Below are 57,671 nucleotides of genomic sequence, written 5' to 3'. Positions count from 1 at the left end.
CCCGTTGCATGGGCGTCCGGGCGGCATCCGGCAGGGCATCCTGGAAAATCGGGCTGCCGCCGCCCTGGCGGCCCTGACCGCCCTCGCCGCGCTGCTGGCCGGCGCGGTGCCCGCTGTCCTGCGCTACAGCCCGCACGCCCCGAACTGGGACGAGCTGTATTTCCTGCACCGCGCCGCCTGCGTGAACCGTGCGGCCTTCGCGCTGGATCTGCCCGCCCTCGACCTGTGCCTGCAGGAAATGGTGAAGTCGCCCATCCTGGCCTTCCTCCTGCTGTTCGCCGGGGACATCCAGGGGCGCGCCGAACTGCTGATGCTGATGCCGGTCGTGCTGGCCGCGCTGTCCCTGGGGATCGCCGTGCTGATGGCCTGGATGGCCCAGGCGGCCCGGCTGCCGCTGGCGGCCATCGTCCTGGGCGGGCTGGCCTGCGCGCTCGTCCCGCACACGCTGGCGGTGGGCGGGCTGATCTTCGTGGACACCCTGTTCGCCCTCACCGTGGCGGCGACGCTGATGCTCCTGCCGCTGGAGATGGGGCAGAGCCCGGCGCCGTCGTCCTGGCGCGGCCACATCGCCCGCGGCGCCCTCTGGGGCGTCCTGGCCTCACTCGGTGTGCTGGGCAAGCTGACCTACGGCGTCTTCATCCTGGCGGTGTTCCCGGTTCTGGCCGTCCTGACCGTGCGGCGCCACGGGCCGGCGGCCCTGCTGCTGCGCGCCGCGGCGGCGGCCATGGTGTCGCTGCCCGCCGCCCTGGTGATCCTGCGCTACATGAAGAACTACGTGGCGCACGCGGCCGGCTCCTCCTTCGGCAACGTCGCGCAGTTCTACGACAGCGGGATGGCCTTCGGCGCCCTGGTCCGCGACCAGATCCTGGGCACCGGGACCGGCGCGGTGCCGCTGGCCCTGCTGGCCCTGATGGCGGTCTTCATGACGGTCCGCCGCCCGCGGGACGCCGTGGCGCCCCTGTATCTGCTGGCCGTTCTGCTGGGTTATTTCCTGCTCGTCTCGGCGAGCCCGAACCGTGACCCGCGCTTCTACCTGCCCTTCTGGTTCGCGCTGCCCTGGGTGCTGGCCTCCTTCGCCTGGGGCACCGGGTTGGGCACCGGGCGGGGCGATGCGGCGGGCTGGCGGCTGGCCGCCCCGGTCGGGGTGGCGCTCTGCGCCGTGCTGGCCCTGCCGGCCGCCGGCAGCCTCGAGCTGCGTTTCGTGATGCAGTCGCGCGATGCCCTGGCCGCGGTCGCCGCCGACCACGCCGCGCAGGACATCCCCCGGAACGCGCCGCCGCGGGTGCTGATCGGCAGCGACGCCGGCGGCCTCAACATCGAAAGCCTTCTACTGGCGCAGCAGCTCGCCGTGGACCCGGCCGTGCGGTCCCAGCGGCTGGACACGCTGGTGTACGACATCGTCCGCGGCATCACGCCGGAAGGCTCGGTGCAACGGTTGCGCGCCGCCGATTATCTGATGTCCCAATCCCCGCCCGACCCCAGCGCCCCGGAATGGAGCAACCGCTTCCACGGACTCTTCCTGGAGGAGGCGCGCCGCAACGGCGACGCCGTCGCCGCCCTTGGCGGCGGCTCTCCCCTGACGGTCTTCCGGATGCGTCATCCATGACGCTCCTCCCGCCCGGCCGCTCATTCCCTGCAACCGTTCCGGCAGGCCCCCACCATGGATGAGACGATCGCCTCCTCTTCGGCCCGTGCCGTCTCCCGCAGCGGCGGGCGCCTGCGCCTCGTCCCGCTCGCCCTGTTCGTTCTGGTGGTTCTGACCGTCCTCGCGGCGCGGCTGCCCTTCCTGGCCAATCCCCTGATCGGCGAGGAGGGCAGCCACGCCGCGCTCGTCCTGGGGGACGAGCCGGTGTCGAGCCGGACGGACAACGGGCTGCCCCGCATCCTGATCGGCCGCATTGATGGGACCGACCTCTTCGCCAGCTTCGAGCGCAACATCGTCCCTTACCTGCTGCTCGACCGCGTGGTGCGGGGGACCGGCCTGTCCGGGCTGGTGCCCCAGACCTCGCCGGAGGGCGTGAACGTGGCGGCGCGGCTGCCGTTCCTGGTGCTGTTCGCGATCGGAAGCGCGGTCCTGCTCCACGCCGCCCTGGCCGGCGCGGCGGGGCTGGGCGGGATCGCGGCGGCGGTTCCCATCCTGATCGCCGGCTATGTCCTGACCACACCGCTGGCCGTCGGCGCGTCGGTCCAGCCGCAGATCGACGGCAGCGTCGGCGTCTTCCTGATCGGGGTGGCGGCCTGGATCGCCGGCGTGCGCCCCGAAGGCCGGAGCCGGCCCTTCACCGCCGCGCTCCTGGCCGGCTTCGTCGCCGCGCTCGGCAAGCACGAATGGGCCGCCACGCTGGTGGCGGCCACCGTGACGGTCTGGATCGCCGTCGCCGTGGCGCGCGCGCTCCTGCCCGGCGCGGAGGATGCCCAGGCCGTGCGGCGGATGCACCGGACGGCCGCCGGGCTGATCGCCGGCGGCGCACTCGGCGTGCTCTTCTGCCTTGGGGTATCCGCGCAGGAATATCTTTACGGCTTCTCCCTGATGGACCGGATTTCCCGGCTGCACAACACCGCGGTCGCGCAGTTCATGCGCAACCTGCCGTTCGTCTATCCGCTCTGGGCGCTGATCGCCGTGACGGTGGGAATTCTCCTGGCCTTTGCCGCCCGGCGGGTCCTGGTGGAGCGGTTCCTGGCCTGCGTGTTCGCCGTGTGGGGAACGGGCATCGCCGTCGGCTTCCTGTGGGGAGCCTGGGTGGGCGACGGTTTCCCGCGCTACTTCATGCCGCCCCTTCTGCTGGTCGGCCTTTTCGTGATCCTGTCCTGCCCCCGCGTCCTGCCGGCTTTTCCCAAGCCCCTGACGGCGGTTCTGGCGCTGTGCATCACGGGCGGCATCGCCGCCAACCTGGCGTCCCTCCACGACAGCGCGACGCGCGGCCTGTCCGTCACCAGCCACCCGGGACGGAACCTGACGGCGTTCCCCGCTCATCTGGACCGGGTCATCCGCCGCGCGCACGAGGAGGGGATCATCATCGTGGACAGCAGTTCGGTCGGCATCTACAGCAAGACGGTGGAGTTCGTGTCGGAAGACGTGGGGTGGGACGGTGCCGTCCAACTGATCCGCCGGGTCCGGCCGGGCATGGAAGACAAACTGGTGGCCACATCCAAATGAACGACGCGATTCCCCTTCAGGACATGCCGCCCGGCGGCGACGTGTCGATCCGGGTTTCCGGTGTCGGCAAATGCTATCATATCTACGCCCGGCCGCAGGACCGCCTGCTCCAGTTCCTGATGCGCGGCCGCCGGCAGTTCTATCGCGAGTTCTGGGCGCTCAAGGACATCGACCTGACGATCCGCCGCGGGGAGTCCGTGGCGCTGATCGGGCGCAACGGGGCCGGCAAATCGACTCTGCTGCAAGTCATCAGCGGCGTCCTTCAGCCGACCGGCGGCAGCATGGACGTGCGCGGGCGCATCGCCCCGCTGCTGGAACTGGGCACCAGCTTCAACCCCGAGTTCACCGGGATGGAGAACATCGCCCTGTCGGCCTCGGTGCTCGGCCTGACGGAGGAGCAGATCGCCGAGCGGCGCGAGGCCATCGTCGCCTTCGCCGACATCGGCGATTTCATCCACCAGCCGGTGCGCACCTATTCGAGCGGCATGCAGGCGCGCCTGGCCTTCGCCGTCGCCGCCCATGTGGACGCCGAGATCCTGATCGTCGACGAGATCCTGTCGGTCGGCGACATCGCCTTCACCCAGAAATGCACCCGCTTCATCCGCGAGTTCCGCGAGCGCGGGACGCTGCTGTTCGTGTCCCACGACATCGGCGCCATCACCGCCCTGTGCGACCGCGCGGTGTGGCTGAGCGGCGGAACGGTCGTGGCGGACGGCGTGCCGCGCGAGGTGGCGCACCATTACAAGGCCTGGATGGCCGGTCCCCAGCAGCACATAACGGCCCAGGCATTCCTGGAGAGCCTGAAGGCCGCAGAGGCCGAGGTGGCCGAGACGGCGGAAGCGGAGGCGAAAGCCGCCGCCGTCGAGGCGGAGGTGGTCGTGGCCCAAGGCGGCGCGGACGGCGGGACGGCGCTGGTGCAGACGCTCGACGCCCAGGTGCAGACCGTCTTCCGCCGCGACGTGCTGTCCTCCGGCGAGGGCGGGGCCAAGATTCTCCAGGCGTGGATCGAGGACGCCCGGGGCACCCCCGTATCCATGGTCAACGGCGGCGACCTCGTGACCCTGTGCATCGAGGCCGAGGCCCAGCAGACGCTGGACAGCCTGATCGTCGGCTTCGGCGTCAAGGACCGGCTGGGCCAGACGATGTTCGCCTGGGACACGACCAAGACCGACCTCGTCATCCCGCCGGTGAATGCCGGCGACCGCTTCCGCGCCGGCTTCCGCTTCCATTTCCCTTACCTGCTGGGCGGCACCTACACCACCAATCTGGCCATCGCGAACGGGACGTCGGACCTGTACATCCAGCATCATTGGATGTACGACGCCCTGGAATTCCATGTTCAATGGTCGACCGTGGCACAGGGCCTGTTCGGCATCCCGATGGACAGCGTGTCCCTGGCGATCAACCCATGACCGCGGCGGCCGGAGCACCGCCGGGCAACCGATTCTACAGCGTGGAGCTGGAAAGCCTGCGTGGCCTGGCTGCCATCGCCGTCGTGCTCGCGCACGCCTCGGCGATCTTTTCGGTGGATGGGATTTCCGCCTATTGGGGGGTGCCGCTGAGCAGCCAGCCGCCGTCGACCCTGGTGCTGTCGCTCATCGGCGCGCTGTTCAACCCCGGCACCGCGGTGGTCTTCTTCTTCGTGCTGAGCGGCTATGTGCTGACCCGGTCGCTGGCCGACGCCCCCCTAGCGTTCGGGAAGTATCTGGTCCGGCGCGCCTTCCGGCTCTTTCCGCCAATGTGGGCGTCGATCCTGCTGATGTGGGCGCTTCTGGCGATCGGGGGTCCGCCGGCCGACAAGACCGTTTTTTCCGACTGGTTCAACGCCGTCTTCTCGGCGGGAATCGGCTTGCGGGACGTCGCGGAGAACGTCGTGCTGGCGGCATTCAAGGCAAATCCGGTGACCTGGACGATGTATGTCGAGGCCATCGGCTCCCTCTTCATCCCGTTCAGCCTGCTCGTCAGCCGATATTTCGATGGCCGGCATCTCGGAAGCGCCAGCCGGTACGCCCTGCTGCTCGTCACGCTCGCCCTGTCGATGGCGGCCTTTCCCTCGCTGAGCCTGTCCTACGTCGTGTGTTTCCAGGTCGGCGCCGTTCTGGCCCAGAACCGGTCCCTGGTCATCGTGCGCCACCAGGGGGCCGTGATCCTCGCCGCCATCGCGGCCATGGTCTGCGAGAGGCTGTTCATTCCTTCGGAGCGCTGGAGCCTGCTGGTGAACATCGCCGTATCGGCGGCCGTGATGCTGGTCGTCCTTGGCCGGGCCGAAACCGGGTTTCTCAGGCACGGGGCGATGCGCTTCGTCGGGCTGGTGTCCTACAGCCTGTACCTTTTCCACCCGCCGGTGATCTACGTCGCCGCGACGGCGGCGGCGGCCCTGGGCCTCGGGGGGCATGGGGTGTGGCCGAGCCTGGGCCTGCTGGTCGTGGTGGTGGCGCTGAGCCTGGTGCTGGCCGCGGTTGCCCATCGTCTGGTCGAAGCCCCCACCCGCCGCGCCGGACGCCATCTGACGGCTGGGGGCTGACGGCTGGGGGCTGACGGCGGGCGTCTGACGGCGGGCATCTGACGGCGGGCATCTGACGGCGGGGTCCGGCATCACACGATGTCGGCGAATCCGGTCCGCAGATGGCGGAACAGCCGGAGGCTGAGGGCCGCGAAGAGCAGCCCCGCCAGGATCTGGACGCCCAGCATGGTCCAGTCCGGCGGCGTGCCCGCGAACAGCACCGTGCGCGTGTTCTCGATGATGCCGGTCAGCGGGTTGAGGTGGAGCAGCCCGCGGAAGCTCTCCGGCAGCGCGCTCGCCGGGTAGAACAGCGGGCTGAGGAACATCAGGAGCTGGCTCGCCACCGGCGTGATCGAACGCAGGTCGCGCAGGTAGACCCCGAGCGCGCCGAACAGGAACCCGGTGCCCAGACAGAGAAGCAGAAGGGGCAGCCACACCAACGGCAGGAACAGCACCGACAGCGGCGGCAGCCCGATCACCGCCAGGTGGAAGAGCAGCAGGATGCCCAGGCTGATGGCGACCTGGAACAGGCTGGACAGAACCATCACCCACGGCAGGACCTCCAGCGGGAAGACCACCTTCTTCACATAGGAGGGGTTTTCCAGCACCAGGCTGGGTGACCGGTTCAGCGCCTCGGAGAACATGTTGAAGACGATCAGCCCGGCGAACAGGATCAGGGCGAACTCCCCCTTTCCGCCGGTCGAACCGCCCCAGCGGGCCTGGAACACCACCGAGAAGACGAAGGTGAAGACGGCCAGCATGAGGATCGGGGTCAGGAGCGCCCAGACCACCCCAAGCAGCGATCCCCGGTAGCGGGATTCGATCTCCCGACGGACGAGGCGGCGCAGCAGGGCACGGTGGTGCCAGGGGGTCGTGAACAGGCCGGCCAGACCGGTCGGAACTTGTGGAGCGCTTGCGGCCATGGTCATGCGAGACGGATTCCAGCGTGGAAAGGACCCCGGCGTTCTAGTCCCGGCGTGAAGCCCGGCGCAATCCGAAACCGTCCCCGTCCCCGGCCGTCCGAATCAGGACACGGGGGGCGACGCCGCGGCGCGCAGCAGTTCGATCAGACGCGGGGCGGTGCCTTCCAGGGAGTAATGCCGCTCCACCTTGGCGCGGCCCGCCGCGCCCAGCCGCCGGCGCAGATCGGGATCGGCGGCAAGGCGGCGCAGCGCGTTGGTCCATTCCTCCGGGGTCTCGGCCAGGAAGCCGTTGACGCCATGCTCCACGATGTCCCGGTTGACGCCGACCGGGGACGCCACCACCGGCTTGCCGCAGGCCATGTACTGGATCAGCTTGTAGCCGCACTTGCCGCGCTCCCACGGGGTGTCGGCCAGCGGCATGATGCCGATGTCGAACGCCGCGATGTGCTGCGTCTCCGTATCCTCCCGCCAGACGTGGCGGTCGGCGGAAAGATCGCCCAGAATGCCGGGGGTCGCGCCCACCAGGCAAAGCCGGATCTCGTTTCCCGTCACCATCCGCCGCAGCGGTTCCCCGACCAGATTCAGGTAGTGGTCGGTGATGGGGGAGCCGATCCAGCCCACCGCCGGCAGCGTACCGGTCCGTTCCGGCCCGATGGGATAGCGGGTGATGTCGACCACGGTCGGAAGGATCGCGATCGAGGGGGCGCCGGTCGACTCGGCCCTGTCGGCCAGATAGTCGTTCCCCACGGTCACCAGGGCCGCGTGCCGCATCACCCGGTCCAGCTTGCTTCCCAGCAGCCGGCGCACCAGGGACCAGCGGCTGCGGTCGTAGTGATGGAACCAGGCGTCGTCGAAATCGACGACATAAGGGGGGAGCGACTCCAGAATCCAGCGTTCCGCCCCGTAGGGGAACCAGGGAAGCAGCTCCTTCTCGATCCACAGCAGATCGAAGTTCCGCGCCCCGGCCATCTGGCGGACACGCGCCGCGTAGGCAGCCCCGATGCTGCGCACCGGGCGCATCCGCCCGGCGTAGAGGGCCTCCAGGTAGGAATCGGGCAGCAGGGGCGCAACGGCGACCGACATCCCCGCTTCAGCCAGTGCCGGAAGGAACTGGTAGTGCCGGAGACGGCTGCTGGGGCCCCGAGGGCCGTAGCGGGAAAGCAGCAGGATACGCATGGCCGCGGGTGGTGTTTCTTCGGACAATGGCACGGCGGCTGCGGTGCTGCAAACAGGGAACGCTGGACGGCCCCGCGGGGCGCGACACCGCTCCCGGAACGCTCGAAGCGTAGCGCGAAACCGGTCTCCCGCCATTTTCACCAAATAAGGCGAACAAATCCACCCGCCTGTGCCGGGCACGGTACGGATTTGGGAGAGGCCCCAGCTTTCCAGAAGGGCCGGCGCAACCCAAGCGTCCATTACCAAAGTGAAACATTATCGACGGAGCGCATCCACCGTTCGGATTGCTTTCTCATAGGTGGTTATTCCATCGGTCGTTTCCATTCCGCACTTGCAAAAAGGGATTACCAATGGTATCGAGCGCAAGGCATGCCATAAGGCGCAAAGTTTTAGACACTTTGGCGGGGGTTCAAAAATATGACGACGTCGAGCACGATCACCGGTGGTATCTCCAATAACGTTTCTACCGCTTCCACTCTGGCGGGCGCGGTTCTCAAGAACACCAGCCTCGTCGCGACGACCAAGGACACGAAGGCGCTTCTGATCGCCGACGACGTCCTGCCGCCGACGAAGACGCTGAGCCTGGTCGGCGACAGCAACACCGCGCTGGTCCTGAACACCAACACCGCTGCCACCCTGCTGGGCGGCACGGGCAGCAACAACGTCCTCGTCGCCAACGACGCCGCCGGCACCGTGCTGCAGGCCGGCACCGGCACCGGCCAGACCCTGATCGGCGGCGCCGGCGGCCAGCTCCTGGGCACCAGCACCGTGGCGGGCGGTTCGGCCACCATCCTCGGCGGCACGGGCTCCGACACCGTCGTGGCCGCGGCCGGCAACAACGTGCTGACCGCCGGTGCGGGCGACAACCAGATCCACGCGATCGGCGGCAACAACCAGATCTTCGCGGCTGGTAACGACACCGTCTTCGCGGCGGGCGGCAACGCCACCATCGGTGCCGGCACGGGCAACGCCCAGCTTCTGGTTACCGGCGGCAACAACCTGATCGCCGGCGGCCAGGGCAACACCACCATCGCTTCGGCGGCGGGCAACAACACGATCTTCGGCGGCTCGGGCAACACCACCATCGCCGGCGGTGCGGGCAACGACCTGCTGATCGGCAGCACCGCGAAGTCGGGCAAGGCCGTCATCGGCGGCTTCGCCGGCAACGACACGATCATCGGCGGCGTCGGCAACGACACGCTGTTCGGCGGCAACGGCAACGACATCTTCGTGTTCAGCACCGTCTTCGGCGGCGGCAAGCACGTCATCGGCGACTTCAAGGCCGGCACCGACCTCATCGCGGTTCAGGGCTACGGCCTCACCGCGGCCCAGGTCGCGTCGAAGGTCACGGTCACCGGCGGCAACTCCGTCCTGTCGCTGTCGGACGGCACGCAGATCACGGTCGCCGGCGTCACCAACCTGACCGCCAGCAACTTCGCCGTCTGATAAGCACCTGTGTGTTGTTTCGTGGACCTGCCGAGCGATCGGCAGGTCCATTTTTATGCGCTTCATGCCCTTTCGCTTTTTCGGCATGGAAGGCCGAGCCGCAGAGCGTGGCGCAAGCGGATGCAAAGGGCCTTCTTTCATGAGTCCGTCGGGCAGGCCGGAACCCCACATGCGACCCCGGGAACTGCGACTCCGGAACCTGCAGCGTCTGGAAGAGCTGCTGGCCGACGGAGCGATCGCCGAGGCGGAAGCGGTGGCGCGCTCCCTTCTGCGCCACAGCCGCAGCCATGCCCAGGGTGCCGCCGGGCTTGCCCGCTGCGCCCTGGCGCGTGAGGACCTTGAAGGCGCGCTGCGCTGGGCCGAGCGCAGCGCGCGCTTCGCCCCGAACGACATCGCTCTCAAAGCGTTCCTCGCCGCCCTGCTGATCGCGGCGAATCGATCGGCCGACGTCCCCCCGTTGCTGGCCGGAGTGGCCGAACGGGCCGCCGCCCCCACCGCGGCGATCGCCCTGGGGCAAGCCCTGGCCCGGCTGGGGGCGACGGACCGCCTTCTCCCCCTGATCGGGCGCCAGCTTCACCGCTTTCCGGTGAGCGTCGCTCCCCTGCTGGGCGATCTCGCCGACCACGCCGTCCTGACCGGGAACGCTCCCGGCTGGGCCGCCGCCGAGGTCGGCCTGCGGATCGCCGGAGCCCTGCCGGCGGACCCGCCGGGCGCTGCGGATGCGGGCGGCGCCGTCCGAATCGAGTCCCCCCGGCGGGGCCGGCTGCTCGCCATGGACCGAGCCTCGTTCCTGCGGCGGTACGGCCAGGGGGACGGCGGCAGCGGTCTGATCCGCTTCACCCTGCCCGCCGGTCCGGAACTGGAGGGGGAGCCGCTCTCCGTCACCCTGGACGGCGCACCCCTGCTCGGCTCGCCCCTGCACCCCCGGCGCCACGCGGCGGTGGAAGGAAGCGTCCTGCCCGACGGCAGCGGCGATGATGGCGGCGATGGCGGCGAATCGGTCCTGTCCGGCGGGCTTCTCTCCGGCTGGGCCTGGTGTCCCGGCGATCCGCCGCAGTCCGTGACGGTCCGGGTGGAGGACGAAACCGGGCATTCCGTGACCGTGGCCGCGGACCGTCCGATGGACGGCGCCCAGGCCGAAGGCGTGGAGAGCGGTCGCTACGGCTTCCTCATCGATCCGGTGGCCGCCGGTCTGTCCCCCGGCCTTCTCCATGTCACCGCCGGGCCGGGAGCCCAGCCGCTGGCCGGCAGCCCCCTGCCTTGGCCCGGCCCCGGCGGGACCGGACGGCTTCCCACGCCGGTCGCCCCGCCGCCGCCCCGTCCGGCCCGCTGGCGGCCTCCGGCGCCGGTCGTGGACGTCGTGGTTCCGGTCTACCGCGGGCGGGAGGAGACGCTGGCCTGCCTGCGCTCGGTCCTCGCGGCGGAGGACTCGACTCCGCGCGAGATCGTCGTCATCGACGACGCCAGCCCGGACGCCGAACTCGTCGGCGACCTGACGGCGCTCGCCGCCGAAGGGCGGATCACGCTGCTCCGCAACCCGCGGAATCTCGGCTTTCCGGCCACGGTCAACCGCGGGCTGGCCCTGCATCCCGACCGCGACGCCGTTCTTCTGAACGCCGACACGCTGGTCGCCGGCCCCTGGCTGGAGCGGCTGCGCGCCGCCGCCTGGTCGGCGCCGGACGTCGGCACGGTCACCCCGCTGTCCAACGACGCGACGATCCTCAGCTACCCCTCGGGCACGGAGCGTCCGCCCGCGCCGTCCCTGCCGGAAACGGCGGCGCTCGACCGGCTGGCCCGGTCGGTGAACGCCGGGCTGCGGGTCGATCTGCCGACGGCGGTCGGCTTCTGCGCCTACATCCGGCGCGATTGCCTGGAGGAGACCGGCCCCTTCGAGGAACGGCTGTTCGGGCGCGGCTACGGCGAGGAGAACGATTTCTGCCTGCGCGCGCGCCGGCTGGGCTGGCGCCATCTCGGCGCCGCCGACGTCTTCGTGGCGCATGTGGGCGGGCGCTCCTTCGGGCGGCAGAAGGCGATCCTCGCCGCGCGCAACAGCCGCCTGCTGGAGCGGCTGCACCCCGGATACGACGCGCTGGTCCAGGACTTCATCGCCGCCGATCCCCTGATGGCCGCGCGCCGTCGCCTCGACCTCGCCCGTTGGGCGGAGGAAGCGGACAGCGCGCGCAAGCCCGCCGTCCTGCTGGTGACGCTCGCCGGACGCGGCGGAGTCGCCCGCTTCATCGAGGAGCGGGCCGCGGCGCTGCACGCGGAGGGCTGGCGCGTCCTGAGGCTCGTCCCCGAAACCACCGATGACGAGGAGGAAGGCGAGGACGAGGACGAAGATAAGGGCGAAGACGAGGTCGGCGTCCCGCCTGAGCGCCGCTGCCGGGTCGAGATCATGGACCGGCCCGACCTGCGCGATCTGGTGTTCCGCACCCGCTCGGAGTTCGGCGAACTGGCCGAAGCCCTGCGGCTGGGCGGAACGGCGGCGGTGGAGATCCACCATCTGCTGGGCCACGACGCCGCGGTGCTCGATCTGGCCGGCCGGCTCGGCGTGCCGTACGACCTCACCATCCACGATTACGGCCTGATCTGCCCGCGCCTCAGCTTCGTGGACAAGGACGGGCGTTACTGCGGCGAACCAGATCTGGCCGCCTGCGAAGTCTGCACCGCCGATCCGGACGACCGCGCCGACCCGGAGCTGACGGTGGGCGCCCTGCGCCGGCGCACGCGCGCCCTGGCCGCCGGGGCGCGGCGGGTGACGGCGCCGACCCGCGACGTGGCGGCGCGCCTGCTGCGCCACATCGCCCCGCGCCCCGTCGAGATCCGGCCCTGGGAGGACGTCGCCCCGCCACCGCCGGCCGGTCCGCGCCGGCCGCGCGGTCCGGACGGGCGGTGGCGCGTCTGCACGATCGGCGCGGTCGGCATCCAGAAGGGCTACGAGGTCCTTCTGGCCTGCGCCCGCGACGCCGCGGCGCGCGGCCTGCCTCTGGAATTCGTGGTCGTCGGCTTCAGCGAGGAGGACCCGCCCCTGTTCGAAACGGGGCACGGCTTCGTCACCGGCCGCTTCACGGAGGAGGAGGCGGTCGCCCTGGTGCGGGCGCAACAGGCCGACATCGCCTTCCTGCCGTCGATCTCGCCGGAGACCTGGTGCTACGCCCTCTCCACCGCCTGGAAGGCCGGGCTGGAGGTGGCGGCCTTCGATCTGGGGGCGATGTCCGAACGCATCCGGCAGCAGGGCGGCGGCCATCTGCTGCCACCGGAACTGGAGCCTGCGACAATCAACGACACGCTCCTGGGCATTCTTGACGCTCATACGCCGCATGGCGTAGCAATCGGGCGGCCTTTCTCCTTTCGGCCAGATTACAGGCCAAGCGTTCCGGCGGCGGATTCGGATGGTCCGGGCGCCCGCCGTTCAATTTCTCAGTCTCACCGGGGGTCGTCGATGATCGGTAGCGTTGCGTCCGCAGAAGCCCAACAACCCATTCAGATCAAGGCAACGGCCCAGACCTTGGCCCTGGCGCCCGGCTTCTATTCCCTGCTCGTCACGAACGGCGGCGGCGCGACGGCGGCGGGCGAATTCCCCCTGCCCAGCGTTCAACTGGCACCGTCACCCGGCAACCCTGCCGGCAGCAGCGTCGAGATGATCGGCAGCGTGCCGGGCAACTGGCTGAGCAAGCCGGGCGACACCATCATCATCAAGGTGTCGGGCGGCCCCGCGACCGTGATCCTGTCCTCCTACAAGCACGTCGACCGCCCGAACGCTCTCCTGTCCCTCCAGTTCGCCCGCATCGACGACACGCCGGGGACCCAGCAGGCCGCCGCCCCGATGCCGGCTTCCGCACCGGTGCAGGGGGCGCCGGTGCAGGGCGCGCCCATTCAAAACGCCCCGATCCAGAGCGCTCCGGTGCAGGCCCCTCCCGCCGTCCGTCCGCGCGCCGAGATCCTGGCCCACATCCAGCGCCAGGGCGACCTCCGCTTCCCCGATTCCAACTGGGCCGGCGCCGTCGGGCAGCGGCTGTGGATCGAAGCCTTCTCGATCACCCCGGTCGAGGGCATCGCGCCGGAGGATCTGGAGTACAAGGGTCTGACCGCGAACGGCTGGGAGACCCCCTGGATCAACGGCGGCGGCATGTGCGGCAGCCGCGGCCTGGGCACGCCGCTGATCGGCTTCTCGATCCGCCTGCGCGGCGGCGCGGCCGAGCGCTTCGACTGCGTCTACGAGGGCGCCTTCGTCAGCGGCTACCGCTCGCCCGCCGGGCAGAACGGCAGCCCCTGCCGGTCCGACGCGATCGGCGACGCCCTGGAAGGCGTCCTGCTGCGCTTCGTCGAGAAGCAGCGTTCCTACTGAGTCCGGAGCGGCCCCAGCCCGATGCCCATCAAGACCGTTCTCAACGTCGGATGCGGTCAGCGCGCCATCTCGATCCTCGGCAGTTCCCTGCCGGCGGAGGGATGGCGGGAGCTGCGCCTCGACATCGATCCGAAGGTCGATCCGGACATCGTCGCCTCGATGACGGACATGGCCCCGGTGCCCGACGGGTCGGTGGACGCGGTCTGGTCGTCGCACAATCTGGAGCATCTCGACCCGCATGAGGTGCCGGTGGCCCTGCGGGAGTTCCTGCGCGTGCTGACACCGGGCGGCACGCTCCTGCTGACCGTGCCCGACCTTCAGGCGGTGGCCAGACTGGTGGCCGAGGACCGGCTGGACGAGACTCTCTATGAATCCAGGCAGGGCCCGATCCGGCCGCTGGACATCGTCTACGGCTACGGTCCGGCCCTTGCCGCGGGAAACCGCTTCATGGCCCACCGCAACGGCTTCACTCCCAACCTGCTGGGACGGCTGTTGCAGGAGGCGGGGTTCGAACCGGTGGCGATGTGGCGGCGGGCCCAGGCGTACGAACTGCAGGTCAAGGCCTTCCGACCGCCCGCACCGGCCGAGGCGCTGGAGGAGCTTGGCCTGCACTTCCCGGCAGGCTGACGCTCCCGGACAATGCTCATCCAGGCCCGCGGCGGATGGCGGGCCTTCTTTGCGGAATCGGCGGCACGCGATGAACTATCTCTTCGTCCACCAGAACTTCCCGGGCCAGTACCAGCACATCGTGCAGCATCTGGCGTCCCAGCCGGGCAACCGGGTGGTCTTCATCTCGCACGACAGCCCCGCGTCGATCCCCGGCGTGGAGCGCGTGGTCTACCAGCCCTTCCGGACGGCAAAACCGACGACCCACCACTACATCCAGGAACTGGAGTTGGCGGTCGTCTACGGGCAGAGCGTCTATGAGGTCTGCCGCCGCCTGAAGGCCGAAGGCTTCCGGCCCGACATCATGATCGGGCACAACGGCTGGGGCGAGACGCTGTACATGAAGGACGTCTGGCCCGACGTTCCGCTGCTCGCCTATTTCGAATTCTTCTATCACCTGCACGGGGCCGACATCGGCTTCGATCCCACGGTCCCGGTCACCGAGAACGACGGGCCGCGGGTGCGCACCAAGAACGTCATCAACACGCTGGGCTTCGAGGCCGCCGACTGGGGCCAGACGCCGACCGGCTGGCAGTGGTCGCTCTACCCCGACTACATGCGTCCCCGCATCAGCGTGATCCACGAGGGCGTGGACACCACCATCGTCACCCCGGCGCCCGACGCCTGGCTGCGCCTGCCGTCGGGCCTGACGCTGACCCGCAAGGACGAGGTCATCACCTACGTCGCCCGCAACCTGGAACCCTATCGCGGCTTCCACGTCTTCATGCGCGCCCTGCCGGGCATCCTGAAGCGGCGGCCCAACGCCCATGTGCTGATCGTCGGCGGCGACGAGGTCAGCTATGGGCAGGCGTCCGCCGACGGGCGGAGCTACCGCGACATCCTGCTGGTCGAGGTCGGGCAGGGCATCGACCGGGAGCGGGTGCATTTCCTGGGCAAGGTTCCCTACCCCACCTTCCTGTCGGTGCTGCGCGTCTCGTCGGCCCACATCTACCTGACCTATCCCTTCGTGCTGTCCTGGTCCTTCCTGGAGGCCATGGCGGCGGGCTGCCTGCTGATCGGCTCCTCGACCATCCCGGTGGAAGAGGTGCTGCGCGACCGGCAGAACGGGCTGCTGGTGGACTTCTTCGACGGGGCGGCCCTGACCGACCGCATCGACGAGGTGTTCGAGCACCCCGACCGCATGCAGGCCCTGCGCGACCGGGCGCGGCGGACGGTGGTCGAGAACTACGACCTCCGCACCGTCACCCTGCCCCGCCACCTCGCGCTCATCGACGACCTGATCGCCGGCCGGAACCCCACAGAGAGGACCCCGCAATGAGCGCGTGGAGCGACGGCTACAACGCCGACATCGCCTACACCCATGGTGCCTACCGCGAGCTGTCGCCGGGTTACCTGTCCTACGTCTGCCTGCTGAACGGCGTCCGTCCGCCGCGCACCGACCGGCCCTTCCGCTATTGCGAACTGGGCTGCGGCCAGGGGATGACCTTGAACATCCTGGCGGCGACCCATCCCCAGGGGCGCTTCACCGGGATCGACTTCAACCCGCTGCACGTCGCCGGGGCGCGCCGGCTGGCCGAAGAGGCGGGGCTGGCCAACGTCGCCTTCCACGAGCGGAGCTTCCAGGAGGTGGCCGCCGGGGCGCTGCCGGCGGAAGAGGCCGGGGACGGCTTCGACTTCATCGTCCTGCACGGCGTCTACAGCTGGGTCAGCCCGGAGAACCGCCGGGCGGTGGTGGACATCCTGGAGAAGACGCTGAAGCCCGGCGGGCTGGTCTTCGTCAGCTACAACGCCATGCCGGGCTGGGCGCCGCTTCTGCCCCTGCAGAAGCTGATGCTGGCCCATGCGGCGGCCAACCCGGCCCGCAGCGACCGGCAGCTCGACGCGGCGCTGGGCTTCATCAACCGGCTCAACGAGGCCGGCGCCGGCTATTTCGCCGCCAACCCCACCGTCGGCCAGCATCTCGCCACGATGGCGGGGCAGGACCGCCGCTATCTGACGCACGAGTATCTGAACACCCACTGGGAGCCGCTGGGCCATGCCCAGGTGGCGCAGGATCTGGCGCGGGCGAAGCTGGGCTATGCCTGCTCCGCCAACATCCCGCACAATTTCGACGAGCTGTCGGTGCGTCCGGAGCTGCGGGCCATCCTGGCGGAGATCGCCGACCCGACGCTGGCGGAGACGGTGCGCGACTTCGCCATGAATCAGGTGTTCCGCCGCGACATCTTCATCCGCGGTCTGGACCGGATGCCCGCCGCGGAAGCCGCCGCGGAACTCCGGCGGCTCCGCTTCACCCTGATGGTTCCGCGCGAGAAGGCCGGGCTGGCGGTTCCGGTGCCTCTGGGCGAGCTGCGCCACGACGCGGGACTCGGCCTGCCGATCCTCGACGCGCTCGCCGCGGGCACCCCGACCCTGGGCGAGATCGAGGCGATGCCGGAGATGGCCCGGCACGACTTCGGCACCATCTCCCGCTTCGTTGCGCTGCTCGCGTCGGTCAATCACGCCCATCCCCTGGCGGACCCGTCGGAGGACGCGCGCGAGGCCGCCGGACGGCTCAACCGGGCGGTCGCCCGGCGCATGCTGGTCGATGAAAGCCTGTACTTCCTGGCGTCCCCCACGGTCGGCCTGGGCATCGGGGCCGATAGCCTGGAGCGCCTCGTCCTGGCCGGCCTTCTGGCCGGGCAGCCGACGGATCTCCAGCCGCTTTCCGGCTTCGTGACCGACGCGCTGCGCGCGCTTGGGCGCGCGATCTTCGCCGAGGACGGGTCCTCCATCTCCGATCCCGAGGCCATGCGCCCGCTGGTCGCCGCGAAGCTGGCCGATTTCCTGCCGCAGAAGCTGCCCGTGTGGCAGCGGCTCGGCCTCCTGTGACGGAAGGCGGGGTACCGGAAAGGGCTGTGGCGCCCGTCGGCGCCCCGTCGTATGGTTCGCCTGTTCTCCGAACCCCAGGACTTGAAGATGAGCCACTCCGCCGCCGACCGCGTCCGCGAAGCCCTGCTTGAGACGTCCCGGAACTTTGCGGCCTTCGCCGATCAGGCCGACCGGATCGAAGCCGCCGCCGGGCTGATGATCGACGGGCTGAAGGGCGGCGGCAAGGTGCTGTTCTGCGGCAACGGCGGGTCCGCCGCCGATTCCCAGCATCTCGCGGCGGAGCTGACCGGACGCTATCTGCGGGACCGCGCGCCTTTGGCGGCGGTGGCCCTGACGGTGGACACCTCCGCCCTGACGGCCATCGCCAACGACTATTCCTATGACGAGGTGTTCGCCCGGCAGGTCCGCGGCCTGGGCCGGGCCGGCGACGTGCTGGTCGGCATCTCGACCAGCGGCAACAGCCGCAACGTGGTGGCCGCCCTGGAAGCCGCGCGCGCGCTCGGCATGCGCACCGTCGGCCTGACCGGCGCCGCCGGCGGGCGGATGAAGGAGCTGTGCGACGTCTGTCTGTGCGTGCCGTCCACCGACACCCCGCGCATCCAGGAAATGCACATCGCCGCCGGCCACATGCTGTGCGAACTGGTCGAGAACGCCTTCGTCTGACGGAAGGGCGTCTGACGGAAGGGCGTCCGACGGAAGGGCGTCCGACGGCAGGGAACCGTCAGCCGCCCAGCCGCTCCGCGACCTCGTCCGCGATGGCGAGGCAGGAGGTCAGGCCCGGGGATTCCATGCCGAACAGGTTGACCAGACCCGGCACCCCGTGCGTCTCCGGCCCCTGGATCAGGAAGTCGGCCTGCGGCTGGCCGCGGCCGCTCAGCTTCGGGCGGACGCCGGAGTAGGCCGGCACCAGGGCGCCGTCGGGCAGGTCCGGCCAATAGCGCCGCACCTCGCCGTAGAAGCTGTCGGCCCGCTTCGGATCGACCTGGTAGTCGAGCCGGTCGTAGCCCGCAGGGTCCAGCCACTCCACGTCCGGGCCGAAACGGGCCTGCCCGGCCAGATCCAGCGTCAGATGGACGCCCAGCCCGCCCTCCACCGGCACCGGATAGACCAGCCGCGCGAAGGGTGAGCGCCCCTGCCCCAGCGCGTAGTAATTGCCCTTGGCCAGCACCCGCGGCGGCACATGCTCCGCCGGGAAGCCTTCCAGACCGCGGGCCACGCCCCAGGCGCCCAGCCCGGCGGCGTTGACCAGCGTGCCGCAGGCGATGCGCATCGGCTCCGCCCCGCCGACCTCCAGCGCGAAGCCGTCCGCGTCGCGGTGGGCGCGCTCCAGCGGGCTGAGGAAGGCCAGCATGGCGCCGGCATCCTCCGCGTCGCCCTGCAGGGCCAGCATCAGGCCGTGGCTGTCGATGATCCCGGTGGACGGCGACAGCAGCGCGCCCACGCAGCGCAGGTTCGGCTCCAGCGCCATCGCCTCGGACGCCGAGAGGGCCACGAGATCGTCAACCCCATTAGCGGCGGCCTGGGCGCGGATGGCCTCCAGCCGGGGCAACTGGGCCTCCTCCGTGGCGACGATCAGCTTGCCGATGCGGGCGTGCTCCACCCCATGCGCCGCGCAGTAGGCGTAGAGCGCGTCCCGCCCGGCCACGCACAGGCGCGCCCTCAGGCTTCCCGTGGGGTAATAGATGCCCGCGTGGATGACCTCGGAGTTGCGCGAGCTGGTGCCGGTGCCGATGGCGTCCGCCGCCTCCAGAACCACCACCTCCCGCCCGGCACGGGCCAGCCGCCGGGCCACCGCCAGCCCGATCACCCCGGCCCCGACCACCACGCAGTCCACCCGCTCCATCGTTCCTCTCCGGTCCTTCCAAAGGGCTGATCCAAAGGCGTGCTCAGGGCCAACAAAGGCCGCAAAAGCGGTCGGTCACGCAAGAGGAATGGAGACGCGGCACCCCCGGACGGACCACTCCCCTTCGGCCCGCCGCCCCGTAAGAGGCGCCCAGATGGGTGGAGCTGCGTCAGGAAAGATCATCCTCTGGGTCCGCCCGCTCAACCGCGTTACGACCAAGACAAGCCAATAATATCCACATGATGAAAAGGCTTCCAAAGCCTTACTTTCTTGATTTCATGATCAAATTTGGTCGATAGCTCCTTCGACTTCATTGAAGCGGAGCCACCAATTTCTGAATTGAAGAGCTGTTTTCACGAACAGTCCTCTTTTGTTCAAAGGTGGCAGCGATGAGCACACCGAATTATGTGTTTCCCGTATCCGAAATCGCCGGAAGCGGGCGTATTGAGATCGATTCATTGCTTGCCGGGTACAAATGGGGCGCAGGGAGCCAGCCCGGGAACGGCGTTTCCCTGACCTATTCCTTCGGTGTCGCCGGTCTGTCGGCCTATCGGGACGGCTATCTGACGCCGGACCCGGGAAGCGTCTGGACCCTGTCCGGAACGGCCCAGGCGGCGATCCGCCAGGCGATCGGCACCTGGACGGCGGTCGCGAACATCACCTGCATCGAGGTCGCCGACAGCGCCCTGGCCTGCGGCGACCTCCGCTTCGGCGGGAGCAACGCGCCGGCGACCGCCTATACGGTCCTGCCGGTGGTGGAACTGCCGGAAGCCGGCGACGTCTGGTTCGGCAGTCTCTTCGCCGATCCAGGCCTGTCCTGGGCATCCGGCTCCTACGTCTACCAGACCATCGTCCATGAGATCGGACACGCCTTCGGCCTGAAGCACCTGCACGAGGAGTACGGGGCCTTCCCGATCGCCCCCACCGGCATCGACTCCCAGCTCTACAGCACGATGAGCTACCGCTCCTATCCCGGGGCGTCTCCGGAGATGGGCTACTGGCAGAACCGCTTCCCCACCACCCCCATGGTCAGCGACATCGCCGCCATCCAGTATCTGTACGGCGCCAACATGTCCACCAACGCCGGGGACACCGTCTATTCGTGGGAGCCGGGGCAGGCGATCTTCGAAACCATCTGGGACGGCGGCGGCAACGACACCATCAGTTGGGCCAACCAGACCAGCGATGCCCGGATCGACCTGCGCCCCGGCTCCTACAGCGACCTGGGTCCGGCCTGGCGGGCCGGCTTCTACATGGAATCCCAGACTCTGGGCATCGCCTACGACTGCTGGATCGAGAACGCCATCGGCGGATCGGGGAACGACCTCCTGATCGGCAACGAACTGGACAATGCCCTGTACGGCGAGGCCGGAGACGACACCCTGATCGGAGGGGCCGGAAACAACCTGCTGGACGGCGGCGACGGGTTCGACACGGCGGTGTTCGAGGGGGCGCCCTCCTCCTACACCATCCGCCACAGCGGCGCGGGCGAGGTGACGGTGGAGGGTCCGCAGGGCACCGACACCCTGCGCAGCATCGAGCATCTGTCCTTCGGTGACATGACCCTGGCGCTGAGCCGCGACGCCACCCCCGGCACGGTGGCCAGCACCTTCTTCGGCGTGGCCAACAGCGCGTCGGGAAAGCAGATCCTTCAGGAGGCCTCGACCTACTCCGGGCCGGTCCAGACCCTGCAATGGCAGTTGATCGGCAGCGATGACGGCGAGGCCATCGTCGGCGGGAACGGGAACGACTTCATCAACAGCCGGGGCGGCATGGACGCCATCGACGGCGGGGCCGGCGGCGACGTGCTGGACGGCGGCACGGGGTCGAACTTCCTCACCGGCGGCGCCGGGCAGGACACCTTCTTCCTCGACGCCCGCTCGGGCGAGCCGGTCTGGTCCACCGTGACCGACCTTGAGGCGGGGGAGATCGTCACCGTCTGGGGCTGGGAGCCGGGGCAATCGGTCCTCACCTGGGCGGAGATGGGCGGGGCCGACGGCTTCACGGGCGCCACGGCCCACATCGACCTCGACGGCGACGGCCGGACCGACGCCAGCCTGACGCTGAGCGGCAAATCCGTCGGGTCCCTGACGACGATGCCCGGCACGGTGAACGGCACCGATTATCTGGCGGTCTGGCTGAACGGCTGAACGGAGTGCAGGCGTTCGTTCGGGCGCGTTGCTCTGGCAAGGCCGGGCGGGTACTCTCCCGCCGGCATTGCCAGAGCAGCGTCCGCACAACCGCCAAGGACTCCGACCGCCCGTGTCCAACGCCGCCATCTACTTCCACCCCGACGGTTACGAGACCGCGCGGGCGGACCTGAAGGGCCGCCATGTGGCGGGCGAATCCTTCCTCGTCGGTTTCTTCCGGCACTCCGGGCTGGACGGTTTCGCCTGCCACGCCGACGGACCGGAGCAGGCGCGCCTGTTCGCCGATCTCGCCGCCCGCCATGCTCCGGGGCGGGAGGTGGCGCTCTACCCGACCGGCGAGCCGTCGCGGCTTGCCCGCCTGGGCTGCCTGTTCGTGCCGGGGCCGGGCATCGACCAGTTCGCCTGGCGCCGCCGCTCCCGCGACCAGCGGGGCTACAGCCTGTGCGGCATCACCCACACGACGTCGGAATCGCCGCATGCCCTGGGCGCCCTGGCCACCGCGCCGGTGCAGCCGTGGGACGCGGTGATCTGCACCTCCTGGGCGGCCCGCGCCTCGGTGGAGGCGGTCCTCGAGCCCTATGCGGAGTATCTGCGCGACCGGCTGGGCGCCGCCGAGGTTCCGCTGCCGCACCTGCCGGTGATTCCGCTCGGCGTGGACACCGACGCCTTCCGCTTCGACCCGGCGACCCGCATGGCGGAGCGCGCGGCGCTGGGCATCGGCGAGGAGGACGTCGCGGTGCTGTTCATGGGGCGCCTCAGCTTCCACGCCAAGGCGCACCCGATCGCCATGTATCTGGCGCTGGAAGAGGCGGCCCGGCGGACCGGCAAGCGGTTCCACCTGATCCAGGCCGGCTGGTTCGGCAACGACGCCATCGGCGCCGCCTTCATCCAGGGGGCCAAGCGCTATTGCCCCAGCGTCAACGCCATCTTCCTGGACGGCCGCAAGCCGGAGGTGCGGACCCGCATCTGGGCCGCCGCCGACCTGTTCACCTCGCTGGTCGACAACATCCAGGAAACCTTCGGAATCACGCCGGTGGAGGCCATGGCGGCGGGCCTGCCCTGCGTCATCACCGACTGGAACGGCTACCGCGAGACGGTGCGCGACGGGGTGGACGGTTTCCGGATTCCCACCGTCCTGCCGCCGCCGGGCGGCGGACCCGACTTCGCCGACCGCTACGCCGCCGGGCTGGACAGCTACGACTACTACATCGGGCGCGTCTCGCAGGTGACCGCCGTCGATGTGGCGGCGGCGGCGAACGCCTACGCGCGGCTGGCCGCGGCCCCCGCGTTGCGGCGGCAAATGGGGGAGGCCGGGCGCGCCCGCGCCGTCGCCACCTTCGACTGGAAGGCGATCATCCCGCAGTATCTCGACGTCTGGCGCCAGTTGTCCGACATCCGCCGCCACGCCGTGGAACGCGCCCCGCGCCGCTCCGACCGGGACGGCAACCCGCTGCGCCCCGACCCCCTGCGGATGTTCGAATCCTACCCGACGCGCCACCTGTCCCCGTCCACGCGGCTGGCGCGGGCCGGCGGCCTCGCCCGCGCGGGGATCGCCGACGCCCTGGCGGCGCTGCACGCCGATCCGCTGAACTCCACGGCGCGCGGCGGCACCGTGTCTCCGGCCACCGACCTCGTCCTGGCGCTGGACGCCCTCGATCCGCCGGGCCGTACGGTCGCCGACATCCTGGCCCTGGTGCCGGAGGAGCGCCGCCTGCTGCTGCTGCGCAGCCTTGTCCACCTGATGAAGTACGGCTTCGTTCACGAGACCGGATCGGCACAGGGGACAATGTCCTAAGTTATGCACGGGGTTCAGCCCGCTTTCCCTTGCGATGCAACAGGGGTTTGCGCTAAAGAACAGACTATTCCACTTGTTTTTTGACGACGGCCGGCATTCTGACGAAACAATCGATGCAACCGATGGTCCGCCGATGCCGGCACGTCGCTTCGCCAACCGCCGCAATGCGCTTGGAACCCCCTCAGCCTCGCTGCGCGGGGCTTTCTGACCGATGGAATCCTTCCCTATGCAGGTAACGCCAACCCCGCTGTCCGATGTCCGACTGGTTGTGCCGAAGCGGTTCGGCGATGCGCGGGGATATTTCGTCGAAACCTGGAACGAGCAGGCTTTCGCCCTGAACGGCCTGGAACGGCGCTGGGTCCAGGACAACCAATCCCTGTCCGCCACGCCGGGCACGGTGCGCGGCCTGCATTACCAGCTCGATCCCTGTGCGCAGACCAAGCTGATCCGGGTGTTGAACGGGCGCATCCTGGACGTGGCGGTGGACATCCGCCGCGGGTCGCCGACCTTCGGGCGGCACATCGCGGTGGAGCTGACCGCCGACGGGTTGGAGCAGCTCTTCATTCCCGCCGGCTTCGCGCACGGCTTCTGCACGCTGGAACCGGACACCGTCGTCGCCTACAAGGTCGACGCTCCCTATTCGCGGGAGTGCGAGCGGGCGATCCTCTGGAACGATCCGGCGCTCGGGATCGACTGGCCGGCCCTGGCCGGCGCGTCGGTTTCGGACAAGGACGCGGTGGCGCCGCGGCTGGCGGATGCGACGGATCTGTTCGACATGCGGCCTGCGTGACGCCGGGTTCCGCCCGGTTCCGAGGTCTTCTAAACGTTTCGTTTCTTGACGGTTCGACGGCGCCTTTGGAAAGGCGCAGCAGGGGGAATGGCATGCGCATACTGGTGACGGGCGGTGCGGGCTTCATCGGCTCGGCCTTCATCCGCTGGGTCCTGGCGAACACGACGGCCTCGATCGTCAACGTGGACAAGCTCACCTACGCCGCGGATCTGGAAAGCCTGGCTCCCTTCGCGGGGAACCCGCGCTACGCCTTCGAACAGGTGGACATCTGCGACGAGGCGGAACTGCGCCGCGTCTTCGCCGATCACCGCCCCACGGCGGTCATCCATCTGGCGGCGGAAACCCATGTGGACCGCTCCATCGACGGCCCGATGGCCTTCGTGCAGACCAACGTGGTCGGCACCGTCACCCTGCTGCGCGTCTCGCTCGATTACTGGCGCGGGCTGGAGGGCGAGGCGAAGACCGCCTTCCGCTTCCACCACGTCTCCACCGACGAGGTGTTCGGCACGCTGGGCGACGACGGGCGCTTCTCCGAGACCACGCCCTACGCGCCCAACTCCCCCTATTCGGCCAGCAAGGCGGCGTCCGACCATTTCGTGCGCGCCTGGCACGAGACCTATGGTCTGCCGACGGTGGCCAGCAACTGCTCCAACAACTACGGCTGCTGGCAGTTTCCGGAGAAGCTGATCCCGCTGATGACGCTGAAGGCGCTGCAGGGCCAGCCCCTTCCGGTCTACGGCAGCGGCCTGAACGTGCGCGACTGGCTCTATGTGGACGACCACGCCTCGGCGCTGTGGACCATCCTGACGACCGGCCGGCTGGGCGAGAGCTACAACGTCGGCGGCGACAGCGAGCGCCGGAACATCGACGTGGTGCACGCCATCTGCGATCTGGTGGATGAGCTGGCCGGCCCGCTGCCCGGCGGCCCGCGGCGGGGGCTGATCACCCACGTCACCGACCGGCCCGGCCACGACCACCGCTACGCCATCGACGCCACCAAGCTGAAGGCCGAGCTGGGCTGGACGCCCGCCGAAACCTTCGAGACCGGCATCCGCCGCACGGTCGCCTGGTATCTGGACAACCGTGCCTGGTGGGAGCGCCTGTCCGCCGGCTACGCCGGCCAGCGTCTCGGCGTGGCCCCCGCCGCCGCCCAGACCGCCCCCCAGACCGCCGATTGATGACCGGAGCCGCCGCCATGGGCACCATCCTCGTCTTCGGCGCCAACGGGCAGGTCGGCTTCGAGCTGCTGCGCGCCGCCTGGGCGCCGGGCCTGACCCCGGTCGGGCTGACCCGCGCCGCCGGCGACGTCACCGACGCGCAGGCGGTGGCCGCGGCCATCGCCGCCCACCGGCCGGCGCTGGTCGTCAACGCCTCGGCCTACACCGCGGTGGACAAGGCGGAGAGCGAGCGGGACGCGGCCTTCGCGGTCAACCGCGACGGCCCGGCCAATCTGGCGCGCGCCTGCGCCGCCGCCGGGGTGCCGCTGATCCACATCTCCACCGACTACGTCTTCGACGGGAACAGCAAGACCACCCCCTGGCGCGAGGACGACCCCGTCGCCCCGCAGGGCGTCTACGCCGCCAGCAAGCTGGCCGGCGAGGAGGCCGTGCGGGAGGCCCATCCCGACCATGTGATCCTGCGCACCGCCTGGGTGTTCGGGGCGCACGGGCACAATTTCGTCAAGACCATGCTGCGGCTGGCCCGCGAGCGGGACGAGCTGCGGGTCGTCGCCGACCAGCACGGCTGCCCCACCCCGGCGGCGGCCATCGCCGCGGCCATCGCCACCATCGCACAGGCGCGGCTGGGCGGCGGGGGCTGGACGCCCGGCACCTTCCACTATGGCGGGGCGCCGGCCACCACCTGGCACGGCTTCGCCGACCGGATCGTCGAGCGCGCCGCCGCCCGCATCGGGCGCCGTCCGACCGTGACCGCCATTGCGACCGCCGACTTCCCGACACCGGCCCGGCGGCCCGCCAATTCCGTCCTCGACACCGCGCGTCTCGGCCAGGCCTACGGCGTTCCGCCGGCGGACTGGATGGCCGGGCTCGACCTGGTTCTGGACGACATCCTCGACGAAACCCAGGGCGTGGGAACGAAGGCATGAAGGGCATCATTCTGGCCGGCGGGTCCGGCACACGGCTTTATCCGCTGACGCAGGTGACCAGCAAACAGCTCCTGCCGGTGTTCGACAAGCCGATGATCTATTATCCGCTGTCGACGCTGATGCTGGCCGGCATCCGCGACATCCTGATCATCACCACGCCGCAGGATCAGGAGCAGTTCCAGCGCCTTCTCGGCGACGGCAGCCAGTGGGGCATTTCGCTCACCTACGCCGAGCAGCCGAAGCCCGAGGGGCTGGCCCAGGCCTTCCTCATCGGACGGGAGTTCGTCGGCACGGACGGCGTCTGCCTGATCCTGGGCGACAACATCTTCTTCGGCCACGACCTGGAGCCGGCCCTGGTCCGCGCCGCCGGACGGACGGACGGGGCGACCGTCTTCGGCTACCATGTGCGCGATCCGGAACGCTATGGCGTGGTCAGCTTCGACGCCGAGGGCCGTCCCAACGCCATCGAGGAAAAGCCGGTCCAGCCGAAGTCCAACTACGCGGTCACCGGCCTCTATTTCTACGACAACAGCGTCCTGGACATCGCCGCGACGATCAAGCCCTCGCCGCGCGGCGAGCTTGAGATCACCGACGTGAACAACGTCTATCTCGAGCAGCGGCGCCTGTCGGTGGAGAAGCTGGGCCGCGGTTACGCCTGGTTCGACACCGGCACGCACCAGTCCCTGCTCCAGGCCGCGGAGTTCGTCCAGACCATCGAGGCCCGCCAGGGGCTGAAGATCGCCTCGCCGGAGGAGATCGCCTGGCGCAAGGGCTTCATCGACGGCGAACAGCTCGCCCGCATCGCCCGGCCGCTCGCCAAGAGCGGTTACGGCAGCTACCTGCTGAACCTGCTGACCGAGTAGCCGCGCCCGGAACGCCGGGCCGCCGCGCCATGACCGCGTGCGTCGAAGGCTTCCTCGAAGAGGTCGGCCCGCGGGTAACGGGATGGGCGTGGCTGCCTGCCGATCCCGCCCGGCGGCTGCGCCTGTCGCTCCTGCTGGACGCCGGCTCCGGGAGCGTCCTGCGGCTCGACACGCTGGCCGACCGACACCGCGGGGACCTGCAGTCCGCCGGCAAGGGGGACGGACGCTGCGGTTTCGCCGTGGCAGTCCCCGCCGCCTTCGCGGCGCACGAGCATGACGTGGACGTGCGGCTGCCCGATTTCCCCGGCATGCGCCTGAGCGGCGCCCCGCGCCGCGCCATCCCCGTGCTTGGCCCGGTTACGCTGCGCGCCGTGCACCCGGCACAGGACGATGCGGAGCGGCTGAGCGGTTTCCTGGCCGGCATGGTCCGGCTGCAGGGCGGTTCCGCCGCCGCCGTGCCGGACGCCGGGACCATCCGCTCCTGGCTCGCCACGCCCGGATGGGACGGGGCGGAGCGCGGCTGGCTGGTGGCGGAACGGAACGGGCGTCTCGTCGGGCATTGCCGGATCGGACCCGACTGGCCGGCGGCGCCGGGAACGGGCGGCCTTGCCCTGGGCATCGAGCTTCACCCGGATGTCCGCAGCCATGGCCTGGGCCACGCTCTGATGCGGGCGGCGGAAGGTTGGGCGGCCGGGCGCGGGACGCGGCTGGAACTGGCGGTCCTGCCGCACAACGCCCGCGCCCTGGCCCTGTACCGCAAGCTGGGTTACGCCGACCTCGGCCCCGTGGCGCACCCGGCGACGGGAGAGATTCACCGCCACATGGCGCGGCCCTTACCGCCGCGCGGCACCCTGCGGGAAAGTGTCACCCTGGTTCTGTAGGCGCAACCGTCAGCCTTCGCCGGCGGCGCGCGGCCGTTCCCCGACGTCGGGTTCGGATGCGTTGGAAGGCGGGGGGACCGGCAGCCGTTCCAGCAACGCCTTGGCACGCTCGTCGCCAAGCGCCGCCGCCCGTTCCAGCCAGGCGCGGGCCTGCGCGAAGTCCTTGCGGTCGCTCCAGTGGCCATACAGTTCGCCGAGCGCGGTCATCGCCGCCGGCTCCTTCTGCTCGGCAGCGGCGGTCAGCCAACGGATGGCCTCCGCGATGTCGCGCTCCCCGCCGAGGCCCTGCATGCGGAAACGCCCCAGATTGACCATGGCGCCGGTGTGGCCCTGCTTGGCGGCCTTCAGCGACCACTGGGCGGCGGCGGCATAATCCTGGGGCACGCCATCGCCCGACGCGAGCGCCGCTCCCAGGCGGAACTGGGCCAGCACGCTGCCCTGGCTCGCCGCGCGCTCCAGCCACTGGATCGCGCCCACCGGGTCGCGCGGAACGCCCAGGCCCAGGCTGTGCAGCATGCCGATGTTGTAGACCGCATCCGTGTTGCCCTGGTCGGCGGCCCGGCGGAACCAGTCGAGCGCCCGGTCGTAATCACGGGTCACGCCCCGCCCCTCGGCGTAGAAGGTGCCGATGCGCAACTGCGCCTGCGGGTCGCCCTGCCCGGCGGCCCGTTCCAGCCAGCGGGCCGCCTCCATCTCGTCGCGCGGCACGCCCGATCCGGTGAAGTACATCTGGGAGATGATCTTCTGCGCCTCGCGATGGCCAAGTTCGCCTGCGGCGCGGTACCAGGTCGCGGCGTCGAACAGATTGGGCTGCATCCCGCCGCCCCGGCTGTTCAGATGGCCGAGTTGCAGCATCGCTTCGGTATCGCCCTGCACGGCGGCCTTGCGCAGCCAGGTCTCCGCGTGGTGCGGGTCGGCGGGCACGCCCAGCCCGCGCGTGTAGAGCAGGCCGAGCGCTCTTTGCGCAGCGGCGGCCCCGGCCTCCGCCGCCTTGCGGAACCAGTTCGCGGCTTCGGCATGGTCCTGTTCGACGCCCAGCCCCGCAGCGTACTGCGTGCCGATGTAGTACCAGGCCATGACGTTTTTCTGCTCCGCCGCCTTGCGGAACCACTGGTGCGCCTCGACGGGATCGGGTTTTCCCTTGTAGCCGCCGCCCAACAGGGTTCCAAGCCCGAGTTGGGCCGCCGCATTGCCCTTTTCCGCAGCGACGCGGTACCAGCGCTCCGCCTCCGCATAGTCCGGCGCGATACCGAAACCGGAGGCGTACATGTAGCCGAGCATGGCCTGGGCGCCGGTGACGCCGCCTTCGGCGGCGGCCCGCGCCCAGCGCAGCGCCTCCTTGTAATCCTGATCGATCTTCAGGCCGTTGGGGAACAGAGCGGACAGCGCCTCGTCGGTCGGCACGATCCCCTTGGGCTGGCCGCATCCGTAATAATAGATCTCGGCCAGCCGGGCTTGGGCCTCGCCATGGCCCTGGTCGGCCGCCTGCCGGTACCAGCCGACCGCGTCCACCGCGTTGCGCACCACACCTTGGCCCAGGTCATACAGCCGGCCAAGACGGTACTGGGCCTCGGCATGGCCGGCGCGGGCCGCGGCCAGCCATGCCTCGAGCGCCGCCTTGTAGTCCTTGCGCTCGTGGGCCTTCAGTCCCTTGGCGAGATCGCCCTCCGGCGAGGCGGAGCCGAACAGCCGCCCCGCGGCCTTGATGAGGTTGCGCATCGGCCTCACACCCTTTCCCTGATCCTCGCGTTGGGGGACAGCGCGCCCCGCGTCCTACGGCTCGCGCAGGCCTTCCGCACCGTTCTTCAACGCCCCTTCGACGAGATAAGCCATGATGGTCCTTGCGCCGACCACGATGTCCGCCGTCAGGGGCATGCCCGGAATCAGCCGGAAATCGGAAGGCACGTCACGCAGATCCACCTCGGTCAGCTCGATCTTCGCGCGGAAGAAGGGGCGCGGGGCCTGGCTCTGGTCCTCGCGGCGGGTGAAGGAGTCCTCACTGATCGTCCGGACCACGCCCTTCGCCATGCCATGCTCGATGAACCGATAGGCGTCCAGCTTGACCTGCACCGTATCGCCCGGCTTGACGAAGCCCTGGTCGATGCCGGCGATTTCCGCCTCCACTTCCAATTTGGCGTTCAGCGGCATCAGAGTGTAGATGGGCTGGGCCGATTCCACCACGGACCCGACGGAGTACTTCCCGACCTCCAGCACCACGGCGTCCTCCACCGCCCGCAGTTCGACCAAGTCACGCCGCTTCTGGGCCTTGGCGAGTTCCTCGCGGACGCGCTCCAGATCGACCTGACGGGTCGACAGGTCGGTCAGCACGGTGCTGCGCCACTGCTGGATGTAGACCTCCCGCTCGGCGCGCAGGGCCTCCAGGTCGTGCGAGGACGTGCGAATGGTGTTCTCGCTGAGGCCAAGGTTCCGTTCCGTCTCCACGCGGGTGTCGCTGGCGATCAGAGAGTTCAGGCGGCTGCCGGTCTGGTTTTTCTCCAGCGTCCGGCGCATCTCCTCGATCTCCCCCACGATCTTCAGGCGGGAGCGGTAATGATCGGCATCGGTCTTGGCGCTCTTGATCGTAGCCTGGAGCGTCGCCATCCGCTGATCGAAGTTGGCGAGCTTGGCCGCGTATTCGGCTTGGCGGTACTGCCAGATCGACTCCTGCAGGATCATGTCTTGATCCTTGCTGGCGATCTTGAAGGGCACGCCCTCAGCCTCGGCGTTCAGCCGGGCGATTTCCGCCGTGAACTTGGACGCCTGCCGTTCGAGCTGAGCGACATCGGCGGCTGAGAAGGTCGGGTCGAGCGTAGCAAGGATGTCGCCGCGCCGCACGGTTTGGCCGGCGCGGACGTTCAGGCTGCGGATGATCGAGATCTCGAGCGGCTGCACGACGATGGTCGGCGCCTGGGACACGATGCGCCCCGTCGCGCTGACCACGCGGTCGAGCTTCATGACCGACGCCAGCACGATGAACAGGATCACCATGGCGACAAGCACCCATACGACGATCCGTGCCTTGAATGGCTCCGGAGCGCCGGTGATTTCCGCGGTTTCGCCTTGGAAATCGTTTATGGCCTGCTCGGCGGCCAGATCAGGCAGTTGCGGCCGGCGTAAGAGGAGCGCGGTCATGAGTGCTTCCCGGAGAAAGGTGGCGGTTCTGCTGGAACCAGAGGTGCCGGTAAACGTCGCAGCGCTGAAGCAGTTCGTCGTGCTTGCCCATGTCATAGAGCTTGCCGCGCTCCAGCACCATGATCTGGTCGCAATTGACCAGAGAGGCGAGGCGGTGGGAGATGACGATCATCGTCCGTCCCTGGGCGATGCGCGTCAGGTTGTTGTTGATGATCGCCTCGCTGTCGGGGTCGAGCGCGCTGGTCGCCTCGTCCATGATGAGGACGCTCGGATCGACAAGGAGCGCGCGGGCGATGGCGATGCGCTGACGCTGCCCGCCCGACAGGTTGGCCGAGCCTTCCTCGATCATCGTCTCATAGCCGCGCGGAAGCCGCTCGATGAACTCCTCCGCACCGGCAAGCCGAGCCGCCCGCATCACCTCTTCCAAGCTGGCGCTGCGGTTGGCGGCCATGATGTTCTCGCGGATCGTGCCGTTGAACAGGAAGTTGTCCTGCAGCACGACGCCCAGGTTGGAGCGCAGATGGCTGAGGTCGATCTCGCGCAGATCGACGCCGTCGATCTTGATGAGGCCCTCGTAATTCTGATGAAGGCCCTGCAGCAGCCGCGTGACGGTCGTCTTGCCGGAGCCGGACCGCCCCATGATGCCGATGACCTGGCCGGCCTTGATCGAGAAGCCGACGCTGTCGAGCGCCGGACTCTGGGCACCGGCATAGCGGAAACGCACCTCGGAGAAGGTGATTTCTCCCTTGATCTCCGGACGCACGCCCTGACGGCCCGCGGCCTGCTCAGGCTCCTGGTTGACCACCGAGGCCACCTGGCCGATGGCGCCGCGAACCTCCTGCAACTGCTGCAGCAGGCTGGCGATCTGGACGAAGGGCTGGGTAGTCCGGCTGGCGATCATGCTGAAGGCGACCAGCGAGCCGCCATAGACGATGGCCCCCTCGCCGATCGCGAGATAGGCGCCGAGCCCCAGCGATCCGGCGTAGATCGCCTTCTCCAGCGGCTGCAGAATGGTCTGCGGCTGGTTGGAGAGAAGCTGCATGTTGGTGTTGGCGCGCACCGCGTCGGCGACCCGCACGTCCCAGTCGAGCCGCTTGCGTCCTTCCAGAGCGAGCGACTTCACCGTGCGCATGCCGTGCAGCACCTCGATCATGAAGGCGCCCTTGCGCTGTTCCGCCACGACGATCTTGCCATAGGCTTTGGCCAGCGGACCGATGTAGACGACCACCACCAACGCCATGAGGAAGGCAATGCCCAGGACGTAGAAGGCCAGGGGCGGGCTCAGGATGAACAGCGCCGGGATCAGCACGACCAGCGTCATGGAGTCCAGCAGCGTCCCGAACAACTGACCGGTCAGGAAGCTGCGGACGCGCCAGATCTCGCTGATCTTGTAGCTGATGACGCCGGTCGGGGTCCGCTCGAAGAAATCGATCGGCAGACTGATCATCCGGTCAAAGATGTAAGTGCTGATGCGGGCGTCCACCCTGGCCGTTCCGATCGCCACCAGATAGCGGCGCAGGTAGCCGAAAAGGGTGTCGAACAGCAACAGGAAGCCGATGGCCGTCAGCAGAACATACAGCGTGGACAGGCGCTGGTGAACCAGCACGCGGTCCAGGATCACCATGAAGAGCAGCGGCGGCACCAGCGCGAACAGGCTAAGGACCAAGGCCGAAATGCCGACGTCGCGGAAAATCCTCTTTTCACGCAGGATCTGCCCGACCAGCCAGGTAAAGCCGAACGGCCGCTCCTCGTCGGTCACGCGGTAGCGGCGCTTGACGAAGATCGCATCGCCGTCCCAGACCGACGCGAGCCGCAGTTCGTCCACGGCGACGCAGGCTTGGTCGGGGCTGAGCGGGTCCTGAAGCATCGCGGCCGGTGCGCCGCCGTCCTCGCGGAAGGCGACCATCACCATGGTGCTGCCGTCGCGCAGCCGCAGCAGGAGCGGCAACGCCTTGCCGAGGCGCGACAGGTGTTTCCAGCGCAGCTTCGTCGAACGAACGGTCAGCCCGCTATCCTCCGCGATCTTCAGCAGCGTCGCCGTGGACGGCTCCCCCGCTTCGATGGCGTAGTCGCGCCGCATCTGCTCGACCGACAAATGCAGCCCGTGGTGCCGGGCCACGACGGCGAGCGCATGGAGGCTGGTGGTTCGCATGGCCTCCGAAGAGGCTTGTTGTGGATCGGCGGCGGTATTGCTCTGCATCTGGCCCCTGTGCCCCAGTCGCTCTTCCGGTGGCTTCACCGGCGGCCCGACTGTACTGTACCACCTTCATCCGATACAAGCTTTGCACTCGGAGCGCTCAATTTGAGCGAGCCCGACAGGAGGAGGTGGATGAAGGTCTCGGTTATTACGATTTGCCGGAATGTCCGTGACGGCATAGGCCGCACACTGGAAAGTGTCGCACAGCAGTCTTACCAGAACATTGAGCATATCATCATCGACGGAGCCTCGACCGATGGAACGCTGGAGATCCTAAAAGGTCACCGGCACCGCCCGGCGGTTCTCGTGTCCGAACCCGATGGCGGCATCTACGATGCGATGAACAAGGGACTCGCGCGGGCGACCGGCGACCTGATCCATTTCCTGAACGCCGAGGACTGGTTCCACGACGCCCGTTCGGTCGAGAGGGCGGTGCGCTTCATCGAACGGCACCCGGAGGTTGATCTCTTCTACGGGGATATCGAGGTCCGCCTGCCGGAAGGCGGGTCGGTCATCCACTCCCCGCAGGAGGCCGACAAGGCGGCGGAGACGATGGTGTGCGGCTGTTTGCCGCACCAGGGGACCTTCGCGCGGCGAGCGGTGTTCGACCGCACCGGCCCCTTCGACACGCGGTGGCGGGTCCACGCCGATTACGACTGGTTCCTGAAGGCCATCGCCGATCCGTCGGTCACGCTGATGCACATGCCGGTGACGGTGGCGTCCTTCGGGCTGGGCGGCACCTCCAGCAACCTCGCCAAGGGCCAGCCGGAGGTCTACGCCATCCAAAACACCCTGCCCTTCTACCAGTCGGAGGCGTGGCTGCGCCGGCGGATCGAGCTGTACCAGGACAGTTTCCTGGCCGTCCGGCTGGAGAACGCCGAACTGAAGCGCCGGTTAGCCGAGACCGGGGCCGGCGGCCTCCACCGCATCCCCTGGCGCCGGCTGGTCCGCGGCCTTGCACGCCGCGGGCGCGACTGGATGCGGCGGCGGCTGCGCCGCATCCGGGAGGGCTGACGCCGGCGCCCTGCCCTCAGCGGCCCGCGGGCAGGCCGCGCAGGGTGCCGGCGCCCAGATTCTCCAGATACCAGCGGTAGGTGCGCTCGAACCCCTCGCGCAGCGGGGTCGGGGCGGCCCAGCCCATGTCGGCCAGCCGGTGATTGTCCATGATCTTGCGCGGGGTGCCGTTCGGCTTGGACGGGTCGAAGCGGAAGTCGCCCTCATAGCCGATCACGCCGGCCAGCAGTTCGGCGAGGCCGCGGATGGAAATCTCGTGGCCGGAGCCGAGGTTGACGTGCGTCTCGCCCGTATAATGCTTCGCCAGGAAGACCAGCCCATCGGCCAGATCCTCGACGAACAGGAACTCGCGCAGCGGGCTGCCGTCGCCCCACAGCTCGACGCTGGCCGCGCCCTCCGCCTTGGCGCGGTGAATCTTGACCATCAGAGCGGCGGCGACATGCCCCTGCTCGATGTCGAAGTTGTCGCCGAAGCCGTAGAGGTTGGTCGGCATGGCCGAGATGAAGTCGCAGCCGTATTGCCGGCGGTAGGCCTGGCACATCTTGATGCCGGCGATCTTGGCGATCGCGTACCACTCGTTGGTCGGCTCCAGCGGGCCGGTCAGCAGCGATTCCTCCGGAATGGGCTGCGGCGCCATCCGGGGATAGATGCAGGAGGACCCCAGGAAGACCAGCTTCCGCACCCCGACCTGCTTGGCGGCGTGGATGATGTTGGTCTCGATCGCCAGATTCTCGTAGAGGAATTCAGCCGGGCGGGTGTTGTTGGCGTGGATTCCGCCGACCAGGGCGGCGGTGAGGAAGACGACGTCCGGCCGCGCCTCGGCCATCCACGCCTCGACCTCGGCCTGACGGCGCAGGTCGACCGTCTCGCGGCCCACGGTCAGGATCTCGCAAGGCTCCCGCTCCAGCCGGCGAACGACCGCCGATCCCGCCATGCCGCGATGCCCCGCGACCCACACCCGCTTGCCGTCCAGAGAAAAGGCTGCCGTACCCATCGTCATCCGATCACTCGTCTCCGTCTCGCGGCGCCGGTTCGCCGCCCGCGTTGTGTTTGTGATACGCCGCCAGAACCTCGTCAACCGGGCCGATGCGCAAGACCGTGCCGCGTTCCAGCCAGAGGGCCTTGTTGCACAACCGCTTCAGAACCTCGTCCACATGGGAGGCGACGACCATGATGCTGGAGCGGTTCACGAATCCTTCGGCCCGGCGCTGGGCTTTTTCCAGAAACTGGGTGTCGCTGACGGCGATCCATTCGTCCATCAGCAGGATTTCCGGATCGACCGCGGTCGCCGCGGCAAAGGCCAGCCGCAGCGTCATGCCCGCCGAATAGGTGCGCACCGGCAGGTCGAGATAGTCGCCGAGTTCGGTGAAGGCGGCGATGTCGTCCATCTTGGACTCGATCTCGTCCCCGTCGATGCCGAAATAGGCGGCGCGCATCCGGATGTTGTCGTAGCCCGACGCATCCATGTCCAGCCCCAGCCCCAGGTCGAACAGCGGCGTGACGCTGCCCTCGACACGGATGCGCCCGGCGGTCGGCTCGTACACGCCGGCCAGAACGCGCAGCAGCGTCGTCTTGCCGGCCCCGTTGCCGCCGACCAGCCCGACCCGGTCGCCGTGCTCCAGCGTCAGGTTCAGGTTGCTCAGCGCCTTCACGGTGATGCGGTGGTGCGCGTCGTGCTTCAGCGCGCCGCTGGTGGAGGTGCGCAGCAGCGTCTTCTTCAGGGAGCGCGCGCTTCCCTGATAAAGCACGAAATCGACCGAAACGTCGTTCAGGCGGATCGAAGCCATTCCAGATCCAGTGGGTCAGAGCCAATAGGCGATGCGTTTGCGGAAGCGGGCGAAGCAGGCGAAGGTGAAGGCCCAGCCGGCGGCGGCGAACAGCAGGCCGGCGACCCAGCTTTCCCAGCCCGGCACATGCCCCAGCAACGGCGCCCGGATGACCTCCAGCAGATGGTAGAAGGGGTTCAGCACCATCAGATAGCGGCGGTCGCCCAGCAGTTCCGGCTTCCACATGACCGGCGTCACGAAGAACAGGAGCTGGATCACGCTGCCGATGATCGGGGGCACGTCCCGGAAACGGGTGCAGATCATGCCGAGCAGCAGCATGATCCAGCCGGCGTTCACCAGAAGCAGCGCCAGCCCGGCCACCGCCAGAAGGCCCGCCGCCCCCGGCCAGATTCCGAAGACCAGCGCCACCACCGCGAAGATCACGATGTTGTGGCCGTAGATGATCAGGTTGCGCCACAGAGCCCGCAGGATGTGCACCGACATCGGGATGCGGACGTTCTTGATGAGCGGCTCAAGCTCGATGAAGCTGATGCAGCCTTCGTTGAGGAAGGAGGAGATGAGGGTCCAGGTGGCCAGCCCGACCGCCAGGAAGGGCAGATAGCCCTCCAGGTCCAGCCGGAACAGCGTGCCGTAGATCAGCCCCAGGCTGCCCACCATGACGGCCATGCTGAGCGTCAGCCAGAAGGGTCCCAGGACCGAGCGGCGGTAGCGCTTGCGGATGTCGTGCCAGCCGAGCCGGCTCCACAGCCGCCATCGCAGGGCTCCTTCCCTGAGATCGTCCCAGGCCCGCGCCGCCTCGCTGCGGTCTCCGGAGTCGTAGACGGCCCCGTTCCTCTGCCGGGCGGCGGAGCCGGGAAAGCTCTCGGTGGTCATCTCTCGCAATCCACTCAAAACCGGGCCGGCGGGGTGGGAAAGCCATGGGCGGCAGCCCTTCGACGCAAGGCAGGGATGGGCCGGTTCTATACCCCGATCCCCATCGCCTTCACAGCCCCCTCTCGGTTCCCTCTCATGACGATGGCAGGGCCAGCTCCGCCTCGATCAGCCGGCCGACGAGATCCGGCATCAGGGTTTCGGCCTTCCAGCCCAAACGGGCCGCGGCCTTGGCCGGGTTGCCGACGCTGCGATGGATGTCCATCGGGCGCAGGTTCGTCGCGCCCTGGACCACATGCTCCCGCCAGTCCAGGCCGAAATAGGCGAAGGCCGTCCGGACGAAATCCTCCAGCGCATGCATCCGGCCGGTGGCGATGACGAAATCGTCCGGCTCGTCCTGCTGGAGCATCCGCCACATGGCGTCCACATATTCCGGCGCCCAGCCCCAGTCGCGCGCCACCGCGAGGTTGCCCAGCTCCAGCGTCTTCGCCCGGCCCTGCGCCACCGCGATGGCGCCGCGGACGATCTTGCGGGTGACGAAGCGCGCCGGACGCAGCGGCGACTCGTGGTTGAACAGGATGCCGGAGCAGGCATAGAGCCCGTAAGCCTGACGGTAGTTGGCGACCATCCAATGCGCCGCCGACTTGGCGACGCCATAGGGGCTGCAGGGGCGGAAGGCGGTCGCCTCGCCGGCGGGCTCGTCCAGGGTGTTGCCGAAGCTCTCGCTGGAGGAGGCGTGATAGAAGCGCGCGTCCACCCCCAGGAAGCGGATGGCCTCCAGGATGTTCAGCGTACCGTTCAGGATGCTGTCGATCGTCTCGACCGGCTGCTCGAAGGACAGCCCCACCGCCGACTGGGCCGAGAGATTGTAGATCTCGTCGGGCCTCACCGCCCGGATCACCTGCACGATGCTGCGGAAGTCGTGCAGGGTCGCCGAATGGACGTTCACCCGGTCGCGGATGCCCAGGATCGTCAGGTTGCGGAACGACGCGATCTCGCAGTCCCGCGAGGTGCCGTGGACGGTGTAGCCGCGGTCGAGAAGGTGCCGGGCAAGATAGCTTCCATCCTGCCCGGAAACCCCGAAGATCAGTGCGGTCCGCGCCACAGCGGCTCCTCCGGCGGGATCAGGCGCGGCGTCCCGCCGCCTCGCGCTCGAAGCGCGCGAGGTCGCTCGACACCATCTCGCGCACCAGTTCCGGGAAGGTGGTGGTGTGCTTCCAGCCCAGCTTGGCGTGGGCCTTGGACGGATCGCCCAGCAGCAGGTCCACCTCGGTCGGGCGGAAATAGCGCGGATCGACCTCGATCAGCACGTCGCCGGTCGCCACGTCCACGCCCTTCTCGTCCACGCCCGTGCCGCGCCATTCGATCTTGCGGCCCACGCAGCCGAAGGCCAGCTCCACGAACTCGCGGATCGAATGGGTCTCGCCGGTGGCGAGGACGTAATCGTCGGCCTTGTCCTGCTGCAGGATGCGCCACATGCCTTCGACGTAGTCGCGGGCGTGGCCCCAGTCGCGCTTGGCGTCCAGGTTGCCGAGATAGAGCGCCTTCTGCAGGCCGAGCTGGATGGCCGCGACGGCGCGGGTGATCTTGCGGGTGACGAAGGTCTCGCCGCGGGTCGGGCCTTCATGGTTGAACAGGATGCCGTTGGAGGCGTGCATCCCATAGGCTTCGCGGTAGTTCACCGTGATCCAATAGGCGTAGAGCTTGGCCGCCGCGTAGGGACTGCGCGGGTAGAAGGGCGTCGTCTCCTTCTGCGGGGTCTCCTGCACCAGGCCGTACAGCTCGGAGGTGGACGCCTGGTAGAAGCGCGTCTTCTTCTCCAGGCCGAGGATGCGGATCGCCTCCAGCAGGCGCAGCGTGCCGAGGCCGTCGGAGTTCGCCGTGTATTCCGGCGTCTCGAAGCTCACCTGCACATGGCTCTGGGCGGCGAGGTTGTAGATTTCGTCCGGCTGGACCTCCTGGACGATGCGGATCAGGTTGGTCGCGTCGGTCAGGTCGCCGTAATGCATCCGGAAGCGGACGTCGCCCTCGTGCACGTCATGGTACAGGTGCTCGACACGCTCCGTGTTGAACGAGGACGAGCGCCGCTTGACGCCATGGACGGTGTAGCCCTTCGCGAGCAGAAGCTCCGCGAGATAGGCGCCATCCTGTCCCGTGACGCCCGTGATCAAAGCAACCTTGCTCAACGCTCGCTCCTGTTTTTTTCCAAAGCCGTGATCGCACCTGTGGTCCGGGCGGAATAGCCCGGAAGCCGTGGGGCCGTGGCGACGATCGGGCGGCTCCGCTAGAATCCAGGGGCACCGCGTCCGTCTTTCCCCGTCGCGAAGGCAACGCATGAGTGCGCGGTTCCATTCCATGCGTCAACATCTTTGCGCGCCGGACGCGGCGGATGGCGGAATGAGCGGCGGGGAGAGTGCCGTAGGCAAACGGATGCGCCCGTCCCGGGCGCGTAGATTTCTTAGCTTTTCGTTAACGCTGAATGTTTATATCGTCGCATCCTTTATTGTTCTCAGCCAAATAGGGTAAGATAATGAGCGCCGAGAACCTCTATGTTGTGCTTACCGTTTTCGGCACTTTTCTCTGCCGTGACCGCAAGTCGTGCCAATTCGTTCACCGGCGCCTGGACGACATCGGTGAAGACGCTGAACTCGCACAATTTCAGGCCGACGCAACCACCCTCCGCCCGACCACGGGTGCGCCTGAACTCTTCGCCATCGTGAATCCCGGCGGCGGGCGAACGGTGCATCTGCAATGCAATGAACTGTTCCTATGCGCCGACCTGGATGGAAACGCTCATGTGTCGCGCGTTACCGCGAACCCGTGGGAAACCTTCCTGCTGATGTCGGTGCGCGAGTTGGAGGAGATCCGCTTCATCGCGGCCAACGACTGGCTTTGCCGATCCGGCGGACAGCGGGTGGCAAAGGAGAGCATCGGATTAGCACCCGACTTCCAGCTCTCTTTCGGGGACTTTCGGATCGACCTCGGCGACAATCTGCCAATTCCCTGCCGTCCCGCCTCGACCGGCAGCGCACCTTTCAATCGCTTTTCATTGTGGGTGGACGGTTGGCGGTTGGTAGATTTCCTTCTTCATCGTCCGCTCGTCTATTACTGTGCCTTCGGCGGAAAAAGCACGTTCGAACTTCTCCGGCACAGCCTGGTGTCCCTGCACTGTCTGGCGGATTACCGCGGCGACGTGCTGGTGATTGGCGACCGGGACAAGGACTATGTGGCTGCCTATGTGCCCAAAGCGTTGCGAGATCGGCTCCATGTATGGAACGTGACTGGCGGCGATTTCCTGGACTATTGCGCAGCGCGCTACCTGCTTCCCCTATGGCCCCAGGCAGCGGGTTTCCAGCCCTTCCTTTATGTCGATACGGACATCGCCTTTGATCAGGAACTCCAGGGCTTTTTGCTGTCGCTCGCCTTGAGTCCCAGGATGGCCGCGCAGCGTGAAACCTTTTCACCCCTGGCAACGTCCGAGTCCGTGGGAGCCCCCCTTTTCCGAGAAGCCAACATTGCGACGGGCGACGAATGCGGATTCAACTCCGGGATCATCGGCATTCCGTCGCTCGACAGGCATAAGGAAACGCTGCTTCGGATCAGGGAGACGATGTACCGCTATGCCCGCGCCAAGGGCGACCGGAGGGCGCTTTCCCATTTCGATCAGGCGATCGCGAACTATGTCGCCTTCACGACAGCCGGCATCGATCTCGATCTGGTCTCCGACAGAACGCGATGGATGGACAACGATGTGATTTATGGAGGCGATATACCCATCGGTTTTGTCCATTTCTGGGGAACGATCAGAAAGCCGGAACAAATGAGCCGCTACATCAATCGCCTCATGGGTGAGCACGTTCCTGAACAGGCAGCAAAATGACACCTTCCGATTTTTTTTAGGATCGAGTACTATCTTTGACTTTTAGCAATCCTGTGAAGAACAAGGCATCTTTGGAGGGCATTATGTCAAATGAAGAAACATGCGAAATTGGCATTGCTATCACGACCTATAACAGAAAATCATTTATTTTAAAACTTGTTGAGAGAATACGCTGTCTGACAAAGAGCAAATACAAAGTTGTTATTTGTGATGACGGTTCATCAGATGGTACGGTTGAAGCACTTAAGGAGAAAGGAGAAATTGTACTAGGAGGGAAAAACAAAGGAATCGCATGGAACAAAAATAGAGGACTATTCTACTTTCAAAACATTTGTAAAGCAGAAACCATCATTCTTCTTGATGATGACGTGCTCCCAGAAGTTGCAGGCTGGGATTACGAGTGGCATTTGGCTTGTGAAAAAGTAGGCCATGTCAATTTCATCCCTCCTCATTTTCATCGTCTGACAAAAAATCGGAAGATGACAGCCACGGATTTGGGAATAGGGCCGATGGTCGGAGGCATGGCGATCGGGCAATCTGCTAAGGCGCTTGCCAACGTCGGTTATATGGACAATCGCTTTGGCCGTTATGGGCATGAACATGCCGACTTTTCATTCCGCTTCCTGCGTGCCGGATTTGGTGGCGTCATGTATAACGATGGCGGAAATGATCACAGGTATTTCTACCTTATCGATGGGGGGATTACCATAAAAGAATCTGAGAGCTTTGGGACGCAAGAGGATCTTAATAGAAACAACGAGCTTCTATGGGAGCTTGAAAAAGACTATATATACAGACTTCCATGGCGGAATGATGAAGAAATGCATGAATTTCTAGGAGAGTTTGGCGAGAGATTTACCGGTATGGCATGCCCTCCATTGCCTTATAGATTTGTTTCAAAAAATTATCTCGATTCCAATCCAGATATTGCCGCTGCAGGAGTGGATTCACTTGACCACTATGTAAATTTTGGCATCAGGGAAGGACGGAAGACTTCGCTGGAAGCGCCTGAAAAGCCGGACTGACCATGCGAAGGAGCATCCATCTCTTTCCTGTTCCCATCCGGATTGCCGAAACGGCTCCCGGAGCGAAGCGAAGCCGATCAAGGCAAACCGTCCTTGCCGGTTCCGGTTCCGGCTGGAACAAAGTGTGGCCATGACCAGCCTTGGCTTTAAACAAGCCCCGCATCTGCACGGGAACGTTACGCAATGAATAACTCCCGCCTGCCCCCGTTTCCGCCCAGCACAACCTCCAGTGACCTGGGCCATTCTTCGGAAACGGAGCCTTTCTATGGCCGGTTGGAAGCCAGGGAGGAAACGCGCCTGCACGGCTGGGTCCTATCGGTCGCGGCACCGGACACGCCCGTCCCTCTGACCGTGTCTGCCGGTCCGGCCACCGCCATCGTCGTGCCGGACCGCGAGAGCGGCGTCTTGTCGCAGTTGCTCGGCCGGCCGGTGCGCTGCGGCTTCGAGCTGGACCTCGCCGCCCTGTTTCCGGGCATCGACCCGGCCCGGACGCCCGTGTCCGTGCGGATCGCGGCGACCGGCCACCTTCTGGAGAATGGCCAGTTTCCGCAGGACGGCCATCTCCCGCGGAACGGCCCCGCGTCCGGCCCCCGCAAGGTGGAGGCCAACATCGACAGCGCCGAGGGGCCGCGGATCGTCGGCTGGGCGGTCAACACCGAGGACGAGGGGGAAGCCGTGGCGATCGACATCCTGGTCGATGGCCAGGTCGTCGCCGGGGTGGTGGCCAACCAGCAGCGCCGCGACCTTCTGGCGCGCTTCTCCACCTGCGACCACGGGTTCGAGATTCAACTGGCCGCCCGCTCGGGGCGCGAACTCCACCTGCGCGACCGGTGCAGCGGCGCCACGGTGTTCGGCCCCCTCGCCATCGATCTGGCGGCGCCGGAGGACAACCGGACCGGCGTGCTGGCCGACCGGCTGGACGAGCTTGCCGCCATCCTGAAGGACATCCGCGCCGAGATGCCGCGGCAGCGCCTGTCCGCCGCCCGCTCCATCGCCGGTTACGCCGCCTATTTCGACGAACAGTACGGCGACGGCGCCCTGCGCCGCCTCCGGCTGCCGGAGCGCGCGGCGGCGCTTGGCAAGCGCCCGCTCTTCTCGGTGGTCATGCCCGTCTGCGACCCGCCTTTGTGGATGCTGGCGGAAGCGATCGAATCCGTCCGCTCCCAGGCTTATGGGGAATGGGAGCTGTGCATCGCCGACGACGCATCCCGCGACGACGCGGTCCGCATGCTGATCCGGCAGGAAGCCGCCCGCGATCCCCGCATACGCGCGGTGTTCGGCGGAACCCGCAGCGGGGTCAGCGCCAACACGAACCGGGCCCTGTCGCTGACCGCCGGCAGCCACGTCGCCTTCCTCGACCATGACGACCGGCTGGCCCCCGACGCGCTGCTGTGCATGGCGGAGGAACTGGCCAAGGCCCCCTACCCCGTCCTCTACAGCGACGAGGACCGGATCGGGCCGGACGGGCGGCACCGCGACCCCGTCTTCAAGCCGGATTTCGATCCCGAGCTGCTGCAATCCATCAACTACGTCTGCCACCTCCTGGTGGTCGAGCGGCGGCTGCTTCTGGAGACGGGCGGGCTGCGCGAAGGTCATGAAGGGGTTCAGGACCACGATCTGGTGCTGCGCCTTCTGGAACGGGTCGGGGCGGCGGGCATCCGGCACGTCCCCCGCGTTCTCTATCACTGGCGGATCAACCCCTCCTCACTGTCGGGAGGCGGCAGCCCGGACGCCATCCTGGCCGGCCTCGAACGTGTCGTGAGGGAACATCACCAGCGGATGGGAAGCCGCGCCACGGTCGTCGCCGACCGCGAGACGCACGCCCGGTCCGGCGGCCTGTTCTGCGCCCGCGTCCGCTATCCCCTGCCCGCGCCCGCGCCCAAGGTGTCCATCGTCATCCCCACCAAGGACGCGGCGGATCTAGTGGGGAACTGCGTGTCGAGCATCCTGTCCAAGACCAGCTATCCGGATTACGAGATCGTCCTGGTCGATCACGACAGCGCCGACCCGCGCTCGCGCCCCTTCTTCGACGGGCTGGCCCGCGACCCGCGGGTGCGCGTCACCGCCTTCCACGGCCCCTTCAACTGGGCGGCGATCAACAACGCCGCCGCGGGCGTCTGCCGGGGCGACGCCCTGTGCTTCCTGAACAACGACATCACCGTGATCACGCCGGACTGGCTGGGCGAGATGGTGTCGCTGCTCGCCCGGCCCGGCACCGGCGCCGTCGGCGCGAAGCTGCTCTATCCCAACGGAACCGTCCAGCACGCGGGCGTCGTCCTGGGGGTGGACGGGGCCGCCGGGCACGCCTTCGTCGGGCTGGGCGGCGACGAGCCCGGCCATCTCGGGCAGGCGGTGCTGCCGCGCACCGTGTCGGCGGTCACCGGGGCCTGCCTTCTGACGTCGCGCGCCGCCTTCGAGGCAGTCGGCGGCTTCGACATGGTGCATCTTCCCGTGGCCTATGCCGACGTGGATTACTGCCTGAAGATCCAGCGCGCCGGCCTGCAGGTCCTGTGGACGCCGCACGCCCGGCTGCACCATCTGGAAACCCAGACACGCGGCACCGACGACACGCCGGAGAAGCTGGAGCGTCTGGCGGGAGAGGCCCGCCACCTGCGCGAGCGGTGGGGCGCCCGCCTGCGCCGCGATCCCTTCTACAATCCGCATTTCGAAGCGGCCCACCCGACCTACCGGTTGCTGTGCCCGCCGGCGGATGGTCCGCCCGGCGTCCGCGAGGGGGCCGAGCCGTGACCGTGTCCGGGGCGGAGAGGCAGACGCACCAAGTCTGAGCATCCGCGCGCCTCCACATTGGTGAGTGTCCGGCTTTATCTGGTCACAGGGTGCACAGCGGCCAGAGACTTGACAGAGCGACGAGCGGCACGAAAGTATAGTCAATACTTGATCCATATGGATCAAGTTGCTCCACCCACGGCCCGTCAATTTGCCGTGCCGCTGCCGCTTGCAGCACAACCAAACTGTCAAAGCAATCATCATGCGGCCTACAATCTTTTATCATGTGCCCAAGACCGCCGGAACCGCCGCAATTCGCATGCTCGAAAGCATCGTCGGCAACGACAAGATATGGCAGCACCAAGCGGTAAGCGATCTTTCCCCTTTGCGGAAACTTCTCGATGCCGGATCGGGAATTGCCGCAGGTCATTTCTACGTCAAGGAAATTCGCGAACAACTCAGGGATTTTCCGCACATTGGCGTCGTATTCCTGCGGAATCCGTTGCATCATCTCTGCTCGAACTTTTTCCATTTTGCCAATATCGTGCTTTCGGACTCCGGCCCTTCGGAGGCAGAAGAACCCGTCGCCCGGGATTTTCCCCGGAACGGAAACGGCGACTTGGACAGTGAGAAGACGTCCGCCCAGGAGCCTGCCCGGAAGGAGGAACTCGTCCCAGACGGCGAAAAGGCAGTCTGCGATGAGCGTGCCCGCCGATTGCAGCTGGCGCGAAGCCTGCGCTTCGTGCCTTCGGAGTACAACGACGCCTTTCCGGACATGCTGGAATTTCAGCGCATCTGCCGGGAGGACGGCATAATCAAGGCGCTGAACCAGCGGAACCACACAAGAGACGTCTTCTTCGACAACCCCCAGACGCGCTTCATCCTTCGGAAATACGGACCCCTGACCGAAGACGACATGGAGGAGGCGTGGCGCACCATCGACGCCCTGGACTGCATCGGCATCACGGAACGGTTCTATGACTCGATGCTGGCGATCAGCAGAATCATGGGGATCGACCAGCGGCAGATCAGCGAGATGGCCGTACGGAAAATCAACGCCTCCCTTGCTCCGGACGAGATGCTGCGGCATCTCGGCACGGCGGACATCGTGTCGACCATCCTCGAACGGACACGCTTCGATTTCGAGTTGTACCGCCGCGCGGTGGATCGCCATCTGCGGACCGCGGGCGGGCATGCGGGAAGGACGGCGGAACCGCTTGCCCGCGCCGAGGCTCCGGTCCCACAGCCCGAGGACATGGATCTGATCAACCTGTTCCGGTCCACCAACGCGCAACTTCTGGACGCGGAAGCGGCCGCATACTGCCAGTTGGACTGGGATTATATTCGGCTCCACCCGAACAAGCCGGAGAAGCCCCCGATCATGCTGGTCTCTCCCTTGTTCAACACGCACGGCCGGCGCTTCATAAGCGGAACGGTGCAGGTGTCCCATGAGCATGGGCCGCGCATCCTGTTCCGGGTTTCCGTACTCGACGAGACCGGACAGGAGGTGTGTGCCATCGAAGTGCCGGCAACCCCTGGGCACAGCGCCGATTTCACCATGACGATTCCGGAGGTTGCCGGTCTGGTCGCCCTCAAGCTGTCGACGCGCGTCCCGGACGGCCATGGCAACGATTACGGATGGGGAGATTTCATCCGTCCGCGGCTCAACTGATCGACGCTGCCCCAAGAAGGCCCAACACGGTTCTGCGGATGATGACGGGCCCATGCCGGCGGGTTGCCCCGGCGGGCCCGCCGGGAAACGGAGGCTTGACAAGAGCGCCGGCTAAGGACTATTTTCCTTCATAAGAACAAAACGTGATCATTCACGCCGAGCCCCCCGCACAACCGGAAAGGACGAGAGCTGTGAGCACACAGATACCCTGCGACGCGGACGGCGTGCCGATTCCCGCCCTGCGGCTCAAACCCGGCGGCGGCCATGCCCTGGCGGTGACGGCGGCGAGCGGCCGGATTGGGCCGTTCGATCCGGAAACCTGCGTGGTGACGGTGTTCGCCACCGGCCCCGTCCTCCTGCGCTCCGGCGCCGCCACGGTGACCGCGGCGGCGGGTGACCATTTCTTCCCCGAAGGGGTGTACGCCACCCTCTCCCTGGGCGGCGCCAAGAACGGCCGGCACACCCACCTCGCGGCAGTGCGCGCCACCGCCGACTGCCTGCTCTACGTGTCGGAGATGGAATGATGCTGGTTCGGCTGGGCCGCGGCCTCAGGCCGCTGATCCGGGCGCTGCGCGTGCTGCGCGGCCCGATCCTGCTCGCCGAGGACCGCGGCGTTCTCGCCGCCGAAGACAACCGCATCCTGATCAGGGAGTAACCCCGCCATGACGCAGGACGTCAGGATTTCCGAACTGCCCGAAGCCGCAACCCTGGACGGCACGGAAAGCGTGCCGGTGGTCCAGTCCGGCCAGACACGCCGGACCCGTGTCGCCGCGCTCCGCCGCAGTCCCGGCATCGACGACCGCGCCGCCGCGACTGCGGTGACGATCGCCGCCGACGGTTCCGTTGGCCTGGGCGTCGCCACGCCCCTCCACCGGCTCGACGTGGCGGGCACGCTGAGGATCGGGCATGGTCCCGGCGATGCCCGCGGCTATCTCGGTGGAACATGGGCCGGCGGGGCCGCCGGTTGGCGCTTCGCGCTCTTGGGTTCGACCGTCTGGGACGGCAACCGCTACCTTACCAACCAAGGGGGAGCCTTCGGCTCCAACGCGGTTTCCGCCGTCTCGGCCGATGCCGATGGCGTCGCCCTCTGCCACGCGCTCAGCACCGGCAACACCGAGCGGAGCGAGACCGCGGCGGTCTTCGGCAGCTACGAGCGTCTGCGCGCCACCCAGACGGACGTCCGCAGCTTCGTTCCGCTGCGCGTCTGCGCGGGCGGGAACGCGGCCGGGGCCGGCGGTTCGATCGAGTTCCAAGTCAACCAGTTTGCGGCCTTCGCCCCGATGGCGGACATCAAGGGCGTCCTGGGAAACGCCGCCGGCACCGAAACCCAGGGCGGCCTGATCCTGCGCACCCGCCCGGTCGGCGCCGCAGGCCAGCCGCTTGTCGAGCGACTGCGCGTCGACCAGACCGGAGCGACGTTCGCCAACCCGGTCACGGTGAACGGCGCCGTCGTTCCGGGCGCCGACGACACCCACGACCTGGGCGGGCCGGCGCTCCGCTGGGACGACATCTACGCCACCAACGCGGCCATCCAGACCTCCGACGCGCGCAGCAAGACCGACGTGATCGACAGCCCGCTCGGCCTCGCCTTCATCCTGGCGCTGCGGCCGGTGCGCTACCGCTTCAAGGACGTCGACGAGCCGGCCGTGACCACCCGACGCATGGTGGAACGGGAAAAGACCCGCCAGATCACCCGCTTGCGGGAAGCGGTGCGCCGGGTCGATGGTCAGCTCCGCCTGGTGATGGAGAGCGAAACGGTCGCGGAGCCGGTGCTGCGGCAGGAGCCCCTGTTCGATGCCGATGGACGGCCGCTGGTCAATGCCGACGGCACGGCGCGCCTGTACACAGTGGCGGAAACCGAGAGGGTGGAGATCGAGGAGGAACAACGCCCGGCCCGCCGCAAAACCCACCGCCGCCCGCATTTCGGCCTGATCGCCCAGGAGGTGAAAGCCGTGCTCGACCGGTTCGGCACCGACATGGGCGGCTACATCCACGAACCGGAAAACGACCGTCACGGGCTGCGCTATGACGAGTTCATCGCTCCCCTGATCCGGGCGGTTCAAGAGCTGGCGGCGCGCATCCACGCCCTGGAGCAGCGGACCGGCGGCTGACGCCCCGCTGCTCCACAACCCGACGACCCACGGCTTGACCTCGCGGGCCGGACCGTTACCCTGGTCCGCCCACGGGCCGGCCGTGCCGTCGTCAGGCATGTCCCCAGCGCCCGGACGGACGGAGACCTCCGCATGATTTCAGGCGCTTCCTACAATGTGTTCAATGGCGAGGAGCATCTCCTCCACTCCCTGCGGGTGATGCGGCGCAACGTCGACTATATAAACATCGTGGTTCAGTTCACCTCGAATCTCGGCCTGCCCGCCTCGCCGGCGCTGAACGAGGCGTTGCACGCGGTGATCTCCGAAAAGCTCGTCGACGAGATCCATTTCTACGAGCCGGATCTTTCCATCGAGCCGGCGAGGAACGAGATCCGGAAGAGGTCGATCGGCCTGGACATGGCCAAGCGCGCCGCGGTCAGCCATTTCATGACCATGGACTGCGACGAGTATTATCCCCCGTCGGAGTTCAAGGCGGCCAAGGACTTCATCGTCGCGGAAGGCGTGGAGGCGACCGCGGTCCGCACCTATCTGCACATCAAGCGCCCCATATGGCGCTCCAAGGAGCCCGACGTGACGTGCTGCTCCTTCCTCACGCGCATCGGGTCCGACAGCCAACTCACCCTCGGCGCGCCATACCCGGCCCTGGTCGATCCGACGCGGCGTCTTTTCGACGGGCGCCAGTCCTTCCACATGTTCGACACCGCGGCCATCACGATGCGGCACATGAATCTGGTCAGGACGGATCTGTCGTCGAAGCTCGCCAACTCCTCCAACGCCCACATGGTCGATTTCATGCGGCAGGTGCGTGCGCAGTACGACGCATGGACGTTCGGCCAGGATCTTCTTTTCCCCAACAAGCCCCCCATGGAGATCGTGGAGGTCGAGGATCTGTTCGGAATCGACCGCTTCTTCCCACAATAGGACGGTGCCGTCAGGTCAACCGAAGAGTGGGGCGGACGAAACGGGCCCAGGCGTACCCGGCGTTGGCGGCGTCCGGGTGCATGCTCGTCTCCAACACGATGCGCACGGTCCCCGCCACGGGGGGAAAGGCATACGAGCAGGCCACCGTCTCGCCAGGCCCCACTTCCCGTTCCACGGTCAGCACCGGCCTGCCGTCCGGCAGCAGGATGGCGATGCGGAAGACGACGACCCCGGCGTGCGGGTTGGCCAGGGCAAGGCCGCAGTCCAGCGTGCCGTGTCCGGCTAGGGGTACGGCGGCGAACACGAGGCGGGACTGGACGTCGCCGGAGGCGAGCGGGTGGAGTTGAATCCAGTCCTCCATGGCCGACACCTGCCGGCCGGTGCTGGCAGGGTCCGCCACGGCGCCTCGCAGCCAGAAGGGCCGCCACAGCTCGATGCCCGGTTCACACCGCAGCATCTCCAGCAGCGCCTGCCGCCGCCGGGCGGCGGCGGCCTCCGCACAGCCGCCCTCCTTCACGGAGGCGAGAAGCCCGTGGTACAGATCGTGATAATGCTGCTTCGCAAGAAATTCGCGCCGGAGCAGGCTGGAGTAGTTGCGTTCGACCGCGAGATCACGCATGAGGTCCGGCGAGGCGTAGAGGTGCCGGACGCGCGCCAGGGCCGCCTGCCGCTCCGCCGGGTCCTGCGCCAGCCGGACGAGGCCGGCAAGGCAGGGGGCGAGCCGGTAGATCGTACGCCGCTCCTCCGGCAGCCCGGCGGCGAACCGGGAGGCTTCCGGGAATCCCGACAGGATTTCTTCTTCGAGCGCCTCCGCCGTGGCGGTCCGCCGGTGGCTGCGCCCAGAGAAGTTGTCGTGGGCGGTCCTGTCGAAATTCTCCTCTGTCAGCCATCCCGGGCCGCCGAAATGGTCGTAGCAGAACACCGCGCAGCGCGCCGCCAGGGCGTACTGAACCGTCTTGCCGATGGTCAGCACGGCATCGTGGGCGATGAGATCGTCCGGGGTGACCCGCCTCCTGGACCAAGGGAAGCCGATGCGCGTCACGCGCACACCACGCGCTTCCAGGCGGTCCAACAGTTCCGCGACCTCGGACGGCGGGTGGTTCGAAACCGCGACCAGGGACGTCAACTCTTCGCACGGAGCCCGCTCCTCGAGCCAGAAAGCGTCCGGCGCCGGGTTCGGCAGGACCTGCCACCGGCCCGTGCCGGTGTCGAATTTTTTCAGCGCGTCGAGAGTTTCCTGGCTGTTGCAGTAGCTTTTCCGACCGAGCAGCCGCTCGGCAACGACTCCGGGAGCCTCGAACAGTTCGAACGGCGACAGGTGATTGTAAATGATGATGGGCGCGGAGGACACCTCGTCCGGCAAGCGCTCCGGCAGCAGCAATGGAAGCTGATGGTGATGGCAATAGACCAAATCGTATTCCATCAGCGCCACGTCATCGGCGTCGGTGGTCGGAAACACGCCTTTTTCCAACAGGCCGCTCTTGATCTCCTTCCCCAGGAGAGAGGTAAAGATCGAAACAGAATGTCCGGCAGCAGCAAACCACTCGGCGAGCTCCAATATTATTATCTCGGAGCCACAGAAATTATCAAGTTGATTTGTGACCAATAGGACTTTCACTGAAGACCCCGCTCCACTCCGAACACGAAAATATTAGAAACCGAACGGCGCAGGGCGGCGTGGAAGCCCGTTGGCTTGGGTCATGCCGCCATGACGCTGCCCTCGTTTGAGCGCCCTCGCTTGAGCATAGTCGCGCGCCTCGGCCTCGACGAGAGGAATGTGGCCGAAGAGTTCGAGCCGACGCCGGTCGCCAAGCCGATCCACACATCCCCGGTCCATCTATTCCAGGACGGCGACCGCGATGGCCTCGGGGAAGTGTCCGGCCGGATTTTCGGGGCGATTCTGCTTCGAATACCGTCTCCGCAATTTTCCGGCCTCGGCATCGCGCACTCTCGGCAGGAACTCCGGCACCACAGTCACAACGCTGATGAACAGGTCAAGCCGGACCCGTGCCGGATGTTGCCGCTCCCTCCCGGCGTCCGCAACGTCATAGACGTATGACCCGACGCTCCACTATTTAAGTGTATGAAAATATGAGAAATTTAAGGCCAGCACCCGGCAACCGCGAACAAGGTTGCACCGCGGTTGTTGCCTCGCGTATATCTACGGGCCGATAGCGTGGGTTACAATGGTATCTGGCGGAGAGCGCATAATGGCGATCGCGGTGACGGGTGGTCAACCATTTGATGAAAGCATAGAATTTTTTTCTACAAGAATGAATTTCGATTTCTATCTTTCACAGAATCCGTTTGCAGATGGAAAGATAATTTCTCCGGAAGTTCATTATTTAGAAAAAGGATGGCGCCTCGGATTCGACCCAGCACCGTGGTTCTCGACTGAATTCTACTTGAACACGCACAGCGACGTTCGCGAAAACGGAATAAACCCTTTTCTTCATTATTTGCAGTATGGGGAAAGCGATCAGCGGGCCATCCAGCCGTCGCACATCGGAACCGCGACGGAAAACCCCGAAGCCCTGCTCCGCCGCCACTTCGACACCGACTTCTATCTTAGCCAAAGACCGTTCGGAGATAAAAATTTCACCGATCCGCTGACGCATTATTGCGCAGAGGGCTGGAAGAAGGGCCTCGATCCGATGCCCAGCTTCTCGACATCCTATTATCTGCATGAGAATGCCGACGTCGCCGCGGCGGGAATCAATCCCTTCCTGCACTACCTGCAGTGGGGCTGGCAAGAAGGGCGCAAGCCGAACGCGCGCGTCCCGAAGCTTCCCGAGGGAAGTGAAAGCAGCCTGTTCATGGCGATCATGCGCGCCGAGTTCGACGGGGACCTCTACCGCTCCCAAGCCGTGAGCCGGTATCCCGAGCTGGCGGATGCGGCGTGCGACCCGTTCCGCCATTTCTGCGAGATCGGCTGGCGGGTGGGCATCGATCCTTCGGCGTCGTTCTCCACGGCTTGGTACCTGGAGAACAACCCCGACGTCCGCAGTTCCGGGGTGAACCCGTTCCACCACTACTTGGCTTGGGGACGCCGGGAAGGCCGCCTGCCGTCTCCGATCCGCGGCGCCCGGCCGCGTGCGGTCGATCTGACGATGGTCGAAAGCGCCGTCCGGCAGGCATTCGACCTTGAATTCTACCGCCGCAACACCCCGGCCATCACCGCGCTCGGCCTTGACCCGCTCAAGCATTTCTGTGCCTTCGGCTGGCGTCAGGAATGCGACCCCAGCCCGTTCTTTTCCACGGCTTGGTACCTGGAGAACAACCCCGACGTCCGCGGCTCCGGGGTGAACCCGCTCTACCATTATCTGGTTTGGGGACGCCGGGAAGGCCGCCAGCCAGGCCCGGCGGGGACCCCCGTGCTGCGCCGGGAGTCCCCCGATGCGGTCGAGGAACTGATCCGTCCGGCCTTTGACGAGGCTTTCTATCGGGCGAGCAACCCGGACCTTGCCGACCTGCCCATCGACCCGCTCAAGCATTACTGTGCGTTCGGTTGGCGGGAGCGGCGCGACCCGCGGCCGGACTTTTCCACAGCCTTCTATCTGGAGACCGATCCCAGCCTTGAGAAGGCAGGCATCAACCCGTTTCACCACTACCTGTCCCTTGGCCAGGCCGCCGGACGCTTGCCGCATCCGGTCGGCAAGGTTGTGACGGCGGCCGACCTCTGGCGCCATCCGATCATCCGAACGGTAGTCGCCGAGGAATTCGACGATGCCTATTACAGCGCCTGCTACGCCGACATCCGCAAGAACGGCCTCGACCCCTTGGAACACTACCTGGCCTTCGGCCACAAGGAAGGGCGTGACCCGGCGGCGTGGTTCTCAACCTCCTATTATCTGGAGCAGCATCCGGACGTCCGGGCGCTCGGAATCAACCCGTTCTTCCATTATCTCCTCTGGGGCCGCTCGATCGGCTTCCAGCCGTTCCAGCCACGGGTGAACGCCCGCCAGTTGCGCGTCAATCCAAAGGCGAAGCTGTGCACCTCGCATGGCCTGCTCAGCATGATCGCCAAGGCCGACAGCGTCCCGCCGCCGTCGCCGAACACCCCCTTCAACCCTGCCGCGCTGACCATCCATTGGGTCATTCCCGACTTCACCAAGGGGGGCGGCGGCCACATGACCATCTTCCGCATGGTCCGCTGGCTGGAATTCTTCGGACACCGCTGCGTCATCTGGGTCAACAACGCCGACAAGAACCGCACCGAGGCCCAGCGATACGACGAGATCATCAAGCATTACCAGACGATCGGCGCCGACATCCGCACCGTCTCCGACGACTTGCACCAGACCACCGGCGACATCATCGTCTCCACCGGTTGGGACACCGTGTACGTTGCGGCGCAGGCGAAGGGCTTCAAGGAGCACTTCTACTTCGTCCAGGATTTCGAGCCGTGGTTCTCCTCGCGCGGCGCCCTGTCGCTGGCGGCGGAAGGCACCTATCACCAGCAGGTATCCTGCATCTGCGCCGGACCCTGGCTGGAACAGATCATGCGCGAGCAGTACGGGCGTTGGGCGCGAAAGTTCTGGCTCGCCTTCGACACCACGGTCTATTGCGGCCATGAGCTGGAACGGCCGGCCAATCCCATTCCGCGCATTGCTTTCTACAGCCGGATCGGAACGACGCGGCGCCTCGTTGAGTTCGGGCTTCTGGCTCTGCAGATCCTGGCCGAGCGCGGTGTCGCCTTCCACGTCGACCTTTACGGCGGCACCGAGGAATACCGCGAGGCCCCGTTCCCCTGCACCAATCATGGTGTCCTCGATGCGCACGAGCTGGCCGAACTCTACCGTCAGACCGACATCGGGGTGTGCTTCTCCAGCACCAACTATTCGCTGGTGCCGCAGGAGATGATGGCCTGCGGGCTGCCGGTGGTCGAGGTCGACACCGAAAGCACCCGCGCCATCTTCGAGAACGACACGGTGACGCTGTGCGCCCCGCATCCGGTCGCCATCGCCGACCAGATCGAGGCGCTGCTGGCCGATCCGCAGCGGCGGCGGACCCAAGCGACGGCGGCGGCGGAATGGGTGTCTCGCTTCTCCTGGGAGCAATCGGCGCGGATGGTCGAGGCCGCCTTCGTCGAGCGGATCGCCGAACGCGGTTTCCCGCGGTTGCCGGCGACCCCCGTGGCAGAGCAGCCGGCGCGTCCGCCCAAGGCCAGCGTCATGATCCCGACCTGGAACGCCGGCCCGCTGTTCCACGAGGTGTTGGCGAGCGTCCAGCAGCAGCGGACCCCCTGGCCCTTCGAAATTCTGGTGATCGACAGCGGCTCGACCGATGGCACGGCCGAATTCGCCCGAGACGCCGGCGTGATGTTCCACGCCATCCCGCAGCGCGAGTTCGGCCATGGCCGGACGCGCAACCTCGGGGTGGAGATGAGCAACGGCGATTTCGTCGCCTTCATCACCCAGGACGCGAAGCCGTTCGACGAATTCTGGCTCTACAACCTCGTGACGGTGCTGGAGCATTTCCCGAAGGGCGCCGGCGCCTTCGGTCGCCATGTCGCCTGGCCAAACGCCTCGCCCTTCGTGAAGCGCGACATGGACAGGCATTTCCAAATGTTCGGCAACAACCCGCTGCAGGTTTCCAAGTACGACGACCTGGAGCGGTGGAACACCCAGGATCTCGATTTCCGCCGCTTCCTGCATTTCTACAGCGACAACAACTCCTGCTTGCGCCGCAGCGTGTGGAAGGACATCCCGCTGCCCGATGTCGAATTCGGCGAGGATCAGGTCTGGGCCGACCGCATCATCCGCGAAGGCTACAGCAAGATCTATGTTCCCAGCGCCGTGGTTTATCACTCGCACGACTACAACCCCACCGAGACGATGGAACGCTCGAAGACGGAGGCATTGTTCTTCAAGAAATACTTCGGCTATGACACCGCACCACTGAACGCAGAGGGGGATATCCGATACCTGAATCTTGAGGATGAACGGTACGGCATCCGCCACGGGGTTTCGGAACAGATCATCAAGGAACGCCAGGAACTCAACGCGGCGAGCGTGATGGGGCGTGTCATGGCGTCCATGTCCTCGCAGGAGTGAGGTGGCTGGAAACCGGCGTGCGGGCAGGGAAACCAGCCCGCATCCGCCGATCGTTCCGTCCGGTGAGGGCCTGTCTCCGTCCGCCTCTTCATGGGGTCGCGTCCTTCGCTCCCCGGACAACGCCGGAGAGAGCCTTGCCACTGGGTTTTCCTGCTTGCATGCTGCTTCCGGAGCGCTTACAAGCGGTCGCATTGTATGAACAGCATCATAACTACAGGGCGGTTAGTTTATCGGAGAGCGGCATCATGACGACTTTGTTAAGAAAGCCTTTATCCCGCACGCATAGCTATTGAAATTCTGTCGACATTTTCTGTATGTTTACCATCCCATATGGTCTTCTGATGCACCCATCGGGAAGACCGGGGCGAATTTGTTTTGGTGGTTTTAATTAGCATCGAGTGAGAGGAGCCATATGGGCGACTGTACACTGACGTCCGTCGATCCGGGCATTCGAATCGATGTTAACGCCCCTGAACAGATCATGTGCAGCGACTTGCTGCTGCGGATGGAAGGGCGGATTTTCGGCGATCCGCCAGACGGGTGGCAGATCGTCGCATCGGGGCAGGTAGTCCCCAACTTGTATAAGACGGCCGCAGGCGAGCAGAGCGCCGGCACTCCCTTTCTTATCTATGTGGACGTTCTGCAGTTGCTGGGCGCCGGCGCCCTCAGCGAGCGGACCGCCACCATCGACATCGCCGTGCGCTCCGGTGGGGAGTTGTTCGCCAGCCTGTCGGTTCCGGTCGATCACGCGGCGATCCGGTCACGTCTGGACGCGGAAGCCGAAGTGCAGCGCCTGGCCTTGGCCGACGGTGCTTTCTTCGACAACCAGGACCTTCTGGAACTGTTCATCGTCACCGCCCAGCGCGAACGGGAAGCGGAAAATTTCGAGGCGGCGCTTTACCTGCTCGACCGCGTCCTCAGCCACTACCCCGGTCACAAGGTGGCGATGACGAATCGGCACCTCGCCGAGGCCGAACAGTTCGTCCACCACGCGCTTCATGCGCCGAACGCCTTCACGCCCAGGACGATCAACCCCCTGCTGACGATGGGCTTGCCGGCCTACGACCGCCCGGTGGAGACGCGACAGAACCTCTGCGTCCTCGTCCACCAGATCTGTCAACTCGATTACGATGTCGAGGTCATCGTCAGCGACAATAACATGTCGTCTGACAATGAAGTTCTCATCAATCGGATAGCCGAAGTATTCCCGTTCGTCCGTTATCGCAAGAATGCTTTCAACGTGGGGGTCGACCAGAACGTCTACCAGATCTATCTGGAGGCGCGCGGGGATTTCGTCTATATCATTGGCGATGACGATCTGCTTTACCCGGGCGCGCTCGCAAAGCTGATGGGTGTGCTCAGCGAGCAACGGGACAGCAAGACCAACCTGCTGTATTTCGTCCCGAACCTGTATTATCCCAATCTCCGCAAGCTGCTGCGCGGCAATTATTCCTACGCCTACACCCCGAACGCCGACCTGACCCTGCTCAGCGGCGACGATGCCGTCCGGACGTTCGGCGTCGGCCTGCTGCGTCTGTCGAGTCTGGTGTTCCGGCGGCACACGGTGAACGAGGCGGCGCAGCAATACCTGATCGGGTACTACGTCTCCCCTCTGGCCTTGGCGCTCAGTGCGCTCACCAACGGTGATTGCTGCGTCATAAACGACCCGATCTACGCCTACCGGCAACAGTCGGGCGCGGCGAGCTGGAGCAGCAAGGCGCAGCAGATATACTACGACTGGCAGCCTCGCCTCTTCATCCACATGAATCAGGCCGGATACTTCTCAGCGGAGGCGACCAGGACCAGCCTTGCCAACATCGGCATCGATTACGACGCCTGGCTGGAAAAGCACGATCTCCAATCCGCCCGCAATTCCGCCCGTGTCCGCTTTCTCCGCCGCCGGCTCGTGGAGTGCGTCAAGGGTTCGCCGGCTCCGATCGATCTGCTGGTCGAGCGTGCGGCTTTCGAGGCCACCGTGCGGAGCGCGGAAAGCTTGGCCTGCTATGCCATCAGCGACTCGCGGATGCTGCTCCACCCGTCGTCGGTGACGGCGACCCAGTTGCCGATTGAATGCGTCTTCTCCAACGTTCCAGCCGCGCCCGGCGGAACCCTGGTTGCGGAAGTCGCGCTGTCGGGCGAGGCCTTCGGAGCCGTTCAATTCCTTGTCACCGTCGAGGCCGCCGACCCGCCGGATCTTCCCGCGTTGCGCGGGGAGTACAGCGTGGCGCCGGGCGGTACCGCGGTGATCACGGTTCCCATCCCGCCATCGTACGATTTCGTAAACATCGTCCTGTCGACAAGGATGGCACCGGATGCCCCCAACAATCACTACGCATCGGCGACATTCGAAGCGGTTCGTTTCGTCGCCGACACCGCGTCCGGTTCCTGACGGTGATTTCGCGACGCATGGTTCCGAACCGAGAAGCGGCAACGGGAGATGAGTGCTATGACGTCTGAGGGTCTTGCCGGCGCTCGTGTCCTGGTCACCGGCCACACGGGGTTCAAAGGCGCGTGGCTTACAGAATGGCTGCTCGCCGAGGGGGCCGAGGTGGCCGGCTTGGCGCTCGCCCCTCCCGAAGACGCTCCGAACCTGTTCCGGGACTTGCGTCTGGGCGAGCGGATGCGGTCCACGCTGGGAGACATCCGCGACTGGAGCACCGTCCGCCGCGTCGTCGAGGAGTTCCGCCCGCAGGTGGTGTTCCATCTGGCCGCCCAGCCGCTGGTGCGCCGCTCCTACGCCGAGCCGATCGAGACGTTCGGCACGAACGTGATGGGAACCGCCCATCTCCTGGAAGCGGCGCGCCT

42 protein-coding genes (2 of these 42 cut by a window edge) are annotated in these 57,671 nt (G+C 67.1%); 30 read left to right on the top strand and 12 right to left on the bottom strand.

Going from position 1 to position 57,671, the window contains the following annotated elements; translation table 11 throughout:
• The 4 genes in view from DS843_RS20820 to DS843_RS20805 are tightly spaced (at most 54 nt apart) and all read left to right on the top strand, a layout consistent with a single transcriptional unit that may run on beyond the window.
• A protein-coding gene (locus tag DS843_RS20820; RefSeq protein WP_149470752.1) for a hypothetical protein crosses the window boundary here: on the top strand, window positions 1–1,606 show its 3' portion. 47 nt of this gene lie to the left of the window's left edge; 1,606 of the gene's 1,653 nt are visible here — the last part of the coding sequence; its start codon lies beyond the left edge, outside the window; the stop codon is at window positions 1,604–1,606.
• A gap of 54 nt (window positions 1,607–1,660) precedes the next feature.
• Window positions 1,661–3,157: a hypothetical protein gene (locus DS843_RS20815; protein WP_149470751.1), complete on the top strand. Its 1,497-nt coding sequence runs from the start codon at window positions 1,661–1,663 to the stop codon at window positions 3,155–3,157.
• Window positions 3,154–4,569 (top strand): ABC transporter ATP-binding protein, encoded by a 1,416-nt coding sequence (locus DS843_RS20810; protein WP_208852284.1) that lies wholly within the window; start codon window positions 3,154–3,156, stop codon window positions 4,567–4,569. The genes DS843_RS20815 and DS843_RS20810 overlap by 4 nt, the downstream gene beginning before the upstream one ends.
• Window positions 4,566–5,681, top strand: a complete 1,116-nt coding sequence (locus DS843_RS20805) for an acyltransferase family protein (RefSeq protein WP_167525387.1) — start codon at window positions 4,566–4,568, stop codon at window positions 5,679–5,681. The genes DS843_RS20810 and DS843_RS20805 overlap by 4 nt, the downstream gene beginning before the upstream one ends.
• 71 nt (window positions 5,682–5,752) lie before the next feature.
• Here DS843_RS20805 and DS843_RS20800 read toward each other — a convergent pair whose 3' ends face one another.
• Window positions 5,753–6,589: an ABC transporter permease gene (locus tag DS843_RS20800; protein ID WP_149470749.1), complete on the bottom strand. Its 837-nt coding sequence runs from the start codon at window positions 6,587–6,589 to the stop codon at window positions 5,753–5,755.
• A gap of 96 nt (window positions 6,590–6,685) precedes the next feature.
• The gene (locus DS843_RS20795) at window positions 6,686–7,666 is read right to left on the bottom strand and encodes a glycosyltransferase family 4 protein (RefSeq protein ID WP_286192226.1); all 981 of its coding nucleotides are present in this window, start codon (window positions 7,664–7,666) and stop codon (window positions 6,686–6,688) included.
• Window positions 7,667–8,176: 510 nt separating this feature from the next.
• Between DS843_RS20795 and DS843_RS20790 the strand changes: the two genes are divergently transcribed.
• From DS843_RS20790 to gmhA, 6 genes are all read left to right on the top strand, one after another.
• Window positions 8,177–9,205, top strand: coding sequence for a calcium-binding protein (locus DS843_RS20790; protein ID WP_149470747.1), 1,029 nt, complete (start codon window positions 8,177–8,179; stop codon window positions 9,203–9,205).
• Between the two features lie 169 nt (window positions 9,206–9,374).
• Complete coding sequence (locus tag DS843_RS20785) at window positions 9,375–13,553, top strand: glycosyltransferase (protein ID WP_286192225.1); 4,179 nt, start codon at window positions 9,375–9,377, stop codon at window positions 13,551–13,553.
• 21 nt (window positions 13,554–13,574) lie between these two features.
• Entirely contained in the window at window positions 13,575–14,180 is a 606-nt protein-coding gene (locus tag DS843_RS20780; protein ID WP_149470745.1) for a class I SAM-dependent methyltransferase, read from the top strand.
• Window positions 14,181–14,250: 70 nt separating this feature from the next.
• Window positions 14,251–15,498 (top strand): glycosyltransferase family 4 protein, encoded by a 1,248-nt coding sequence (locus DS843_RS20775; protein WP_149470744.1) that lies wholly within the window; start codon window positions 14,251–14,253, stop codon window positions 15,496–15,498.
• Window positions 15,495–17,048, top strand: coding sequence for a class I SAM-dependent methyltransferase (locus DS843_RS20770; protein ID WP_149470743.1), 1,554 nt, complete (start codon window positions 15,495–15,497; stop codon window positions 17,046–17,048). Before DS843_RS20775 ends, DS843_RS20770 begins: the two co-directional genes overlap by 4 nt.
• Before the next feature lie 87 nt (window positions 17,049–17,135).
• On the top strand, window positions 17,136–17,711 hold the full coding sequence (gmhA, locus tag DS843_RS20765; protein WP_149470742.1) for a D-sedoheptulose 7-phosphate isomerase: 576 nt from the start codon (window positions 17,136–17,138) through the stop codon (window positions 17,709–17,711).
• 58 nt (window positions 17,712–17,769) lie between these two features.
• Here gmhA and DS843_RS20760 read toward each other — a convergent pair whose 3' ends face one another.
• Complete coding sequence (locus DS843_RS20760; protein WP_149470741.1) at window positions 17,770–18,891, bottom strand: NAD(P)/FAD-dependent oxidoreductase; 1,122 nt, start codon at window positions 18,889–18,891, stop codon at window positions 17,770–17,772.
• A gap of 389 nt (window positions 18,892–19,280) precedes the next feature.
• Here DS843_RS20760 and DS843_RS20755 point away from each other — a divergent pair, with 389 nt between their 5' ends.
• The 7 genes from DS843_RS20755 (at window position 19,281) to DS843_RS20725 (ending at window position 27,474) form a co-directional block, all read left to right on the top strand.
• Window positions 19,281–21,041, top strand: coding sequence for a M10 family metallopeptidase (locus DS843_RS20755; protein ID WP_286192224.1), 1,761 nt, complete (start codon window positions 19,281–19,283; stop codon window positions 21,039–21,041).
• Between the two features lie 112 nt (window positions 21,042–21,153).
• Window positions 21,154–22,836, top strand: coding sequence for a glycosyltransferase family 4 protein (locus DS843_RS20750; protein WP_149470740.1), 1,683 nt, complete (start codon window positions 21,154–21,156; stop codon window positions 22,834–22,836).
• Between the two features lie 226 nt (window positions 22,837–23,062).
• The gene (gene rfbC / locus DS843_RS20745) at window positions 23,063–23,626 is read left to right on the top strand and encodes a dTDP-4-dehydrorhamnose 3,5-epimerase (protein WP_149470739.1); all 564 of its coding nucleotides are present in this window, start codon (window positions 23,063–23,065) and stop codon (window positions 23,624–23,626) included.
• Window positions 23,627–23,718: 92 nt separating this feature from the next.
• On the top strand, window positions 23,719–24,804 hold the full coding sequence (gene rfbB, locus DS843_RS20740; RefSeq protein WP_149470738.1) for a dTDP-glucose 4,6-dehydratase: 1,086 nt from the start codon (window positions 23,719–23,721) through the stop codon (window positions 24,802–24,804).
• Entirely contained in the window at window positions 24,804–25,730 is a 927-nt protein-coding gene (gene rfbD / locus DS843_RS20735; RefSeq protein ID WP_149470737.1) for a dTDP-4-dehydrorhamnose reductase, read from the top strand. Before rfbB ends, rfbD begins: the two co-directional genes overlap by 1 nt.
• Entirely contained in the window at window positions 25,727–26,593 is an 867-nt protein-coding gene (rfbA, locus tag DS843_RS20730) for a glucose-1-phosphate thymidylyltransferase RfbA (protein ID WP_149470736.1), read from the top strand. The genes rfbD and rfbA overlap by 4 nt, the downstream gene beginning before the upstream one ends.
• A 29-nt stretch (window positions 26,594–26,622) precedes the next feature.
• Complete coding sequence (locus DS843_RS20725; protein ID WP_149470735.1) at window positions 26,623–27,474, top strand: GNAT family N-acetyltransferase; 852 nt, start codon at window positions 26,623–26,625, stop codon at window positions 27,472–27,474.
• 9 nt (window positions 27,475–27,483) lie between these two features.
• On the opposite strand, the gene DS843_RS20720 is transcribed toward DS843_RS20725, so the two are convergent.
• From DS843_RS20720 to DS843_RS20710, 3 genes are read right to left on the bottom strand one after another with little or no spacing between them, the layout of a single operon-like run.
• Window positions 27,484–29,193 (bottom strand): tetratricopeptide repeat protein, encoded by a 1,710-nt coding sequence (locus DS843_RS20720; protein WP_149470734.1) that lies wholly within the window; start codon window positions 29,191–29,193, stop codon window positions 27,484–27,486.
• Between the two features lie 54 nt (window positions 29,194–29,247).
• Window positions 29,248–30,606, bottom strand: coding sequence for an HlyD family type I secretion periplasmic adaptor subunit (locus DS843_RS20715; protein WP_149470733.1), 1,359 nt, complete (start codon window positions 30,604–30,606; stop codon window positions 29,248–29,250).
• Window positions 30,569–32,758: a peptidase domain-containing ABC transporter gene (locus DS843_RS20710; protein ID WP_286192223.1), complete on the bottom strand. Its 2,190-nt coding sequence runs from the start codon at window positions 32,756–32,758 to the stop codon at window positions 30,569–30,571. The genes DS843_RS20715 and DS843_RS20710 overlap by 38 nt, the downstream gene beginning before the upstream one ends.
• Between DS843_RS20710 and DS843_RS20705 the strand changes: the two genes are divergently transcribed.
• The gene (locus DS843_RS20705) at window positions 32,702–33,817 is read left to right on the top strand and encodes a glycosyltransferase family 2 protein (protein ID WP_149470731.1); all 1,116 of its coding nucleotides are present in this window, start codon (window positions 32,702–32,704) and stop codon (window positions 33,815–33,817) included. The two genes, DS843_RS20710 and DS843_RS20705, sit on opposite strands and share 57 nt — an antisense overlap.
• A 16-nt stretch (window positions 33,818–33,833) precedes the next feature.
• Here the strand turns inward: DS843_RS20705 and DS843_RS20700 are convergent, their stop codons facing one another.
• The 5 genes from DS843_RS20700 to gmd form a co-directional block, all read right to left on the bottom strand.
• A complete protein-coding gene (locus DS843_RS20700; RefSeq protein WP_167525385.1) occupies window positions 33,834–34,817 on the bottom strand; it encodes a GDP-L-fucose synthase family protein in 984 nt (327 codons plus the stop codon).
• 4 nt (window positions 34,818–34,821) lie between these two features.
• Window positions 34,822–35,604 carry an ABC transporter ATP-binding protein gene (locus DS843_RS20695; RefSeq protein WP_149470730.1) on the bottom strand — a complete coding sequence of 261 codons (783 nt, stop codon included), beginning with the start codon at window positions 35,602–35,604 and terminating at the stop codon, window positions 34,822–34,824.
• 15 nt (window positions 35,605–35,619) lie between these two features.
• Window positions 35,620–36,477, bottom strand: coding sequence for an ABC transporter permease (locus tag DS843_RS20690; RefSeq protein WP_149470729.1), 858 nt, complete (start codon window positions 36,475–36,477; stop codon window positions 35,620–35,622).
• A 133-nt stretch (window positions 36,478–36,610) separates the two neighbouring features.
• Window positions 36,611–37,579 (bottom strand): GDP-mannose 4,6-dehydratase, encoded by a 969-nt coding sequence (locus DS843_RS20685; RefSeq protein ID WP_149470728.1) that lies wholly within the window; start codon window positions 37,577–37,579, stop codon window positions 36,611–36,613.
• Window positions 37,580–37,598: 19 nt separating this feature from the next.
• On the bottom strand, window positions 37,599–38,660 hold the full coding sequence (gmd, locus tag DS843_RS20680) for a GDP-mannose 4,6-dehydratase (RefSeq protein ID WP_286192222.1): 1,062 nt from the start codon (window positions 38,658–38,660) through the stop codon (window positions 37,599–37,601).
• 344 nt (window positions 38,661–39,004) lie between these two features.
• Here gmd and DS843_RS20675 point away from each other — a divergent pair, with 344 nt between their 5' ends.
• The 8 genes from DS843_RS20675 (at window position 39,005) to DS843_RS20645 (ending at window position 48,810) form a co-directional block, all read left to right on the top strand.
• Window positions 39,005–40,354 carry a hypothetical protein gene (locus tag DS843_RS20675; RefSeq protein WP_149470726.1) on the top strand — a complete coding sequence of 450 codons (1,350 nt, stop codon included), beginning with the start codon at window positions 39,005–39,007 and terminating at the stop codon, window positions 40,352–40,354.
• An 83-nt stretch (window positions 40,355–40,437) separates the two neighbouring features.
• Window positions 40,438–41,379 carry a glycosyltransferase family 2 protein gene (locus DS843_RS20670; RefSeq protein WP_149470725.1) on the top strand — a complete coding sequence of 314 codons (942 nt, stop codon included), beginning with the start codon at window positions 40,438–40,440 and terminating at the stop codon, window positions 41,377–41,379.
• A gap of 351 nt (window positions 41,380–41,730) precedes the next feature.
• Window positions 41,731–44,127, top strand: coding sequence for a glycosyltransferase family 2 protein (locus DS843_RS20665; protein ID WP_286192221.1), 2,397 nt, complete (start codon window positions 41,731–41,733; stop codon window positions 44,125–44,127).
• A 298-nt stretch (window positions 44,128–44,425) separates the two neighbouring features.
• Window positions 44,426–45,778, top strand: a complete 1,353-nt coding sequence (locus DS843_RS20660) for a hypothetical protein (RefSeq protein WP_149470723.1) — start codon at window positions 44,426–44,428, stop codon at window positions 45,776–45,778.
• 191 nt (window positions 45,779–45,969) lie between these two features.
• Window positions 45,970–46,302, top strand: coding sequence for a hypothetical protein (locus DS843_RS20655; RefSeq protein ID WP_149470722.1), 333 nt, complete (start codon window positions 45,970–45,972; stop codon window positions 46,300–46,302).
• A complete protein-coding gene (locus tag DS843_RS31850) occupies window positions 46,299–46,433 on the top strand; it encodes a hypothetical protein (RefSeq protein WP_286192220.1) in 135 nt (44 codons plus the stop codon). The genes DS843_RS20655 and DS843_RS31850 overlap by 4 nt, the downstream gene beginning before the upstream one ends.
• Window positions 46,434–46,440: 7 nt before the next feature.
• Window positions 46,441–47,889 (top strand): tail fiber domain-containing protein, encoded by a 1,449-nt coding sequence (locus DS843_RS20650; protein ID WP_149470721.1) that lies wholly within the window; start codon window positions 46,441–46,443, stop codon window positions 47,887–47,889.
• 132 nt (window positions 47,890–48,021) lie between these two features.
• Complete coding sequence (locus DS843_RS20645) at window positions 48,022–48,810, top strand: hypothetical protein (RefSeq protein ID WP_149470720.1); 789 nt, start codon at window positions 48,022–48,024, stop codon at window positions 48,808–48,810.
• A gap of 10 nt (window positions 48,811–48,820) precedes the next feature.
• Here DS843_RS20645 and DS843_RS20640 read toward each other — a convergent pair whose 3' ends face one another.
• Window positions 48,821–50,269 carry a hypothetical protein gene (locus DS843_RS20640; protein WP_149470719.1) on the bottom strand — a complete coding sequence of 483 codons (1,449 nt, stop codon included), beginning with the start codon at window positions 50,267–50,269 and terminating at the stop codon, window positions 48,821–48,823.
• Window positions 50,270–50,518: 249 nt separating this feature from the next.
• On the opposite strand from DS843_RS20640, the gene DS843_RS20635 reads away from it, so the two are divergent.
• From DS843_RS20635 to rfbG, 4 genes are all read left to right on the top strand, one after another.
• Complete coding sequence (locus DS843_RS20635; RefSeq protein WP_149470718.1) at window positions 50,519–50,869, top strand: hypothetical protein; 351 nt, start codon at window positions 50,519–50,521, stop codon at window positions 50,867–50,869.
• A gap of 151 nt (window positions 50,870–51,020) precedes the next feature.
• Window positions 51,021–54,866, top strand: coding sequence for a rhamnosyltransferase WsaF family glycosyltransferase (locus DS843_RS20630; protein WP_149470717.1), 3,846 nt, complete (start codon window positions 51,021–51,023; stop codon window positions 54,864–54,866).
• A gap of 412 nt (window positions 54,867–55,278) precedes the next feature.
• Window positions 55,279–57,255 (top strand): glycosyltransferase family 2 protein, encoded by a 1,977-nt coding sequence (locus tag DS843_RS20625; RefSeq protein WP_149470716.1) that lies wholly within the window; start codon window positions 55,279–55,281, stop codon window positions 57,253–57,255.
• A 57-nt stretch (window positions 57,256–57,312) separates the two neighbouring features.
• Window positions 57,313–57,671 carry the beginning of a CDP-glucose 4,6-dehydratase gene (rfbG, locus tag DS843_RS20620; RefSeq protein ID WP_149470715.1) on the top strand. Its footprint extends 721 nt past the window's final position, so only the first 359 of its 1,080 coding nucleotides appear in the window; the start codon lies at window positions 57,313–57,315; its stop codon lies off the right edge, out of view.

The organism is Roseomonas genomospecies 6 (assembly GCF_008365375.1).
GTDB lineage: Bacteria > Pseudomonadota > Alphaproteobacteria > Azospirillales > Azospirillaceae > Azospirillum.
Note: the sequence above shows the minus strand (reverse complement) of the source record. Positions and strands in the feature narration are given on the sequence as shown.

Coding starts and splice junctions, on each gene's coding strand:
- DS843_RS20815 (WP_149470751.1), top strand. CDS start 1,661: ATGGATGAGACGATCGCCTCCTCTTCGGCCCGTGCCGTCTCCCGCAGC.
- DS843_RS20810 (WP_208852284.1), top strand. CDS start 3,154: ATGAACGACGCGATTCCCCTTCAGGACATGCCGCCCGGCGGCGACGTG.
- DS843_RS20805 (WP_167525387.1), top strand. CDS start 4,566: ATGACCGCGGCGGCCGGAGCACCGCCGGGCAACCGATTCTACAGCGTG.
- DS843_RS20800 (WP_149470749.1), bottom strand. CDS start 6,589: ATGACCATGGCCGCAAGCGCTCCACAAGTTCCGACCGGTCTGGCCGGC.
- DS843_RS20795 (WP_286192226.1), bottom strand. CDS start 7,666: ATGTCGGTCGCCGTTGCGCCCCTGCTGCCCGATTCCTACCTGGAGGCC.
- DS843_RS20790 (WP_149470747.1), top strand. CDS start 8,177: ATGACGACGTCGAGCACGATCACCGGTGGTATCTCCAATAACGTTTCT.
- DS843_RS20785 (WP_286192225.1), top strand. CDS start 9,375: ATGCGACCCCGGGAACTGCGACTCCGGAACCTGCAGCGTCTGGAAGAG.
- DS843_RS20780 (WP_149470745.1), top strand. CDS start 13,575: ATGCCCATCAAGACCGTTCTCAACGTCGGATGCGGTCAGCGCGCCATC.
- DS843_RS20775 (WP_149470744.1), top strand. CDS start 14,251: ATGAACTATCTCTTCGTCCACCAGAACTTCCCGGGCCAGTACCAGCAC.
- DS843_RS20770 (WP_149470743.1), top strand. CDS start 15,495: ATGAGCGCGTGGAGCGACGGCTACAACGCCGACATCGCCTACACCCAT.
- gmhA (WP_149470742.1), top strand. CDS start 17,136: ATGAGCCACTCCGCCGCCGACCGCGTCCGCGAAGCCCTGCTTGAGACG.
- DS843_RS20760 (WP_149470741.1), bottom strand. CDS start 18,891: ATGGAGCGGGTGGACTGCGTGGTGGTCGGGGCCGGGGTGATCGGGCTG.
- DS843_RS20755 (WP_286192224.1), top strand. CDS start 19,281: ATGAGCACACCGAATTATGTGTTTCCCGTATCCGAAATCGCCGGAAGC.
- rfbC (WP_149470739.1), top strand. CDS start 23,063: ATGCAGGTAACGCCAACCCCGCTGTCCGATGTCCGACTGGTTGTGCCG.
- rfbB (WP_149470738.1), top strand. CDS start 23,719: ATGCGCATACTGGTGACGGGCGGTGCGGGCTTCATCGGCTCGGCCTTC.
- rfbD (WP_149470737.1), top strand. CDS start 24,804: ATGACCGGAGCCGCCGCCATGGGCACCATCCTCGTCTTCGGCGCCAAC.
- rfbA (WP_149470736.1), top strand. CDS start 25,727: ATGAAGGGCATCATTCTGGCCGGCGGGTCCGGCACACGGCTTTATCCG.
- DS843_RS20725 (WP_149470735.1), top strand. CDS start 26,623: ATGACCGCGTGCGTCGAAGGCTTCCTCGAAGAGGTCGGCCCGCGGGTA.
- DS843_RS20720 (WP_149470734.1), bottom strand. CDS start 29,193: ATGCGCAACCTCATCAAGGCCGCGGGGCGGCTGTTCGGCTCCGCCTCG.
- DS843_RS20715 (WP_149470733.1), bottom strand. CDS start 30,606: ATGACCGCGCTCCTCTTACGCCGGCCGCAACTGCCTGATCTGGCCGCC.
- DS843_RS20705 (WP_149470731.1), top strand. CDS start 32,702: ATGCAGCCCGTGGTGCCGGGCCACGACGGCGAGCGCATGGAGGCTGGT.
- DS843_RS20710 (WP_286192223.1), bottom strand. CDS start 32,758: ATGCGAACCACCAGCCTCCATGCGCTCGCCGTCGTGGCCCGGCACCAC.
- DS843_RS20700 (WP_167525385.1), bottom strand. CDS start 34,817: ATGACGATGGGTACGGCAGCCTTTTCTCTGGACGGCAAGCGGGTGTGG.
- DS843_RS20695 (WP_149470730.1), bottom strand. CDS start 35,604: ATGGCTTCGATCCGCCTGAACGACGTTTCGGTCGATTTCGTGCTTTAT.
- DS843_RS20690 (WP_149470729.1), bottom strand. CDS start 36,477: ATGACCACCGAGAGCTTTCCCGGCTCCGCCGCCCGGCAGAGGAACGGG.
- DS843_RS20675 (WP_149470726.1), top strand. CDS start 39,005: ATGAGCGCCGAGAACCTCTATGTTGTGCTTACCGTTTTCGGCACTTTT.
- DS843_RS20670 (WP_149470725.1), top strand. CDS start 40,438: ATGTCAAATGAAGAAACATGCGAAATTGGCATTGCTATCACGACCTAT.
- DS843_RS20660 (WP_149470723.1), top strand. CDS start 44,426: ATGCTCGAAAGCATCGTCGGCAACGACAAGATATGGCAGCACCAAGCG.
- DS843_RS31850 (WP_286192220.1), top strand. CDS start 46,299: ATGATGCTGGTTCGGCTGGGCCGCGGCCTCAGGCCGCTGATCCGGGCG.
- DS843_RS20650 (WP_149470721.1), top strand. CDS start 46,441: ATGACGCAGGACGTCAGGATTTCCGAACTGCCCGAAGCCGCAACCCTG.
- DS843_RS20645 (WP_149470720.1), top strand. CDS start 48,022: ATGATTTCAGGCGCTTCCTACAATGTGTTCAATGGCGAGGAGCATCTC.
- DS843_RS20635 (WP_149470718.1), top strand. CDS start 50,519: ATGACGCTGCCCTCGTTTGAGCGCCCTCGCTTGAGCATAGTCGCGCGC.
- DS843_RS20630 (WP_149470717.1), top strand. CDS start 51,021: ATGGCGATCGCGGTGACGGGTGGTCAACCATTTGATGAAAGCATAGAA.
- DS843_RS20625 (WP_149470716.1), top strand. CDS start 55,279: ATGGGCGACTGTACACTGACGTCCGTCGATCCGGGCATTCGAATCGAT.